The organism is Candidatus Chloroploca sp. Khr17 (assembly GCF_004138165.1).
GTDB lineage: Bacteria > Chloroflexota > Chloroflexia > Chloroflexales > Chloroflexaceae > Chloroploca.
Map to the genome: position 1 here is coordinate 1 of NZ_RYFF01000012.1, position 57,671 is coordinate 57,671.

Consider the following 57,671-nt stretch of genomic DNA (forward strand, 5'->3'; position numbering starts at 1 on the left):
GCGCCCCCGTACGGGCACGGCGCCGCCGTGCCTCCCCGCGCCCGATGCCCCGCCGACCGGCCGCCGGGCGCAGCAGCTATCAAACAGGCGTTCTCGCAAGAGATGCGCCAGGGGCTGCTGCGCCCCTACACCCCACACCGCGCCGCGCCCCGCCGCCCGTACGGGCACGGCTTGCCCGTGCCCGATCCCCAATCCCCAATCCCCAATCCCCAATCCCCAATCCCCAATCCCCAATCCCCGCCCGTGCCCCTACCCGCGAATCGGCAACCGCACGCTGATCTCCCCGGCGGCCTCGGCGGCTTCGGCAATGGTCAGCACCGGCGATACACAGGCGTCCAACGGCGCAAGGATGCCTTGCCATTCGGCGAGCGTGCGCTGCGCGACCACTGCCGCTACCTCGTGCGCTACGGCTTCCTGGTCGGCATCGAACTGGCGCGCAACGAGATCAGGGCGCTCCAATGCGCCACAGAAGCGCGCCCAGAAGTGCGGTTCCAGCGTCGCCGCCGCTAGATGCCGCCCGTCCGCTGTACGATACAGGCGGTAATAGGCCCGTTCGCCGGTTAACAGACGTGCCCCCGGGCGCTGACGCTCAACGCTGTACCAGAGCGCCATTAGCCAGCGCGATGCACCGGCCATCGATGCGTCGAGGATCGCGCCTTGACCATCCTTCGCCCGCGCCAATAATGCCGCCAGGATGCCCGTCGCCGCCGTCAACCCGCTCACCATATCGGTCAACGGCGCCCCCGGCATCGCCGGTTCGCCATTGGCAAGCGTCGCCCCAACCATCCCTGACAGCGCCTCGAAATCAAGATCATGTCCCGCTCGGCTGCGCTCTGGGCCGTGGCGCCCATACGCGCTCAGCGCACAATAGATCAACCGCGGATTCGCCACCCGTAGCGCCGTCTCGCCCAACCCCATTCGCTCCAACGCCCCCGGACGCAATCCGTCAACCAGGACATCCGCTTCCATCACCAACTCGCGCAACCGCGCCGCCCCCTCAGGCGCACGCAGATCAAGCTCAAGCTCCTCTTTGCCCCCATTAAAGAGCGCATACGTCGCGTCAAGCGGCGTCAACTCCTTCAACGGATCCCCCCCCGGACGCGACACCTTCGTCACCTGAGCCCCCATGCCCAACAAAATCTGCGTACACAGCGGCCCCGGAAAATAGGTCGCCACCTCAACAATCCGCACCCCCTCCAACGCACGCTCGATCGACATACTCGCTCCATCTGGTACAATGTGCTGGCAATCTACATGCTTGAGGGAAGGCATGGTTTTTTCAGCCAGGGCAAGCCCTCCCTGAAACCCTCTCTACCGCAACTTCTCCCTGGAAGCATGGAGGCCAGGATACCATACTCCAGGCAAAGGGTTGAGAAGAGCGCAAAGAGGCCGCCCTCACACAAAAAAGCCAGCAGAGCTGGCTTTTTTGTGTGAGGGCGGCCTTTTGTGTGCTTTTTTCAGGGCTTAGGTGGGCAATGGAGCAACGGGGATTGGGCCGGTCTTGTCCAACAGACTGGTCGGTCGGGGTTGTGCGCAATCAGGGCTGCATCCCAACCTGAGGGTAGATTTACGGGGAGCTGTAGCGTTGGATAGTAGGCGCGTAGGTTAGCCTGGTACCACACGTAGGGGAGCAGTGGTTTGGCAACGAGAATGAGGTCAGGCCGTTCGCCTAACCCCAGGTGATAGTACCAGAGCGCGAAGCTGTCGCGATCATTGCTGGTCATGATGATGGCCCCGGTCGGTGCTTGCGTCAGGACTGCGGTGATGAAATGATGCGCTTCTGCGTCACGATTGGCTGCACGTATGAAGAGACTTGACGGGTAGGCCTGTGTTACCAGGATGAGGCTTAGCAGGAGTACCGCTATGCCTATTTTGAGCGGTTGTCCAGTCAGTTGATCGATGATCCATGCGATGCCTTGGCCAAGCCCGATTGCGAGCATGAGATAAACGGGAAGCATGTAGATCGATGCATCGGTGCTGCCATAGCCAACTGCGAAAACAGAGATGCTTAGCGCTACGAGTAGCATCGCTTTGCGTACCATGCCGGCTTGCATAGGTACACCAAGCAAGCCCCATAGCCCGAGAACCAGGCCCGGTGTGCCAAACTGTGCGATCAATGTCTGCGCCCAGACCTGTGCGCGTTCGAGCAACTCAAGCGGGGCAACCTGAAAGGCAAAGTGGTGGTAGATCTGTCCACTCACTAACCAGAGCAAGCCTTCGATGCTCTGAGGATCACCCCAACTGGCCGGGCTGGCTCCGGCGCGTAGCGGCAGGATCAGGTAGACCAGCAGGCCAAGGCTGATCCAGAGCACGAGCGCACCCATGCGCCGGAGCCATTGCTCTGTACGCCAGGTCCAACCTGCGATCACCAGCATTGCTACGACGACGGCCCCTACCGTAAGATGATTGCCCAGGGCTAAACCGGCACTTAGCCCCGCCAGCCGTTCGTTCCAACTCCACGAGGCGGTTGCCCCGCGTTGCACCAGCCAGATTGTCCAGCCCCAGAGCACGACGCAGAAGAGCATGTGCAGGCTGTAGATCTCGACAATGATCGCCTGAGACCAGAAAAGGGGTGTAAAGCCGAGCCACAGGGCGGCAAGCATGCCGGCGATCAATGATGCATGCCAGCGTCTGTGCATAGGGCTTAGTTGGATGGTTATGACCACGATCCCGAGCGCAGCGAAGATCGCACACGCTGCAGAAAAGATGGCCTGGCGTAGGGCCATTGAACCCAATGGTATACGGAGAAAGGTTTCGACGAGCAGCAGGTAGGTCGGATACCCTGGCGGGTGCGGTATGCCTCCGGTGGCTACCGCAGTCAACAGATCGCCACTGTCGCTTCCCTGGTGCGCCCAGGTTACCCCCGGTACCAGCGTCATTCCATACGCAAGGCTCAGCACGACCGCCACACTCAAAAGGGCAACGAACCGCCACCAGCGCTCAACCTCGCCGCTCTGCCCTTGCCAAGCCACTACGGTGCCGGCTCTGCAATCGTAATCAGGCGATGACTCATATCAACCTCGCCTTGATCAAGCACCATATCTCCAATGCACGAGATCAGGGTCAGTCGCTCGCGTCCCTTGGGCAACATATACTCGATCTGGTCGGGTGTTACCTGGATCTGGTGAGTAACCCGGTAAGCCCGGCGTTCACCACCGGCACTATACACCTCGATCGGTGCGCCGAGATGCAGTTCGTGGATACGGGCAAAGGGTGCCGGTATCGCAGGAGCGTTGCGAAAACGCAAGACATGACCCCAAAGCACAATATTATCACCTTCACCCGGTCGCGCACTCAAATTGTACCAGGCAACATTATGCGGGGGGACAATCGGGTAGCGCTGCGCATCCAGGCCAACCCCTACGACCGCTTCATCGAGACCGATCGCTGCGATGACCAGGCGGCCTGGTTCACGGTTGCCCACCGGGCGCACCAGGCCTGGCCTTGCGGCAGCGGTTGGCGCAGGCAATAACGGCTGATCGTTGACGGCAATGCTTGATGCACTGATCGATGGTAGCGGCGCTGGCGACGGTGAAGGTGTCACCCCTCGTGTGGGGGTGCTCGCCGTCGCCGTCGCCGTTGTCGCGTCGCGCATTGCCGCAGCTGTTAACCTGGGCGTGGCTGTCGCCCTGGGCGCGGCTGTTGGCGTAGGTACGAGTGCCTGCCCCGGTGGTTCCGCCGCCACGGTACAACCTGCCAGCGCCAGACACAGCAGGCTTACCCAGATGCTGACAGCATACCTGTTCATTATGCTCGTCCACGCTTTCGCACAAGCGTCCCGCCAAGCCACAGTACGGCAATAACAGCCAGCAGCACCTCGAGGCGGAACATATCGACAGCACCGGTCGAGGGCAACGCAGCAGGAAGGGGCACCACCGCCGGAACCATCGTCAGGGCAAAAAACGAGAGATGGGTTACGTTTGCACAGATCTGATTTCCGATCACTGCTGAGGTCAAAACCTCCCATACACTTGTTAGACTATCAAACTGGCGCATGGTGATATTCTCGATGCCACCAGCAGCAGTAACTTGTTCGGGTGGCGGTGTAATGCAAAGCACGACCGGTGGGTTGAAGTTTGGCCGTTCGATCGGGTTGCCATTGGGATCAAGCAACTGAATGCGAATGATGTCATTAATATTAATCTCATTCACTGGCAACGTTGGTGCGATGCTTGCATCCACCGGCTCGATCACGAGCCGATTTGCCAGAACCGGGTTGCCATTGCGGTCAGTCACATTTTGCAGCGCTGCCGCTGGCATACTAAAACTGAGCTCGGGTGGTGTCGCGCCCGGTGCAGCGGGAGGCAACGTCGCCAACACCGTTGTTCCATTGTTCAGATCGACCGGCACATTAAGTGGGGCCGTCTCGGTCACGACGGTTGGTGTTGGCGGTAATGGCGGTGCTCCTGGTGGCACAGGACTCGTTGGCGGTGTATCTCCCGGAAGGCTGCTCTGGGCATAGGCACGGCCTCCGCCCCACCCACTAGCAAACCCAAAGGCCACGATGAGCATACTCATCATCACAAGGGGCATCAACGATGGGCGAACTGCGTAACGTCTAGAGATTTTCATCAGAGCCACCTTTCCTTGCAAACAGTTTTGTCCTGTAAAACAACACACCGCAATGAGACCTCACGAGGCTTCGGCTTCGGGCATCCCATGCGCCCACCCAGGTCAGGCCCCACACCCGTCGCCAGGTCATGCCCGCACAGGCGGGCATCCAGCAAGCCATGGGAGTGCAACCCTTTGACGGAGAGGGCAGGGCGGGCGGGACACAAGGCAAATTAAATACGCCTGCCCTCACGATGGCAGACGTATAAAACCACACATATGCACGTTAACGCAATACCTTGCACATACGCTCACGCCAAGGATTAGCGCACCTCCGCTAAAAACTTTGCGCCTTCGCGCCTTTGCGTCAAAAAAACCGCCTTCTTAGCAAGGTCTTGCGCGTTAACGTAGAACTTCGAGAACCCGCAGAAGCATTGAGGTAATAAAGACAACACTCAACGGCATAATTGCGACATTGAGGGCTTTGCTCAAGCGTTGGGCGCGGATGCCGGTGAAGCCACCGATGATCTCTTTCTGGATCAAGAGCACGAGCAGGGTCAGGATAACGATCAGGGTGAGCGAGGCAACTGCCACAGAGGTGATTGTTGTAACCGTGGTGACAGTCGTGGTTGTAACCGTTGTAATCATAATTACGTGCAACTCCTTGAGCAGCGAAACCTGCTACCCTGACGACTAGCTCAGATCCACCTATCTTTTGATAGAGGATTCCTGCATTACTATTGTACCACAATGCTCTTGCCTAATACAATACCCTGTGGTAGATAATCGCTAACTTTGCTCGTCACTCTATTCACTCGCAAGCATGCTCTGCTCTTGCGCTGCATGCTGCTTTGATGGTGCGTCTGGCATTTGAGCCTGACGCGGCCCAAGCCAGACGGCCAGGGCAATCGCGATGGTGCCGATGACCGTGCCTCCCAGAATCACCGCCCAGACGATGCTTGTGAATTGCGTGGCATCGCTGTTGCTGACGTGCGGCAGTAGCAAGAACAGGGTGATATTTGTTGTGCCGTGGGCGAGTGTTACGCCAAGGATGGAGCCGGTGCGCAGCACGATGAACCCAAAGATCAACCCGACGGCCAGCACAAAGAGAAAGTCGGTGAATGAGAGATACCCGATGTGCAGGATGGCAAAGAGAAGGGCTACATAGACGATGGCTTTGTTGCCCAGGGCGCGCAAGGCGCTATGTTGCAGCAACCCACGAAACCAGAGTTCTTCGGCAAAACCAGTGAAGATCAAGAGGCTCAGTGAGGCCAGGATGAAGGGCACCCACGCGAACTGCTCGATGAGCGGCACTGGCTGCAAGATCATAAATTCGAGCGCGCCTAGTCCAAAGCCAAACCCGGCCATCGCTAGCTCCAGCGGTAGCCGTCCCGGGGTCAGACCCAGGCGAGGTGCTGAGACTCCGCCCTGCCGGATAACCACGATGGTTGCCATAAACAGTGGCAGGGCAACCGCAGGATACCAGGCTACCTGGGGGAGGCGGGTGAGCGGCAGGGTGAGCGAGAGCAGCCGGATCAGTGGGGCGAGCATGAGCCCCAGCGCGAGCCGACGTTGATGCGCGTTGGTGCCAAAGGCTCCATGCATGATCAGGACGAAGAGCAGGGCGGCATGCAACGCAAGCCCAAGCATGGAACTGACCGCCGCTGTGAGAAATTCGGCCCCTGCGATCAGCACCAAGTAGAGCCAGAAGATGCGCTGCGGGGTGGCAACAAAACGTCGAAGCGTGAGCGCTGCGGTCATGGCTGGCCTCGTACATCTAGCCAGAGCCGCAATTGGCGGTACGGCTCTGGATCTTCATGGGTAAAGAGCAGGATATCAATCGCTTGATCATTGCCAGCTGTAGGCACTGCAAACGTGATGGCTTCGGTCCAGGTCATGCCATCAGCGAGTTCGAATGGGCCAACGCTTGCCAGGCTCGCCTCGCTGCTTTGCACCTCGATCTAGATCAGTAGGGCCATCAGCGCCAGAATGGCGATTAGCGTTATCGTCGCCGCCGCAATCGTGGTAACGGTGGTAGCGGTAGTGGTAGTGGTGGTGACCGTCGTAACCAGAAAGATACGTTCTCCTTCTCAACACCCATGGCTCGTTATTATACACCACTAGACCGATGTTCTGTCATTTCATTGCTCGGTCCCGTTCAACCACAACCGCAATTGGCGGTAGGGCTCCACTTCCTCCGCCTCGTCGCCGGTGAAGAGGTAGAACTCGACGGTCTGGTCGTCGCCGGCCCAGGGCATTGCCCAGGTCAAACGCTGCTCGTGCGTCGCGCCGTCGGCCAGCTCGAACGGCCCGGCCTCGCCCAGCAACTCGCGCCGATCGGCTTCCCACGGGTCGACCGCCCAGACCTCGACGCGATAGCTGCGCGGCGCGGCTTCGCGGTTGGTGATGCCCATGGTCACCCAGAGCTCCTCACCGACCGCCCCTGCCCGCGGATAGTCCTCAGCCATGCCCGCGGCACCCAGGATGTAGAACTCGGTCAGATGCTCGGCAGGATCGGGCAGGGTCAGGGTCACGTAGGTCGCCGTACCCAGACCGATCAGCGTCAGAGCCAGTGCGGCATAGCCCAGGCGCAGGCGCGGCGGCAACTCGTGCCACCAGGCGCGTGGGCGCGGCGCAGGCGGCACGAAGGCATCGGCCCCGAGACGCCTGCGCCGCACGAGAGCTACCCCGGCAAAAAGCAGGATCGTTGCCGCGAGCGAGATCGCGATCGGCCAGGGCCGAATACCCCAGGGCAGCCGGTCGAGCAGCAACGCCAGCAGCGAGATCAGCGCCACACTGAGCCCGCTGCTCAGCCCGATCCGGGCGATCCCGTCGAGATCCGCGCGCCCGCTGAAGAGCGCCGCCTGCAGCGCGTAGCCCGGCGCCAGCAGCACCGCTACCAGACCCATCGGCACCCGCAACGGCCAGAGCCAGGCCGGCATCAGTAGCAGTAGGGGAATGGCGAGGGCGAAGATGCCGAGCAGCAGCAGGTCGTAGCCCCGGTCAAGCGCGGTGATGCGCGGGGAGCTGAGTATGGGTTGTTCGAGCGGCTGGTCGAGTTTCATGTCGTTCACGGTATAGCAGTCCTAGATCATTTGTAAACGACCATAGCGCTGACGGTTGGGAAAGTCAAAGATGTGGCGTTCCAAGCCCTGCTCAAAGGCGTCGATGACGTCCTGAAACTTCGTAGCGACGAGGCGAAGCTTCTGGATGGCAGCTTTGCCTTGGCGCCAAACTTCTTCGATTGGGTTCTGGGTCGGGTCATGGGGAGCAACATTGATGCAGGTGATCGGCCAATCCTCAGGTGGAAGGTCACCGTTCACCTTGGCGAGAAAGTGCTCCATCTCCTTCCCCTTCTGCCAGCGCGCATGATCCCAGCAGATCGTGCGTTTGGCGTCCGGAGAGCGCAGGCGCAGCTCGACCAGGAAATCGGTGGTCTTGTCCGTCTGGGCCACCGGATACGACATCAGGTGCATCGCGCCAGTCAGGGCGTCGAGGGCTCCAGAAAAGGGTTGGCGTGCCTGCGTGTTGACGACGTCGAGCGTCGCGCGCTCGTTGCGCTTGGCCCATGCATACCCACACACGTCCCCCCAATGGAGGAAGCATTCGTCCACAAAGAGGAGCACCCGCTCCTCCCGTTCGATCGCGTCCTGATGCTCCGTCACCTACGCGGTCAGTTCGGCATGTTTCGCGGCGACCTGGGCGTCGTTTTTTTGGTATTGCTCGCCTGCACCTTCTTCCAGTTCAGGCCGGCGGCGTGGAGGAGTGCATCATAGCTTTGATCCGATTGATAGACGACGCCATATTGGTCGTGGAGATGCGCACGCAACCGTGCGACATCGCACGGGGTCTGCGCGGCAATCCAGATCAGCACCTCCGTCCGTTGCGTCGCCGTCAGAGAGCTTTCCGAGCCACGGTAGCCGATGCGCAAGCCGTCGGTTCCCAACGCGTGGGAGATCTTCTTCCATGTGCTGATACATGCTTTCGAGACGGGAAGCACCTCCCGGATGGTCGCAGAGGGTGTACCCTGGAGCGCCAACTGCACCGCGATGGCGCGTCGATACTCGCGTACGTCGGTGGTCGTTTGGAGAAATGCGTGCAGGTCGGTCTCCATCGGTCATCCTCCCAGCGTAGGCACGGTACTTCCGGGAGATGATACCACAAAATCGCCGTCTGGTTTACAAACCATCTAGGGTTGCTATATTTTGTGCATGGTGTTGATTTCAGAATACATAATTGGCTATCTGCTGTTCAACGCCTGTCGATACACCTCCAGCGTCTCGCGCGCAGTACGCTCCCAGGTGAACTGGGCAGCCCGAGCGAGGCCCTTTGCTCGCAGATCGGTACGGAGGGTGGCATCGGTCAGGGCGCGCTCCATTGCTCTGGCTAGGGCCGTTACATCGTAGGGGTCGACGGTGAGTGCGGCGTCGCCGACGACCTCGGGCAGCGAGGAGACATTGGAGGTGACTACGGGCGTACCGCAGGCCATGGCCTCGAGGGGCGGCAGGCCGAAGCCCTCGTAGAGCGAGGGGAAAACAAAGAGGTCGGCGCCGCTGTAGAGCGCAGGGAGATCCTCTTCGGCGACGTATCCTGTGACATGAATGTTGGGCTCCAGGCCCAGCCGCCTCACCGTGGCGCTCAGCGGACTTTGGCGCAGCTTGCGCGCCCCGACCACCACGAGCGTCCATTGTCGCGACCAGGTGCGAAGCCTGGCGTACGCCTCGAACAGGCGGGTCAGGTTCTTGCGCACCTCGAGCGATCCTACAAAGAGCAGGTATGGTGCCCTGATCCCGAGCCGCGCAAGTGTCTGCTCCACAATGGTCCGGCTGACCGGACGGTAGTGCGGTGCGGCGGCCATGGGTATGATCTTCACCCGTTCGGGTTTTAGGGCGAGGTAGCGGATCAGATCTGAGCGTGACTGCTGGCTATCTGTGATAATCGTGTCGAGTCTGCGGGCAACCAGGGGCAGCCAGAGGCGGTAGATCAGCCAGTCGAGGCGCGTGCTCGTGTCCGGGTAGACGAAGGGGATGACATCGTGGATAGTTGCGACCCGCCTCGCACTGGTGAGACCCAGCGGTGCCGACCCGGTCGGGTCGTGGACAAGGTCGAGGTCGTGGCGATGTGCAGCAAGGGCGATCTGGACCTGCCCCAGGGTCATCAGCGCTGGGAGCAGCCTGGAGCCGCGCAGAACGAGCGTAGCAGGATCGGCGCTGTGTCCGCCGGCTTGTAGGGTGATGAGCGACACGCCGGCATCGCGCAGGGCCGCGCTCAACTCGAGGGTATAGCGCCCAATCCCTCCCGGCGCCCTGTCGAGCCCGTAGCTGATCATCCCGATCTTCATGGCTGGTATGGCGTCTGCGGCCGCAGATGGTAGATCTGGGCCTGGCCGTTGTCGTAGGTGATCAGGCTGTCGGCCTCGATCGGGATGATATCGCCGGTGCGCTCGCTCCGCCACCGCGTAACGTCGCTGATCAGAAAGTCACGCACAATGTTCGTTTCCAAATTAGGGATGATGTTCAGCTGAATATCGCTCGCGCCATTACCCACACGCACTGCGGCGAAGATCCGCTCGTCGAACTCTGTCCATAGTGTTCGGTAGATCAGATGTTCCTCCGACCAGGCAACCGCTTGAAGCTCGCCGGGCACGTAGAACAGCCACTTGTTGCTCACCATAGGCTCGTTGGTGGCTTTCAGCACCGACATGATAGTGAGAAAGCCAAAGACCAGGGCAAGGCCGGCATTTGCCAGGCGACCTATTCGCAGGTTGGTTGGGCGCCAATCGATGATAGCCCGGGCTGCGATGGGCGCTGCTAGCATGGCGAACGAGGGAAAGATACGATGCTGTAGGTTTGCCGCGAGGGCGCCGCTGATGTCGATGCCGACACTCAGGGCACCTTGAAAGGCGAACGCCCCGTAGAAGGCCCAGAGCAGCAGTTCGTGGGTGGTCGCCGGACCCTTGCCGCGAAGCAGCCACTGGAAGCTCTGTCCCATCCAGAGCAGCGCGGTGCTGCCGAGCAATAGCCAATTGGCCAGGCTGACCAGCATGTAGACAGCGGGGTTGATCCAGAGGTTGCCCATAATCGTGTAAGGGTTCGTACGCTCAGCCTCCACATTTAGCAGCATCGACAACACCCGTTCCCATATCGACTCCATCATCAGGAGGCTGTGATGAGCGGGTGTATAGGCATAAAAGATGAACAGAAAGGCCAGGACGAGCAGGGTCGCCACGACGTAGCCCAGCCGCGTGAGCGTGGGCTTTGACAGCCGCGCTGTCACTTGTTCCCGGCGGCTCACCATCCAGATCAGCACCAGGGCTAGGCCAATGGCCACCGTGAACGAGGTAGCCATTAGGTTATTAGAAGTGATTATAGCGTAGCCCATCAGGTAGAATGTGATCACCAGGGCAGTGAAGCGGGCAGGGTGGTGGGGTATGCGGAGACTGCGGAACAGGAGGAATAGGCACAGCAGCATCATTCCCCGGGTAAACTTCTCGTGGGTGCCGCGCAGCACGGCGAAGAGCAACTCGGGCTGGATGATCAGGATGGCTGTCGCCAGGGTCGCGCCACGCGTCGAGCCGGTTATCTCGCGGTAGGCCAGCCAGGCCGGTATCACCAGCCAGACCACTAGCAGCGGGGCGGCGTAGATCTGCACGTCCGACAGGTTGATCCTGCAGAGGTGCATTAAGAAGACGACCAGCGAGGGGTAGTTGTAGCCACTGCCGTAGACGAAGCGGTCGTCCGGGGCGATACGCCCGGTGTCGGCCACTGAGCGGATCGCGCGGGTGAAGGTCGATGTATCGCCCTCGCCCCAGTGGCCTCCGTAGCGCAGCAATGTGTAGAGGCCGATCAGCCCGGCCGCTACAAGAAGTATGGCTAACTGGGCACGCGCAGACATGATAGAGTCGTGCTCCTGATCGTTCAGTAGAGCACTCATGAGTCTTGCCTTCTAGCTGTTGCGCTGCTCGTCAGAAAGACGCCTAGCCCGATCAGCAGGGCGAGTACCGGCAGCAACAGCAAGACCGATCCGCGGTGGCCTAGCCCTGTCGAGGCCTCGAAGATCGCCGGGATGTTATACCATTGCGACTCGACCACCCGCAGCGTCACTTTCTGCTCGGCGAGCATGCGCCCCTCGGTGTTCAGAACCTGGATCCGCATCTCCCACGTGCCCGCCTCCCGGGGCCACCACGTCATAAGGGTATCGACCGGCTCGCCGGCGAGCAGGGCCAGCGACCCTTCCGCAATCTCAATGGGGGCGACGCCATTGCGGCTAATCTCGGCGACGACTTTCAGTTCGCGGGCATCCTCGCTGCCCAGGTTCGAGGCCCACACCTGGAGCACCGCTGGCTCGAAAAGGGAAAAATCTGTGGGGGGGATCGCCACCGTCAACTCCACCTCAGGCGGAGTCAGTGGCACCACGCTGAAGCTCCCGTCGTAGGTGACGACGTAGCTTCCGGGGGCGAGGTCTTCAAGGGTCAGTTGCTCGGCGCCCTCTAGGCGGAAGCCAGGCTGGAGCTCAAGCACGAAGCGAAATCCCTCCGGCTGCGAGCGGAAATCGCGCAGGTTAGCGCCGACGATCCTGCTGGGTGACCCGCCGAGGCTATCTAGCATGGCCGCAAAATCGTCCGGCTCGAAGCTGCCAAGGTGGGCGTTCACTTGCTTACCGAAAGCCAACCACCCCTGGTGGTCACGAGGTGGTACTAGCTCGACCAAAGCTCGCTCGGTAGTCACTGGCGCGAGTGTGACGATATTGTTCTCCGCGAGCACCAGATAGTCTCGGCCGTCGTTCAGTTGACGCACGAGTTCACCGTCGACCATCAGGCGCCACTCGTCAAAATACTTGTCGCCGTCCAGGTTGGCGTAATGGATCGTGCTACGCCCGTCGATGTTCCACATCCCACGGTCGCCGTACAGTAGGTGCGGCCTACGGTCTACGGCGCTGACATACAGGCGAACCTGTCCATTCAGGTCGAGTTGGTACTCGCCACGAAAGCCTGGCTCGATACGACGCAAGTCTTCGCCCCTGTACGTCTCAAGATCAATCTCCGGCATCGGCAGATCCGAGCGTCCCGTGAAATATTGCTCCATTAACCAGACCGGAGCATCCCACGTATAGATGCCTTCACCTGACACGCCGCCGTTCTCCGAGGTTACGAAGATGGCCACACCCCAGTCATGCCGAAGCACCCAGCCGGGGAGTTCATCGTAATCGACAAGCCTCATTTCGAGGTCGTCGACAGTAACCGTCGTGGTGACCTCGTTGTGACCAAGTAGGGCGAGTTTGTAATCCCAGCGACCATCATTTTTTTGATCCCACGAGTAGCGAACAAAATTGATCGGGCGGTTGTAATTGCCCCTGAGAAATACCGGACTGAATGCCCAGAAATAGCCCAGGCGTACCGAAAGCTCGGGAGCGTGATCGTTATCGTCAGCCAGGTCATACCAGGCAAAGGGAGCCTCGAAGTCGGGATAGCTATACTCGTCCTGCTTGACTTCCTCGAACGAGTAAACGAACCACTGCCCGTCGTTTCCGCGCGAGCGTACGAATTCCCCAACTGTAGTGATAGTCCCGCTTTCCCAGTTGACTTGGATCGGAGGGTCGCTGCTCGGCAGAGGCGAAGCGGTAAGATAGTAGGTTTCACCACCTAGGAACGGCCATGGGAGCACTGGTGCCAGAGGTGGCTCATTATCTTTTTCATTCACCATGAGGAAGGTGCGCGGCAGGGTGAACGGTGGCAGTTGGGGGGGGTGTTGCACGGTGCGCCAATCATAATCGGGACGACCGTCGTTGTTTTCGTCACGGATGCGAATAATGAAATCAATGAAACCATCGGTGGCGACACGATTCTTCAACGCCCAATGCACATCGAAGGCTGCTTCGACCAGTCCATCAACAGCGATGTCGAGATTAAAGTTGATCTTTCCATTGCGCGTCCACCAGCCGTCTGAGGCAATCATGCGTACCGTAGGTTGGAGTTGGTTCAGGAAGATGACTTGTGCCCCATCGATCTGATGCTCGAGTCGAGCAGGATCGCCCTGTGCGTCATATAGCTCAGCGATGAGCACGGTTTCTGGCTGTCTGAAGATGACGACGAGCTCTGTCGTGGCGTCATCGTTAACGTCGAAGATCCAGGTCGCCTCGTGCGTTCCAGCCAGCTCAGGCCAGCTGACATCTGATGCGCGGAGAGGGTCGCGGTCGATGATAGTAAGCCTGTCCTCCAGCGAGCCACGCCCAGTGAGATCGCAGGCTAGATCGAAACGGGCGGCACGCCCAGGTAGCGAGGCGCGCTCACGCAGTTCGCAAGGCAGAGGTTGCGCTGCAGCCTGAACCTGCTGGGCAGGCCCAATTCTCAGGCTCAACACTAGCGCAAGTACCAGTATGCTAACTCGCGAAAGTTTTATATCGTGGTACCAATGTCTCATAAATTTACTTTCACGTTGTGCGGCCGCATACTGCTCAAACGGCTGACGGTCATGGCCGCCCAAACGGCGGCGAGCATATGACCCACGAGCCAACTGGCAGCGATTCCATCTGCTCGCAACCACGGTACAAGAGTAATTGTGCTACCGAGAATAGCGAGGGCGATTGAGCCAGAGAAAAGGAGTAGATGTTTCAACTGCCTATGAACCCTGAGCATTACGAAGAAAACACTATTAATGCTAAACGGCACGACTGATATCAGTAACATGCGTAACAGTGACAATTGAACATATTCTTGTCCGAAGAAGCCGAGGATATGTTCGCCGACGAGCCACAGTACCAGGACGACAGGGGTAACAAGGGCGAGGATCAGGAGCATCGCATGACTCGCCCTTGCGCGCAGGCCGTTTGGATCCTGTGCAGCTTCCGTGAACAGGGCGAATGCAATCATGCGCGGTGCGATCAGCACAAAGTTGGCAATCGTCCAGCTGATGGCAAAGTGACCGGTCTCGGCGGCGGTCAGGGTGTTCACGGCCACCAGTGGCAGAATGTAGGCCGGAAGACCCCAAAACAAGTTGCCCACGTGATTTGACGACCCATATGTGGCGACCTGCCCGAGCACATCGCGGTCGAACCGCCCAAAGAAACGGTAGCCGGAAAACTGCCGAGGGAGCACGACCGCTCCTACAAACAGACCTACGGCGATGTTCGGCAGAAAGTAGGCAAGCATTAGGCCGTGCTGGGCGCCCAGTAGAGCGACGAGCGGCACAAGCAGAGCGACGGATGGAACATTACAGGCAAGGGTGCGCCAGAAGATATAGCGCGCCCGACCCTGTGAGAGCATCGCCACGTCCTGCAGCGCCAGGATGTGATTCAAGGTAGTAAAGGCTGCGTAGGACAGGATCAGCAGTGCGCTATCGCTAATGGGCGCCAGGCCGGGCGACCAGAAGCGCATGCCTAGCAGGAAGACTATTGTCGCGGTGCTAATCGTCATCCAGCCGGCCCTAACGATGCCATTGACGAGGGCAACGACGCGGTCGGGTTTGAGGCCCGCAAAATAGACCAGCGCCGTTCCCAGGCCCAGCTCGCAGAGCACGAGCAGCAGATTCGAGCTAGCGAGGGCTGCACTTGTCAGACCAACGTCCGCAGCCGTTGCCGAGCGCGCAGCGAGCATCCAGAAGAGGAAGCCGAAAAGCGCCGAGACCACCATGCCGCCGATAAGGTAGAATGACTTAATATAGAGAGGCGACACGATATGTTCTCGGAGAATATGTACACCTTGCCCAGGATGCCTGGCGAAGGTGGTTACAACTGATAGATACTTGGATAACACGTGCCCTTGCTCCAGAGGTAGATGCTCCTGCCTGTCATCACACTTGTCAGAGCGATTGTCTTGGCGCTCTCGAAATACTCGAAGCGTCTCCCCTGCCACACGCACTCGATCTGTGTCTCCTGGAAGGACTGATCGAGCGAAAGATCCGGGCCCGGCTCGATCAGCAGGGCCAGAGCCCGAAAGGCTTTGTCGCACCAACCCACGGCCGGCAGCACGTCACGAAACTCGGGCAAACCCTGGTAGGGCTGCCGTCCGCCACGTCGAGCCATGCCGTAGCCGAAGGGCAGGCCACCGGCCGGCTGCTGTGCCCTCAACAGCATGGCTGCTAACGCGCTCACATCAGCGTCGGCGGCCAGGCCGTAGCGACGGCCCCAGAAAGTCGCCCGCAGCATGTCGCCTGCACCGGCAACGATCAGCGGGTTGACGATTAGACTCCCATCCGGGTAGCGCCCGAAGTAGACGCCTTCGGCGGTGACCAGGCCGCGCAAAAAGCCAAGGGCTCGATGCACGGCATCGAGCAGTTCGTCCTGGCTCCCACGTTCGTACAGCCGCAGGAGGCCACAGATCGAGCGAGCTGTGTAGATCCCGATCGCCAGCCTGTGCCGTCCCGTCCCTATGTGAATCGTCGCACCGGCCCGTGGGCCGCTCCGCTCCTGAGCGCCAAGAATGACTCCCACCGCCGGCCCAAGATAAGGGCTCATGTCCTCGCCCGAAAGCTCTTCATAGAGCACGAGCGCCTCGATAGTGGTCGCATTTTTGTTCGGCACGAGGGCGGTGTTCCATGGCTGATCGAGAAAGCCCTTGCTGCTCCAAAGCTCGCCCAGTAGGTATGCTCTGATGTTGCTCCGGGCCGCCTCGAAGTAACCCGCCCAGCTCGGGTCGCCCTCGGCGCGCAGGACCCTGGCCAGCTCGAGCAGCCCAACGTCGGCCGCTGCCTCGTGAGGCGTGCCACCCTCCATCGGCCCTTGCTGGAAGGACGAGTTGCGGAACTTGCCGGACGGGAGCAGTGCCGCCACCAGGTCGTCCCCTGCGGCCCTCGCACGTGCGAGCCAGCGCTTCGCGCCCGTCGCGCCGTACAGCGAGAGGTAGCCACAAATTACGCCCTCGTAGCGCCAGTCGGCCATAGGGCCGCAGTAGAGCAGGCTAGACTCCCACCAGTGGCTGATTGGGCCGCCGTAGCCGCCCGGTCCGCGCATATGCTCGAGCCAGCCGCCAAGGCGAGCCAGGCTCAACCTGAGTTCAGGCTGTGCGATGCCCAGTGAATATGACAATGTAGCTGAACCTCCAAAGTGGGCCGGTGTCGATCAGCCGGCGCATCGTGCGGTCCTCCTGAGCGAAGTAGCGCGCCGAGTCGCGGCCCTCCAGCATTTTGGCGAGGGCCAGGCCGAGGATGAAGCGGGGCGAGTAAAGCCCGGCCAGGGGCTGCGTACAGTAGGCTGGCCTGAGAGCGGCCATGGTGGCGAAGATGCCGGGTCGCCGCTGGCGCGGGTAGAGCAGGCGTTTGTATGAGAGTCCGTTATAGCTGGCCGCTACGAGGAGCGGCTCGCCTGCGGGGCGGAGGCCCTCCTCAAGCGAGAAGGGGAACAGCGCCGCATCGGCCGGACTGCGCTGTGGGTCGCGCACCTCGGCAGCCACCTTCGGGATCTCGCCGAGCGCATCGCGGATTGTTGCGCTCTCTACCTCAAGAGTCAGCTGGCTGTGGCACAGAAAGCGCGCCGCAGATCGTGCCATCTCGACGCAGTGGGTCGCCAAGCGCACGCGGCGGGGTCGCGCGGCGTCGAGGTGGTGCAGCATCAGGCCTAGGGAGTAGCGAACCTCGTTGGAGTAAGGGTTAGCGACCATATGTGTCAGCCCCGTGTGTACGTGGCCCCTTGAAATGGGCGTGGTTGCGGGCCAGGGTGAGGCTAGCCGGCCCGATCGCCGCCAGGGTCAGGCAGAGTAGTAGTGGCGGAGCCCATGCAAGCCGTAAGAGGCGCCAGTCGCCGGTCAAGGCGGCGGCCTCGCCGGCCAGGGCCGCGCGGCGCAGTAAGAGCCAGGCGACGAAGAGAGCCCACAGGCGCGGCAAAGTTTTGCGCGCTGCTGGCGGCCCCCAAAGAGCCGCGCCGCAGGCCAGCAGGGTTAGTCCCAGACTGAACCAGCCAAGCACATAAATGTACAGGTTTGTCACGGCACGCAGCGGAGTCCCGAGGAACACGCTGCGTAGGCGGAACAGCGAGGCCAGGTGGGCCCGCCGCCAGCGTACCTCATTTCGCCAGTACTCGGCTAAAGTTGCGGGGCGCTCGGTGTAAACAATAGCCTCGGGACACACAGCCCGCGTGACGCCTCGCGCAGCAAGCCGTGCGTCAAGATCCCAATCGACGCCGACCAGCACCTCCTCAGGAAAACCGCCCAGTTCATCAATCACGCTGCGGGCGACCGCGATGCTTCCGCTACCCTGAAGTGTAACAGCACCGTGAATACCGCGGGCGACAAGTAGATCGAGTTGCTCAGTTTGCGACACCGCTGTGGACCGAAGTGGCACGGGGTGCCCGGTGCTGGCCATGACCTTATGCCCGATCGGCGCGACTAGTGCGTGGAGCCAGCCCGGCGCAACCTGGGAGTCGGCATCGAGCACAACTATCACTTCGCCGCAGGCGAGGGCCAGGCCCTGGTTGAGCGCGGCGTTCTTCCCCCGTGGCTGCTGCTCCAGCACCCGGCACTGCTTCAGGCTCCCGCCGAGCGCCAGTGCCTCGGCGTAGGTGCCGTCCGGGCCACCCGCCACGATGATAACCTCCCAGTCGGGGTAGTCGACCGCGCGCAGGCTGTGCACGCAGCGATCGAGGATGCCGCGCTCGCGCCATGCCGGCACCAGAACCGACACCGATGGCCAGCACTCGTGCGCCGGAGCGGGTAACACAGCACCTGCATTCCAGCGTGCGATCCTGCCCCGGCCTACCGCCGCGAGCCAGGTGGCCAAGATATGAACCCCTGCTAGCAGCACACCTGCCAGCTGCCATCGGTTACGGTTTGCTATCACTCTTGCTAAACCGATTGTCATCTGCGTAGCTTCACGACTAGCTCATCACAAAGGGTTGGATAGGCGGCATATACGGCATAATCGACCCATTGGCTCAGGTGGCCCACTATTCCCTGAGGCGCACTAGAGAGAATTTGTCCGCCCAGACATTCGACACGAAGCCCATATTTTTCAGGCAGTTCGCGCATCGCGCGTGGGGAAAAGATTCGAATATGACCTGACGGAACACCATCTAGAGCGTAGGGATTGCCCACTCGATAGTTCGTACTTACTTCCGTCATAAACGGCTGCCAGCCAAACAAGAGCACAATGCGATTTCGCCAAGACGCCAAATTTGGAGTCGTTAATACAGCATATCCCCCAGGCCTTAATAATCGACTGATTTCCTGTAGAAGATAATCTGGCGAAAAGAGATGTTCGATAACATCACCAACAAAAATAAAATCGAACGTGCGGTCGTTAAACGGAAGCGGTGTTGTGGCATTGAGATCGACATTAATTGCACTTATTCCGCGGGCCATCGCCTGCTGGAGTCGCTCGCGAAGAAAGTCGACGCCATACACTATTTCAGATCTAAGATAACCTGCGATCATGGCTGTTTTAGTTCCATCATAACAACCGATATCGAGAAAAGAATCGCTCTGCCCTGGCTCTAGGAGGGTAAGGAGGCTATGGACACGCCGTTTATCGCTGGTGCTAGAGTGGCGACTACTATCAGCGAATTCGTAGAAAGCAGCAATAGAGTTATTCTGACCGATGCTCATCGCATCCTCCTCGGCTTCAACTGTAGACCTAAAGGCAGCCTATCCGAATTGTTCGGTGCAAGAACCAATGATGGATATAAGAGGCCTTTTTGACTCTCAAGTACACACGAAATCTAACAGAAACCATGCGTCATTTGGGCTGTAATCGCCCAACTCGTAGCTTCCATGGATCTGTTGTTACCTGCAAAACAACTCGATGCGACGCTTTTCACTGTGAAGGAGTACTTCAAAGCAGGTGGATATCGCAGTTAGCATTCCCCTGTAGTAAGTCCTCATACTGTGCGGCAAGCCGCTTGATATCATAGGCCGCAATTTGCGATGGTCTCTTTCGGGGAAGCTTTAAGGCTTCCTTAATTCCTGTCGCAAAGGAGGCGGCATTCCCGGCGACACAAACGGTGTTGGAGAAATCCATACGACGAACCTCTTCGAGGCCTGTGCAGACAACGGGTATTCCTGAAGCCGAATACATGAGTAGGCGCATAGGGCTGCGTGCCTCGTCCATTGGGCTTCGCATATAGACGCACAACCCGGCATCAAACTGTGCAACCAGCTTTGGTGCCTCTGAGAACGGTACATATCCTACAAATCTCACATTCGAGATACTCTCTTTACGCACTATTTGCTGTGCCCTTGGCAGCGCTGAGCCACGCCCGGCAATGAGCACAGTCACCTCGCTGTCAGCCAATAACCTGGCTATCTGGAGCAAAATATCAATCTCCGCCGGATTATCGTAGTTCGCGAGGGTCCCCACAACTGGGCCCCGCACGCCTAGCCGCGCTCGCAATGCGGTACTCGTCGCCGGCGCGTACTGATCTAGTTCAATGCCATTGGGAATAAGCTGAATCGGGGCGCAGGTGCCGAGGGTCCTGGCCTTATCGACGAGAACCGATCTTGCCGCGACACTGGCAGAGATGTTTGGTATTGTACTAGTATAAGTATGGTGTGCAAACGCAGGAAAATACTTCATGCCAGTTCCTTGGCCTTACTCTTCACCCAGATTAAGGTGACAATACTCTCCTTGGAGAACCATTTCATACTTCATGGCGAGCTTATGTAAATCGTAGGCCTCAATCTCACGTGTTCGCTGGCGCGGAAGCATCAACGCCAGCTTGATACCGTCTATTAATGAGGCTGCATCCTCCTCCACAAGGACGACGTTCGGAAAGTTCATTCTGCGCACTTCTTCAAGATCAGTGCAGACAACAGGAATTCCTGCCGCAGAGTACATGAGAAGACGCATAGGGCTACTCACATTTGCGCCTTTGGTCTTACTGTAGGGGCATAGGCCGACATCGAATGATTGGATCACGGCTGGGGCTTGCTCTTGAGGAACATAACCGGTGAAGTGGAGATTCTTGAGTCCATATTGTTGTACGCGTTCTTTAGCCTTCTCCAATGCCTTGCCTCGACCAGCGATGACAAACGTGATGTGCTCACTTTGGAACGCTCGTGCTGCGCAAATAACCTTCTCTAGCTCAACAATTTTGTCATGATTACCAAGAACCCCAATGACTCTCTTGCCGTCCAACCTCTTTTGGGATTGATCTAACCCCCCTTCATTGCTGTCAAATAGAGGAAGACTGACCCCATTAGGAATATGCACGATTGGCCCCCGGGCGCCTTGCTGCCGAGCTCTGTCACCGAGTGCCTTACTAATGACAACGACACAATCGGCACGCCGTAAATATTCCTGCTCGGTCTGCTCAATTTCGTCTGCATACACTTTGTTTAAGCCATAGCTTCGCCAGTATCCGGGGTTGTCGTCGAACATATCAAAAACCAGTCTAGGTACATTGGGAGGTGGAAGAACAAAAGTTCCAACTACAGCATCAATTTTGTTCTTCAAAATGATGCGTTGTACATAACGTTGAAAGATCGCCGTATTAAAGCGCCGAAGTGCCCTAAAAAACAGCGCCGGTGACACGCGCGGGATGCCGTGGACTATTACATTTCCATCCCTCCTACAGCGATACGTAAAGTTGCGCAAATAACGCGCAGAGAAATAATCGTTGAGTGATGTAAAATCTGCGACCCAATCTGTAACATGGACGTCGTGGTTCTCTGACAGGGCTCGACAAAAGACTTGGGCGCGCTGAGGAATGTGCCACGCAGTGTGTGGAATCCAGAGAATTTTCATAGTGCTTGGCTCATCAGTAATCAATGTGCAAGACCGACCGCACGATACTCTGCTGGCTATACCTCAATTAAGCGGGTCGTGGTCAGAACCGTACCGTCGATTTTTCTGTGCTGCAGTTCACTATAGCACCAAACGAACACCAGTAGCAGTACGGTTCCGACTGCTACTGGTGTGCACCTGCTGTGGAATGTGCCATCCAGTGTGGGAGATCCACAAGATTCGCATTGAAAAATACTCTGTAGCGTGTTCTCTATTAAGCGATACGTGAAGCAGATTCGTTCAAGAAACTATCTGTCTGACCAGGACTGCCAGGACTGCCAGGACGATAGGCTCGTATGCCAATGCCGCCGGGTCGACCAAGCATAAAGACTCGGTCAAGATATGCAATGAGTGACAGAAGTATCCGCAGTGTTACACCTACGCCTCGGGCTCTTCCTATAACTGGCGGAACAAGGTTTAGAAGTTCACGTGCTATCGTTGAGAAGAAATAATAGAAGTAGTAACGTTCGACTTCTATTAGTCCGCTCTGCCAAAAAAGATCTGCGAATCGCTCAGGTGTATACTCACGCAAGTGATCATTGAAAGTAACCTTGCGGATATAGCTTGGGCGGTTATCTAACAATGTTGTTAGCACTGCGCTACCATTGGGATGTAGAGTCCTGGCAATTTCACGAATTACATTGGCATCATCAGGTATATGTTCAATGACGTCCACCGAAACGACTTGATCAAATATTTCATCACGAAATGGTAATTGTTCGCCTGATGCTACAATATAGTCAACATTGTGCCGACCCTGCATCTCAGTATATGTGCGATTCTGATATGTGCGATCATATCCGATATCAACAGCCACGACATGTTGTGATGCCAGTGCTAAATCGCTTGTCCAGGTGCCACCGCCACAGCCGATCTCAAGCAAGCGGGCGTTACCGGTGTTATTGCGTAGTACAAAGCGTGAGCGTGCAGCCCAATAAACGCTCATTGTGCGGTCAAGGAAGTGACGCAGGGTGAGCGTTATGCTTTTCACTGCCATAGCTGGTTCTCCTTTCCTTCCCAAAAGTAATTAGGATGGTATCACTGCTTTTGGTCGTGCTTGAGTGACAGTAGATTACACATTGGCAAGCATTGGCGACGGCTCGCGGTTACTCGAAAGCTTGTAGCTGAAGGTTCTACGTTAGGACTCGCTACTGCCCTGAGTGACCCCGAGAGTGGTACGGTTCTGACCACGACCAATTAGGCGACTAGTGCAGCCTGCTTCTGAAGCAGTGAGTCATATAGCGCGAGCAGCCGCTCGCCAACCTTGCGCCAGGTATAGTGCTCGACGATACGCTGCCAGCTGCGTCGGCCCATCGCCAGACGCAAGGCTTCATCGCGCACCAACAGCGCGAGCCGCCCGACTAGATCGGCGCAATCGCTGGGATCGACCAGAAAGCCCGTCTCGCCGTCCTTGACCAGCGTACGTACCCCTGGGATATTGCCCGCGAGCACTGGCTTACCCGTGGCCATCCCTTCGGCAATAGCCAGCCCGAACGACTCGGGCGGGCGCGACGGCATAACGACTATGTCGCAGGCCGCGTAGTAGGCTGGCAGCCGGTCATGCGGGATGCGACCGGCGAAGATCACCTGCCCGCCAATACCAAGGCTGCGGGCACAATCCGCGTAGGTTTCTCGCAGTTCGCCATCGCCGGCCACGAGCAGCCTGAGCGAGTTGTCGCTCAGGGTGGCCAGCGCCTCGAGTACTAGCAAGAGCCCCTTGCGCACGTGGGCCCGGTCGAGGTTGCTCACAAAGAGCAGCACTGTCGCGTCACGCGGGATCTGGTATTGCTCGCGCACTGCCATACCGTCGACCTCTGGGTGGAATCGCGCAGTGTCGACCCCGTTGCCAATCTCGACCACGTCACCATCGCGCTCGCGGAAGATCGTTGACCCAAAGTGTGTTGAAGCCGCGTGATCATGCGAAACTACCGCAATCTTTGCGGCGCTACGCAGGATAAGGGGTGCGTTGAGTCTGTTATAGCCAAAAAAGGCGGGCCGCCTGATGCCGCTCCCGATCAGGTCGTTGTGATAGGTTACGACGAGCGGCGTTCTGGTGGCGGCCGCCCGCGCTAGCACCAGTTCTGCCCCGAAGATGAATGGGTAGTGCAGATGGAAGATGTCGGTCTTGCCGGCTGTGAGCAGGCCGGGGGTCAGGACCGCCTTCTCGACCTTGAGCCAGCATGGCGCGAAGCGGTAGTAATTGAGCTGCCGGTCGCCGTCGGTCAAGTGCCACGCGGGCGCATAAACCGTCGTCTCGCAGCCGAGTGCGCGCAGAGCCTGCGCGTTGTAGAAACAGGCGGTGCCCGTCCCTTCCCTATATGGCGGGTGAGCGACGATATGGGTTACGTGCATGGCGCAATTAGTTCCTTGTATAGCGCTTCGTAGGACGAGACCATAGCCTGCCAGGTGAAGGCTTTGGGCGGAGTATCGTGGTCGAACTGCCCGCGGAAGGCGCGGACGACACCCTGGCATAGCGCCTCGGCGCTGCCGGGCTCAACTAGGATGTGGCGCCCCGAGACAACTTCGGGGATCGCGCCAGCACGGGTCGCAACGACGGGCACGCCAAGGGCGCACGCCTCCGCGGTGGTCAATCCAAAGCCCTCGGTGAGCGAGGGGATGACTACGCAGTTTGCATCAAGCAGGTAGCGAACCAACTGGGCTCGATCAGGCGCCGAGGGAATGAGATGGATGCTTGCTTGTGCGCGAGCCTGCTCGACCAGCCGGAGTATCCGCTCGTACTGCGCCCGCGGCTCCTGCGCGAGCACGAGCACGAGACGCGCCTGGGGGATTGCGGCCTGGATCGCCGGCGCGGCTCGCACTAAATAGTCCACACCTTTTGTGGCGCCGGGGCGCCCGAAGTAGACGTACACAAAGTCATTGTCTGCCGCCGCTACAAACTCGCGCAGTTTACCATCGGGGTTATGGCGCTCATAGAAGATCTTGTGGGTACCAGGATATATCACCCGGGTTCGCCTGGCGGCAACACCTGCCCGCAGCAGGTCGGTGTAGGTCGCGCGCGAGATGGCGACGTGGCGGTCGTAGGGGAAGGTACAGATCAGGTGCTCGACGCCGCGGAAGAACAGAGCCTTGAGCCTGTGGTGCTCAGCCAGATGCCAGCGCCTGCCCAGTACCTCGTAGCAGGTGAAGACGACGGGTCGGCCGGCAAGTTTTGTCGCCAGGTAGGCCGGAATCGCGATGTTGTTGGATGCCGTGTGCATTAGATCGTAGCTGCGCATCCTGCGGGCCACGGCGGGCACGCTCAGAAGTCCAAAGAAGTAGCGGTCGCCGAGTTTTGGAACAGAAACGCGTTCCACTTCAACACCGTTGATTCGCTCACTCTGCTGAGTTCCTGGAAGCCTAGTGGTAATGACCCGTACGCGATGGCCTCGATTGGCGAGGCCTTCAGTCAGATGCTGTACCACGTTTTCGGCACCACCAATGTAAGGATAATAGTAAGAGATCACAAAGAGAATTTTCATGTCGTTAATTCTGAATCTCCTTCCGCAATTGCACCACGATCAGGTATAGTGAACCCAAGAAACTGGCTCTGGCGCACGTTGCGTGATCGTAACTTGGCCGACCGCATTCTGATGCGGTGTGGTCACAGCAAAACAGGCATATTTCACGCAAGTTGCGCCAGAGCCTTGACATGGGATCCACTATAAGTGGCGGCTGTTGTAGCTCACCACGATCACGCTGGTGCTCATCGTTTCTTGCCTTCGCGAAGCATGCGGTTGAGCAGTGACTGTTGCATATCGAGCAGCATGCCACGCGTCGAGTGCAAGATGATGCCGGCGAAGATAAGCAGAACGCCAATCACACAACAGATGACCGTCATCAGCCCATAGCCGATCGCTAGTTCATGCGTGTCAACATAAATATGGATGATATAAGAACCGAGCACGAACCCTATCAGCAGCACGGCTAGGCCAGCAGTACTAAAGAAGAGCAATGGGCGACTCTGGCCGACGAGTCGAAGGATGCAGTTGATAACCTGCATGCCGTGGCTTACAGGGTTGCGCTTGGGGGGGTCGGCGTATGTGACATTGATGGGCACTTCGACAACCCGTAATTGATGGTCACGCAACAGGAATTGCATCTCAGACTCGATCGCAAACCCCCTCTGCCGGAAAGAGAGCCGCTCGATCGCTGTGCGCGAAAAAGCCCGAAAGCCGCTCTGGGTATCACTAAGCGAGACGCCAGAGGTCAGGTTCGTGACGACGTTCAGCCCATGCTGGCCGAACTGACGATAGACGGGAATGTCGTTTTTGACTTCCAGAAAGCGCGAGCCAACAACCACATCGGCCTGGTCGTTCAAGACTGGGGCCAGCACAACCGGAATATCGGTTGCACAATGTTGGCCGTCGCCATCCAGCATAACCAGAGCAGCAGGATCGTGCTGCAAAGCATAGGTAAAGCCCGTATTCACTGCGGTGGTTTTACCCTGATTCATCTCATGCTTGACGACGATCGCACCAGCACGGCGTGCAATTTCGGCTGTCTTATCAGTCGAGCCATCATCAACCACGATGACAATGTCAACCAGAGGGCGCACCGCAAGCACAATGCTCCCTATGAAACGGGCCTCGTTATACGCAGGAATGAGTGCAATGGTAGAACCGGGCAGCGTGTCATCATCTCGTGCCGGCTGATGTGACGCGGGTGATACCTGAAGCATCAAAACCCTCCCTTGTGCTGATTGATGTAGGTAGTAGGATGTTGGTCTGGTTAGGTAAAAGGTTGATCGCCGTAGGAACCTCGAAAGAAAGCTCAATCTGTGCGTCACGATCGATGACGAGATCTAGAACGATCTGACCATCAGTAAAATGGCCAGAAGCTGGGATGTGTACAGGACGTGCCTGGTTAGGCAACTTCACCGTGACCGTCAGTGGCACTGGTGAGATACCAGCTTGAGCCTGGACAAGCAGATGGTACGTCCAGGTCTGCTCAGTCTGACGGAGCACCGTTGAGGGCAATTGATATGTGAGGGTTGTTGTGCGCTCATCCGCCGTCGGGACAACCATCATCGTAGCAAAAAGCGTGGCCCCACGTGGGCCGATCTCGGTTGTGACCTGGCCTGATTCGGGTCGCCCACCCCACATCCACGCCCCTGGCGAAGGGCTGGTGCTACTCTCCCTCAAGAGGCTGCCTCCAGGAACAACGACACGCAGATAGTTCCAGTAGCATCCACGGGTCATCGTGGCATAATCACCGGTGAGAAAGGTGACCTGGAACGTGCAAGGCAGGGCGTCGGCTAGCGTGTGCCGATGTTGGACGTGCAGGGTTGCCGTCGGCTGGTCGAGTTGTCGTAAGTCAACCGTATAACTGGCCGAGCGTTGGATATGGACATTCGCTTTGTTGTAGCCCAGGTTGGCGTCCACCAACATCAGAAAATCGGCGTTGCCTGGTCGGACAGCCCCGTCCCAGTGATAACGGGCAAGCAGCGCGGCCCCAGTGGGATCAATCAGGCTGATCTGCAGATCACGTCGGCGCAGTGCCTCGTGCAGCCCTGGCCCGAGTTGTTCCAGGGCCGCCTGGTCAAGCTCTACGAGGCTCGCTTGCAAGGCCCGCGCCAGTTCTTGCAACGCTTTGCCCTTCTGCTCGGCCCAGGCTGCATTGAGCGCCTGCCCAGGATCCCACGAAGCACGCAAATAATCGAGTGCGCCTTCAGCATCAAAGGCTTCCGTCTCTTCGGGCAGCACGATGGGGCCAGAGGCGTCGATCAGCAGACGGATCAGCGAGGGTGTAACGGCCAACACGCCATCGGGCGCTTCATTGCCAGCCAGGGTAAAAAGCCGGGCTGCCTGTGCGGCTGACGAAGGAAAATCGGGCGACCAGTTGCTGTCACGCAGAACCCAGGGTCCCAGGCCCATATAGCGCGTCAATGGCATAGGGGCCGGGGGATAAACAAGCGCTTCGAAGTCGTCAAAGACGGTTACATCATCAATGACCAACGCCTCAAGCCGCCCCTCTGCAAGCGTCACGACCGCAATGCCCGTGATAAAGCCACCCGTTGGCCGTAGTTCATCGGGATTCTGGATCAAGACCAGATAACGACGTGCCTCGGTTGCTCCCAGCAGCTCAGGCAAGCGCAACGTCGCCTCGACGACATCCTGCGCAGGCAGCAGCCACGGCTCAAGACGGGCAAGAGGTTCGGCCAGTTCAACCACAAGCGTCTCGGTCGCGATCGCATCATAGTGTCGTTGGGCACGCCCAAGCGCCTCACGTGCGTCAAGCAACCGCGCCTGCTCAGCCAGAAGCTGTTGCACCAGCGCCTCGCCCAGAGCACCCGCTTCGGCCTGTCTGGTCAAGAGGGGGCTTGCTACGGTAAGCAGTTCATCGCCAGCCAGACTCAGATCGGCAGCCAGATCCAACAGCAGAGGGGCAGCAGCAAGCGACGGGCCTATCTGTGGCACCCAGTCCAACTGCTCGACCAGCGGTAACACTGGCCTCAGCTCCTGCTGCAAAGCGGCGACATTGCCGCGTGTCTTGCGCACGGTCTGATGGAACGCAGGCAAAGCCGTCATCTCAGGTATCCCCATAGTTACGATGGTTTGCATATCAGTGTGCAGTGCGCGTACCAGATCGTTCACTAGCCACAATTTGATACCGAGCCAGACAAATCCGATCAGCAAAAGGACAATAAAAAGATATCTTTTGAGATGCCATTGGCGCATAGATATACCATTAACAACACAGAGCATGGGAAAGTGCGACATTGCACAGATCAACCGAAGGAGCTCACGAGGTTAGCACATGCGCTACGGGGCAAATCAGGGGCAGAGCCAGACCATACGGGGGGTGGCACGCAAACAACAGCAGCAGTATGACCCAAAGGCTTGAGCAGGCACTGGGCACGCTCCGCCATTTCGACATAGCATAAGTGCTGTGCAAAGACGATAAATGCAAGTTACTCTATCAAATTTAAAAAATTAAAAAACTAGTAAAATTTTTCCGTTTTCGATAGTTTTTTGATATTTAATCAGGTTTACAATAATGATTAAGACTATCGACAGTTATTGTTATATCAAAAAGATTCTATCTTGTCAAATTTAAAAAGGATTCTATTAAGTAGCGTTTTCTTCATTTAAACAGCACCCATGCAAGACTCAGTAACATACGAATAGGCGCTTGTTTAGGCACTTGTTGCGCTCACTTGCCATGCGTCGTGATAAGCCTATCCCTGGCAATTTCTGCCCTATCTATACTCTTGTGTACCAATTTGCCCCTGATGACTCTTGCGCTTCTGGCAATTGTTGCGCGATCACAACTCTTGCTACGCGAGGGATCTCCACCCCCTCGCGCAGCAAGTGGGTGGCAAGCATCCATTGCTTCAATGCGCTGTGATGGAGCCTTGCCCAGCCAGTCGCTCGATCAGGTATAATGTCCCCCAGGACACACCATGACCATTCTCTCTGTCGAAGCCATCAGCAAACAATTTGGCCCTCGTCCCCTCTTTACCGAGGTGTCGTTTGGCATGCTCAAGGGCGAGCGCCTTGGGGTGATCGGGGTCAATGGCAGCGGCAAGACGACGCTGCTGCGCGTGATTGCTGGCGTCGAGCCGCCCGATAGCGGGCGTGTCGTGACGGCCAATGGCATGACGCTTGCCTATCTTCCCCAGGCGCCCCTCTTTGCGCCAGGGGCCACCGTGCTCGAGGCGGTCTTTGCCAGCCCTGCACCGACGATCCAGCTCCTCCGCACCTACGAGCAGGTGGCGACGGCGCTCGCTCACCAACCCGCTAACGCCGCGCTCATCGCGCAACTCGGTCAGTTGACACCCCAGATGGATGCGCTCGGGGCGTGGGAGGCCGAAACTGCGGCGCGGAGCATTCTTGATGAACTGGGCCTCGCCGAGGTGATCAATGTGCCCGTCGACGCGCTCTCGGGGGGGCAGCGCAAGCGCGTCGCGATGGCCCGCGCCCTTGTCGATCGGCCTGACCTGCTGATCCTCGATGAGCCAACCAACCACATTGATACCGATACCGTCGCCTGGCTCGAAGACTACCTCGCCCGCATCCCGACGGCACTGCTGCTCGTCACGCACGACCGCTATTTCCTCGATCGCCTGGTGAGCCGCATGCTCGAACTCGATCGCGGTCGCGCAACGGTCTATCAGGGCAACTACGGTCGCTTCCTCGAGCAAAAAGCCGAACGGCTCCAGCAAGAGGTTGCCGCCACTGATGCCCGCAAAAACCTGTTGCGCAAAGAGCTCGCCTGGCTCCGGCGGGGGGCGCAGGGCCGCACGACCAAGCAAAAGGCCCACGTCGAACGGGTACAGGATTTGATGACACAACGCCCCGAGGCCACCCAGGGCCAGGTTGCCATCGATCTCGCCCAGGGCCGGCGGCTCGGCAAGCGGGTCGTCGAAATCAAGAACCTGACCTATGCCTACGAGGGCCAGCCCCTAATCAACCAGCTCAACCTCGAAATCCGTCCCGGCGACCGACTCGCCATCATCGGGCGCAACGGCAGCGGCAAAACCACGCTGCTCAAGCTCATCATCGGGCGTCTCACCCCCGACGCCGGCGAAATCATCACTGGGGCTACGGTGCATCACGCCTACTACGACCAGGAAACCGAGGGCCTGAACCTGGATCAGCGCGTGGTTGACTACATCCGCGACGCCGCCGAACTGATCCGCGGGCGCGAAGGATCCCTGGTCGCGGCGACCCAGATGCTCGAGCGCTTCCTCTTCAGCCCCGAGCAGCAATGGGCGCTGATCAGCACCCTCTCGGGCGGTGAACGGCGGCGGCTCTACCTGCTCCGCCAACTGATCGAAGCCCCCAACCTGCTGCTGCTCGACGAACCAACCAACGACCTCGACCTGCAAACCCTCACCGTACTCGAAGACTACCTCGACGAATTCCAGGGCGCCGTCGTCGTCGTCAGCCACGACCGCTACTTCCTCGACCGCATCGCCCAGCGCACCATCGCCTTCGAAGCCAACGGCAAACTCCGCGAATACCCCGGTGGCTACACCCTCTACCGCCAATACCGGCAAGCCCACGACGAAGCAAAGAAGCAGGAAAAGAGCGCTGCGCGCGAGCCCATGCGCCCACGGGCCGGCATGCAGGCCGGCTCAACGGCTAGCGACACTCCGCCCAACCCCACAGCGCGTTCAACCCCGGCCACGCGGCTCAACTACAAAGAACGGCGCGAACTCGAACACCTCGAAGCAACCATCCCGCAACACGAAGCCGAACGCGACCAGATCATCGCTGAACTCGCCACCACCGGTGCCGACTACACCCGCGCCGCTGACCTCGCCACCCGCATGGCCGAACTCGAAGCAGCCATCGAAACCGCCTACACCCGCTGGGCCGAACTCTCCGAACGAGCTTGACAAACTACTCAACCGCGACAACCAAAAAAACCGCCCGGTATTCATCGTCGCCGAGCCTGACGACCACGATCATTTCCCAATCGCCCTCCATCGTATAGGCGCTGTAGGCGACATAACGCCCATCGCCCTCTGGCTCGGCGATCGGTCGGTTGATCCCCATCGGCATCGCGGGCATCTTCATATCAAGATAGATATCGGCCCCGTCACGCGGCTGACCGGTCTCATCCGTCAACGTGATCACAAATTGCTGGCTTGTATTGATGCGCGGCACCGCCACACCCTCGAAGGCAATCGTCAGATCACCAATCGTCTGTTGTTGCCGCGTCAGTTCCTCTTCCGGCGCGGGCGGCGGTGCCCCGCACGCCGCGAAGAACAAAGCGCAGACGCATATCAAGAAGAACCTATGCCACATTACCTCGTCCTGATGCGCTGGATCCAAGCTACCATCGCACATCTGCAAGCTGCCATCACCCTCTACATAGTCCCGACTTATTAGTCTGTAACGTACGTTTTCCGACCTTCCGCCCCCTCCCAACCTCCCCAGCGGGGGGAGGGCTAGGGAGGGGGGAAAGAGGGGGAAATTCACTTCATAGTGTGTCACTTAAGTGTTCTGGGGTCGTTCGCCGGCCACGAATGGGGCCACGAATACCGCACCGCAACGCCCATATTCGTTTATTCGTGATCAGCATTCGTGGTCGGCAGCGCTACCGGGAAACTTACGTTACACACTACTTATGGTTTTCAAGCAATTAATCTGCTCGACCTGGTGTGAAAGGCCACCCTCCCCCGCTGGGCAGGCGCACCGAAACGAAAGACCTGTGAGGTCTCTACAGCACCCCGAAATCTGAAATCTGAAATCTGAAATGGCATTATACCAGGCCAGCATCAATGCCACCTACCAACACGGGGATCGCGGCAATCTGCACCAGATGGAAAATGCCATTGTTATCAAACGGGAGACCGGCGATCTGCGTATGCAGGCGCGACGACTGGATCGCAGCCGCAATTAGCGAAAGCAGAATCCCCGCTGCCGTCAACTGCGCCCCGCGCATCCGCCCACCCTGCGCCAGGCGCACATAGATCGTCAAGGCATAGAGCAACGCCGCTGCCTCGTAGACAATGAAGACAATGAACCCGCGGGCGAGTCGGCGGGTCACGGTATCAAAGCCAAACGCGCCAAGCAAGAGCCAAGGCAAGACCCGCCGCCCGGCCCGCTCACCAAAGCCATCAGCCGTCGCCGCCGACGCAAAACAGCCGACCATCAAGCCAAAGCTGATCGCCAGCAACCGCCAGAGTAGATCGTGCGCACGCTGACCAAGCTTCAGCCCATGGGCAGCCGCCCCAAGCCCCCCAGCCGCCGCCAGCGCAGTAAAGGCCCCGCCCCACACATAGGCGCGCCAGGTACGATGGCGCATCAAATAGGCCGCCGACCCCAGCGCCAGCGCCGCAATCACCACATCCGTCCCGGCGGTCGTTTGCTCAGTTGGGCTCTCAATAAATTCAAGTGACATTACAACACCAGGCGACGTTCATTAATCAACTTATGGCGGAGCTTACGATAAAGATCGTCGTAGCTCAAGCGCCCCATCGTAATCTCGTACTTATAGGCTTGCAGCAAACCATGAATCTCGGCATCAAGCCGCTCTTCGACCTGCAATTCATCAGTGACGATCTGCTTGATCGCAATGCGCAACTCACTATCGCCCGCCTGAAAGAGCACCCCCTCAACATCGGCCAGCGCATCAACCAGATCGGCTGAAAGTTGTTCGATCTTTTCAGGTGAAAGTTTCATTGTTCTCCTAGTCTAAATTGGTCTGTCAACGAAGTTTCCCGATCTGTTGTCACCCTGAGTGCAGCGAAGGGTCTCAGGCGTGTCCACGACAGGAACTACATTTCCCGGTCGCGCCGCCGACCACGAAGAACCCTCACGAAGAAACGAAGACAGGCTTTATGACGCAATTATTCGTTCATTCGTGGCCCCAATTCGTGGACGGCTGACGACACCAGAAAACTTTTGTTACAGATTACTAATTTTGCATGCGAAGCGCCGCCCGCAAATGATACAGTTCAGCAATACGTTCATGGGGCATTGGCTCAAGAGGGCCAAGCAGATGGGCGGCATGCAGAATACGGGCGCAATGCTCGATCTGCTCCATCTGAAAATAGGCCGCTGTCGGCGTGCGCGCCAGCGTCAAAGCACCGTGGCGAGCCAGCAACATCGCGTCGTGGTCAGCAACCAGGTGATCAATCGCGTCGCCCATCTCGACGGTACCAGTACGTGCATAGGGTGCCGTCGGAATCGGCCCGAGCGCCAGCATCGCCTCGGGCAGCACCGGTTCACTCATCGTGATCCCGACGAGGGTCAAGGCCACCGCCATCGGCGGATGCGCATGCACACACGCCTGCACATCAGGGCGACGCCGATAGACGTGCAGATGCAAATGCTGCTCGGTCGACTGCCGACGACCCGGCGCAGCCCGCAACAACTCGCCCTCAAGGCTGATCACCACCAGATCCTCGGGGGTCAACTCACCCTTGCACAGACCAGCAGGCGTCATCAGGATCGAGCCATCGTGCAGACGCGCCGAAATATTGCCATCGCCAGCCACAATAAGCCCACGCTCATAGAGCCGACGCCCAACCGTCACGATCTCTTCACGCAACAACGCTTCAAACTGAGCAGCCATGCATCTCTTCTTTCTCTCCTAGCCCCAATACCTTGCAAATAAGGCGGCTATTTTGACGCAAAGGCGCAAAGGTTTTTGCGTAGGTGAGCTTAACCCTTCGCGTCTTCGCGTGAGCTTATTTGAAAAGTATTGCTCCTAGCCCCCATCCCTTGCAAATAAGATTGCCCCGTATTGACGCAAAGACGCAAAGGCGCAAAGCTATGTATAAAGATCCAAACCAACCCTTGCGCCCCCGCGCCTTTGCGTCAAAATAAATACCCCTAGCCCCGCGCACGCCGCCGCAGCTGGCGCGCAACCATCACCGCAAACAGACTCCAGCCCAGCCAGGCAAAGATCCCCCGACTAAACCGGGCCGCTAGCATCCAGAGCAAAATTCCACTCCGCGCTGACGCAACCAGGCTCCGCTTCCCAAAAGGAACGCGGGCCTCGGCATCCCAATCAATCGTGGCAAGTCGCCCCATCAGCCCCCGTTGCGCACAACCTTCGAGCGAATAGATATAGATTGTATCGGTATGGCGTGCCGCAAGCAAGAGATCACGTTCAAGCGCTTCCCACGAGAGCGGGGGCGGGGCGTCACCCGAACGCTCACGTCCCGACGTACCAGGCACCACACCAACCGCAATGCTATCGGCAGCAGGGCCATAGCTTGCCACCAGCGCCCCTCCCAGGTCGTTACCAAGCGCATCAAGCGGCGCACTACTATAGCAGATCAGCACCTCAACATCGGCGGGCAGATCAACAATATCAAGCGCCCGCTGCGCCAGACTCGTCCCGGCGCGGCGATCGTCGGCGAGGATCGGCAATTGATAGGTATGCACCTCGGCCCCATCATGGTGAATCCGAGCAATCAACTCGGTATAGGCCAGGCGTGCCGAAGCAAAGAGCACATTCTCACGGGCAAGCCAGGCGCGTCGCGTCAGATCACGCAAGCCCCAGCGATGAATATGATCGACCTCATTGCGCGGCGGCTCAATATCAAGCCCAATCGCCTGAAAATGCAACCCGTGCGTCAACGCCCAGCCACGAAACGCTGTATACCGCTCGACCGCCTGCGGATAATTTTGCAGATGGAACCAAAACCCCTCATCAGGTGAGAGCAGCAACCACGCAATCGCAGGAATACGATGTTGATTCAACAAGCGCACCGCCGCTGCCGTCGGTTCATCAAAGTGACGCATCGCAACCGCCACACCATACCCATGCACCGACAACTCAGCCAGCAACAACTCATCGTGCAACAATGCCCACAACTCATCACGCTCAAGTTCGCAAAAAAAGATCAACTGTGGCCGCCCAAAGCCTGGACGCATTGCATCAATCATCTGGGGGGTAGCATAGACCATGAGGCGGTACCCTTCACACGGGAAACTTCCCTAACACCCCTCCATTATACACCCCTCCTAGGCCGAGGCGACCTTGAATCGGGCAGCCCCGTAGGGCCGAAGCACGCGCCTCACCCAGCCTGATCGGGCGACAGCCCATACAGACGGGCTGTGGCACTGACAACGTCGCTTTCAGAACAAAGACGGGCGAGCCGCCCACGATTGGCACAGCCACTCGTCACACATATAGCGATGGCATCCCCAGGCACTCCCAACGCCCTTTGCATCTTTGCGCCTTTGCGCCTTTGCGCCTTTGCGTCAAATCATCATCCATCTGGGGTTGCAACTTTAGCACCACCGCGCTATACTTGCCCAGACTCAAGGCTTATGCCCGTTACCGTTCTGAGTGGTGCATCGCATCCCGATACACTCAGTGGTCTGTCACAAAAGTTTCCCGGTAGCACCGCCGACCACGAATACTGATCACGAAGAAACGAAAAGGGGCGGTGCGGTGCGCTCTTCGTTTCTTCGTGGCCCCATTCGTGGTCGGCGAACGACCCCAGAAAACTTAGATTACAGACCGCTCAGTCTATTTTCCTATTTCCCACTTTCCTATTCCCTTCACAGAAAACTATGAAAATCGCAATTATTGGCTTGCCAAATAGTGGCAAAACAACCGTCTTCAATGCCTTAACGCGCGGAACAGCCGAGACAACGGCCTACGCCTCTGGCCAACTTGAACCAAATCTGGCCACTGTCAAAGTTCCTGATAACCGTCTCGCCGTGTTGACTGCGATGTTCAAGCCCAAAAAGACGACCTTTGCCGATGTGCAGTATGTTGATGTCGCCGGCCTCAGTGGTTCGCGCCGCGAGGGCGAGGGCTTGCCTCCTGCGTTGCTCAACTACCTTGGCACCGCTGATGCGCTGCTGCACGTTGTGCGCACCTTTCAAGATAGCGCGGTGCCTCACCCCGAAGGCTCAGTTGACCTGATGCGCGATCTGCAGGCCGTCGATCTCGAACTCGCGTTTGCCGATCTCGCAATTATCGAGCGCCGCTTGCAGCGCCTCAATGCCGAGATCACCAAAATGGCTGCCCGCGACAAGGAGCTACGCATCACCGAGCGCGAGTTGCTGCTGCGCTTGCAAGCTGGCCTTGAGGCTGAAGTACCGATTCGTGCCGCGCAGATGAGCGACGAAGAAGAGCGCCTCATCCGTGGCTATCAGTTCCTCACGGCCAAGCCCCTCTTGCTCGTGCCCAATCTCGGTGAAGATCAGTTGAGTGCGCCGCCCACGGTCACCTATGCCCATCCGCGCAGTGCCGTTGTGCCGCTCTGTGGCAAGATTGAGGCCGAATTGGCCCAACTCGATGACGAAGATGCGCAGACCTTTATGGAAGACCTGGGCATCACGACCCCTGCCCGCGAACTCGTCATTCAACAGAGTTACACGCTGCTTGGCCTAATCAGCTTTTTGACCACCGGCCCCGATGAGGTGCGCGCCTGGACGATCCGCCAGCAGACGCCAGCCGTCGAAGCTGCCGGCGCGATCCACTCCGATCTTCAGCGCGGTTTTATTCGCGCCGAAGTTGTCGCCTACGACGACCTCATCAAGGCTGGCTCGATGACCGAAGCCAAAAAGCAGGGTACCGTCCGCATGGAAGGCAAAACCTACATCGTGCAGGACGGCGATATCTGCCATTTTCTCTTCAACGTCTGATTCACTAAAGTTTTCTGGCATTCCTGGGTACGCGGGCGTCCCGCCCGCGTACCCAGGCTACTCCCCAGCCCCAAGGCTCAGCCAGACCTCATACACTACACTCTTTTGCAGGCCCAGTTCGCGGGCAACCGCACGGGCCGCACTGCTCCCACTGAAGCCCTGGTCGCGTAGGAGGCGCAGCCGTCCGGCGATCTCGGCTTCCGTTGGCGGTTCGCCGGTATGGGTGCTCGCCTGGAGGCGGTTGCGGTCGCGTTTGTGTTCACCAGGGGGGCGTCCCTCGATCACGAGCGTGTATTCGCCCCGCGGACGCTGGGTGCTGAAATGGCTGATCAGGTCGCTCGCTGTGCCGCGCCGCAGATCTTCAAACCGCTTGGTCAGATCTTTCGCCACAACGATCGTCCGGTCACCAAAAACCGCCTGCATATCGGCCAGGCTGTCGAGCAATCGGTGCGGCGCTTCAAAGCAGATCAGGGTCACCGTTAACTCAGCCATATCCGCAAAAAGCGTGCGCCGCTCGGCACTGCGCCGGGGCAAAAAACCAAGGAACGCAAAGCGTTGCGTCGCTAACCCCGAGGCAACCAGTGCCGCAATCGGCGCACTCGGCCCCGGAATGGGCACAATCGTGTAGCCGGCAGCCAGGCACGCCTGTACCAACTCAAAGCCCGGATCGGAAATGGCCGGGGTTCCCGCATCAGAAATAAGCGCAACATTGCCCAGACTCAAGGCTTCAAGGATCGTCTCAAGCCGAGCCAGTTTGTTATGTTCGTGATACGAGATGCAGGACGTGCTGATCTGATAATGATCGAGCAGGGTACGGCTATGCCGCGTATCTTCGGCAGCAATCAGGCGCACCTCACGCAAGATTCGCAAGGCCCTGAGCGTGATATCCTCAAGGTTGCCAATCGGCGTCGCCACCAGAAAGAGCGTTCCCCGCGCTCCGGGTAGAACTTCCTCGCTCACCGCGCCAACTCCGTGCGCCAGTAGGCAAGCAATTCCTCGACAATTTCGACCATCCCAATGGTGGGTTGCCAACCCGTTGCCGCACACAGTTTGCCGTTATCACCACGCAGGATCGGTTCATCGCTCGGGCGCAGCCGCGCCGGGTCAACCTGCACCTCCACCGGAACCCGCCCGCGCTCTACGACCATCTGCACAATGTCGCCAATGCGCGTCGCCTGCCCCGAACAGAGATTATAGACTTCACCGGGTTGTCCATGCTCAAGCAACAGCCAGAGCGCACGGGCGACATCGCGGGTATGCGTAAAATCGCGGCGCGGCTCAAGATTGCCCACCCGCAGGATCGGCTCTTGCAGGCCAAGCTCAATCGCCGCCATTTGCCGACAGAAGGTCTGGATCGAACAACGGTCGCCCTGGCGCGGCCCAACATGATTGAACGAACGCGTGACCACCACGTGCAACCCAAAGTTGTCGTGGTATTGCAGCCCCGTCAACTCAGCCGCCACCTTGCTCACCCCATACGGGCTACCAGGACGCATCGGGTGCGTCTCACCAATAGGGATAGCCTCGGGCGCTACCGTGCCATACTGGGCGCTCGTCCCCGCGATATGCACCCGCGCCGTGGGCACATGACGGCGCACTGCCTCGAGCAGATTGACCGTCCCCTCAACATTGACCCGCAACGTATGAATCGGTGCCTCCCACGAAGCACTGGGATAACTCTGGGCAGCGAGGTGAAAGATGCGCGCGGGAGCAGCCTTGGCAATAGCACGATCGATGGCAAACGGATCCTCGATATCACCCTCGTGGATCGTCACCCGCTCAAGCAGATGGGCAATAGGACGAGCATCGCTGCGCCAGCGCTTAAAAGCATGAACCTCAACTGCAGGGAGTGTCAGCAGATAATCGGCGAGGAAACTCCCAACAGGACCAGTCAACCCGGTAAGCAAGACCCGCATAGGTCGCCTCACTCGACAGCGGCACCCGTGCGTGCCAGGAAACAAAAAGCCCGCCCCATGTGGCGGTGCTTGCAAAAGAAAGAGCGTTGGTGGGTGATAGTGGATTTGAACCACTGACCTCCACGATGTCAACGTGGCGCTCTAACCAACTGAGCTAATCACCCAACGGGCTGTATGCTACCATATCCATGCACAACCTGTCAAGCAGCGAGAGCGAGGATTCTGCACCTTCAAACATGCCAGGTGTGCGCCGGGACACCGCTCCGTTCCCCCACGGATCGCGGCGGCGCACACCTGGCATGTTTCCTCGGCGCGACGAAGGGCGCAGCAGCGCAATAGCCCACCCATCGGCAAACGGCGCCTGCCATCGCTGCTGCGCCCACGGCAGCAGCGCACACACCACCCACCCCCGCGACGGAAGTAGGGGCGCAGCAGCGCAATAGCCCACCCATCGGCAAACGGCGCCTGCCATCGCTGCTGCGCCCACGGGAGTTATAGTCGCACCTATGTTCAACAAGATGACGAGCCAATTGTCGCACAAATATTTCTGAATGTTGTGACAAACCACGCAAGAAACAGCCCAAACTATCCTTGACGCGCCTCTAGCGCGTTGTTATAATGCTAATACCTGACCAATCAGGATCTCCTCTTTTTAGACTCCCAGAGATCGAAAGCTGTATAGCGATGTCGCACAGGGACTACGTAGACGTACTCCCTGCTACCCGCCACCACTGTACCCGCGAGATCGCTCAGCGCAGATCGCATGCCCTGCACGTTAGCATAACTGCCCGCTGGCTCCACGAGGATCCGACGCCAGGCCGACGGCGTGCGCCATGAGTTTGCCCCAACGCTCTCCTCAGGCGGATGATCGTCTGGGTAACGACCGTTGCGGCACTCTCTACGCCTGGATTACAAGGGAACAAGGGCCTTGAGCAGGAGGAATAACCGATGACAACCGTGACCGGTAGCTCGCTGATGGAATTTCTTGGCGAAATCCAGGATCGCAAGCAGTTCCAACAACTGAATTGGCGTGGGAGCTTTGGCGAGTATCTGGATCTTGTCGCCCAGGAACCACGTGTAACCCGTAATGCGTTCCAACGCATCTACGATATGATTATGTCCTATGGCACCGAGGATTTTATTGATGCCAAAAAACGCTTGATTCGCTATCGGTTCTTCTCTGATGAAACCTTTGATGGCGATGATTCAATCTATGGCCTCGAGATTCCGTTGATGCGGCTGGTCAATTTCTTTAAGGGTGCCGCCAAAGGCTATGGAACCGAAAAGCGGGTGCTCTTGCTCCACGGCCCCGTCGGTTCATCCAAGTCAACCATCGTTCGCCGCATCAAGAAGGGCCTTGAACACTATTCCAAGACCGATGATGGTGTCCTCTTTACCTACGATTGGTACCTCGGGACGATCGAAGACCACGCGAGTTTCGATTTTCGCCAGGTGCCCGAGGCCGAGTGGGAAAAGTGCCCGATGCACGAGGAGCCCCTCCACCTCATTCCACTTGATCACCGCGAGGCCTTCCTCGCTCGGATGAATGAGGGCCGCCCAAGTGAGGAGCATGTCCGTATCTCGGGCGATCTCTGCCCCGTCTGTCGCTTTCATTTCCGTGAGTTGATGCGCCGCTATGATGGCGATTGGATCAAGGTTGTGCGCCATATCCGCGTGCGCCGCCTTGTCTTTAGCGAGCAGGATCGCGTTGGCATCGGCACCTTCCAACCCAAGGATGAGAAGAATCAGGACTCGACCGAGCTCACCGGCGATATCAATTATCGCAAAATCGCGCTCTATGGCTCCGATTCTGATCCCCGTGCGTTCAATTTCGACGGTGAGTTCAATATCGCCAACCGCGGCATTATCGAGTTCGTCGAGATGCTCAAGCTCGATGTGGCGTTTCTCTATGACCTGCTCGGTGCTTCGCAGGAACATCGCATTAAGTCCAAGAAGTTTGCCCAGACCGATATTGATGAGGTGATTATCGGCCATACCAATGAGCCCGAGTATCGCCGCCTCGAAAATAATGAGTTCATGGAGGCGCTCAAGGATCGCACGGTGCGCATTGATATTCCCTATGTCACCCGCCTCCGCGATGAGGTGCGCATCTACGAGCGCGATTTCAATAAGAAGAAGGTGCGGGTTCATATCGCCCCCCATACGCTTGAAGTCGCCGCGATGTGGGCCGTGCTGACCCGCCTCGAAGAGCCGAAAAAGCCCAATCTGACGCTCTTGCAAAAGCTTAAGCTCTATAACGGCAAGTCCCTCCCCGGTTTTACCGAGGATAATATCAAGGAGTTGCGCAAAGAGGCGATCCGTGAGGGCATGGAAGGCATTTCGGCCCGCTATATCCAGGATAAAATCTCGAATGCGCTCGTGAGCAATCAGGAAGAGGGCTATATCAATCCCTTTATGGTAATTAATGAACTCGAGGGCGGACTCAAGAATCACGCCCTGATTAGCTCGGAAGATGACCGCAAGCACTATCGCGATCTGCTCGCTCTCGTCCGCGAAGAGTATACCGAAATCGTGAAGAATGAGGTGCAACGGGCGATCTCCGCCGACGAAGAGGCGATCAAACGGCTCTGTGGCAACTATATTGACAATATTAAGGCCTATACGCAGCGCGAAAAGGTGCGTAATCGCTATACCGGTCAGTATGAAGAGCCCGATGAGCGCCTGATGCGCAGTATCGAGGAGAAGATCGATATTCCCGATTCGCGCAAGGACGATTTCCGCCGCGAAATTATGAATTATATCGGTGCCCTGGCGATCGAGGGCAAGACCTTCGATTATCGTACCAACGAGCGCCTCCATAAGGCCCTTGAACTCAAGCTCTTTGAGGATCAAAAGGATAGTATCAAGCTTACGTCGCTTGTCTCACGGGTGATCGATAAAGATACGCAAGAGAAGATCGATGTCGTCAAGGCTCGCCTCGTGCGTGACTTTGGCTATAATGACCAGAGTGCAACCGATGTCCTGAACTATGTGGCCTCGATTTTCGCCCGTGGCGATACCCGCGGAAACTATTAACGCAAGCTTAGTGAGGTGAGCGAGAGCAGTCCTAGACGACGTGTGTCTGAGGAGTGCCGGCTTTAGCCGGCTCATGAATATTCAATCGTCCATCGGGTCTATGGTCGTGCCGACTTCAGTCGGCTGAGCCGGAAGCCGACTGAAGTCGGCACGACCTGATGTAATTCTTAAAAGCCATAAGTCGGCCCTGCGGTCTATAACCCAGATAGGACTGCTCTCGCTGAGCCAGCGTGCATATCGTGTCTCACGCATAGCAGGCAGAACAACCACTATGCTGGTCGTTCTGCCTCCCATCAGTACGCCTATGTCAATGAAACGTGTTGACCGTGACCTCGGACGTTTTCGTCAGATTGTCCGGGGGAAAATCAAGCAGGATCTGCGCAAGTATATGTCCCACGGCGAGATGATCGGCCGTCAGGGCAAGCGCTATGTCTCGATTCCTGTGCCCCAGATTGATTTGCCCCAGTTTCGCTATGGGGCCAAACAGGGCGGCGGGGTCGGCCAGGGTGAGGGCGATGTCGGCGATCCTATCGGGCAGGGCGATCCCCAGCAGGGCCAGGGTGAGGCCGGCTCTGAGCCTGGGCAGCACGTGCTCGAGGTCGATGTGCCGCTCGAGGAGCTCGCCGCAATCCTCGGCGAAGAGTTGCAGTTGCCCAATATTCAGCCCAAAGGCCAGAAGAATCTGATTAGCGAAAAGGATAAGTATAGCGGGATCCGCCGTACTGGCCCTAATTCGCTGCGCCATTTCAAACGAACGTACCGCGAAGCCCTCCGCCGCCAGATCTCGTCTGGTGAGTATGATAGCGTTGATCCGATCGTGGTGCCGATCCGCGATGATATGCGCTATCGCTCGTGGAAAGAGGTGATGATCCCCGAAAGCAATGCGGTGATCATCTATATGATGGATGTCTCGGGCTCGATGGGCTCCGAACAGAAGGAACTTGTGCGCATTACGGCCTTCTGGATCGAAACGTGGCTCCGCTCACAGTATAAAGAGATCGATATTCGCTATATTGTCCACGATGCCGCCGCAAAAGAGGTTGACCAGGAAACGTTCTACCATATCCGCGAGGGCGGTGGTACCAAGATTTCGTCAGCCTATAAGCTCTGTAATCGCTTGATCGATGAGCGCTATCCCGCCAATGAATGGAATATCTATCCCTTCCATTTCTCTGATGGCGATAACTGGGGCGGCGGCGATACCCGCGAGTGCGTTGAGTTGCTCAAGAAGGAGCTGCTGCCCAAGGCCAATCTCTTCTGCTATGGGCAGGTGCGGTCGCTCTATGGCTCTGGCCGCTTTGCCCACGATCTCGAAGAGTATCTGAGTAACGACGAGCGCATTGTGATCTCTGAAATTACTGAACGTGATGATGTCTACGATACAATTAAGGATTTTCTCGGTAAAGGCAAGTGATTTCCTTGCGTGATAGATAGCTTATGAAGAGTACACGTCTGCCAACCCAACTCGAGACGGCTCGCCAAGAGATCGAAGCCATCGCCCGTGCGTATGGGCTCGATTTCTTCCCGATCCTCTATGAGGTGCTCGATTATCGCACCCTCTATGAGACTGCGGCCTTCGGCGGCTTTCCTACCCGCTATCCCCACTGGCGCTTTGGCATGGATTTTGACCAGTTGCTCAAGGGCCATGTCTGGGCCGGCTCGACAATCTATGAGATGGTGATCAATACCAATCCTTCCTATGCCTATCTGCTCGAAGGCAATGAGGATGTCACCCAGAAGATGGTCATGGCCCACGTGACCGGCCACGTCGATTTCTTCAAACATAATATGTGGTTTGCCCATACCAATCGCAAGATGCTTGATGCGATGGCAAATCACGCAACCCGTATCCAGCGCATTATTGACCGCGTGGGCTATGATCTCGTTGAGAGTTTTATTGATACCTGTCTCTCGCTCGAGAATCTGATCGATTACCATTCGCCCTATATCCGCCGCCCTGAAGCCCAGACCCATCGCCCGATTGTCGGTGAGGATGAACCTGATCTGGTCGAGGGTCTCAAGGTTGACCGTGAGTATATGCGCGGGTATATCAATCCCCCCGAGTACCTCGAAGATCAGCGCAAGAAACTCGATACGGAACGCGCGAAACAGCGTCGCTTTCCTGAAAATCCGCAGCGCGATATCCTGCTCTTTCTCATGAATTATGCGCCCCTCGAGCGCTGGCAACATACGGTGCTCGAGATTGTTCGCGATGAGGCTTACTATTTCGCGCCCCAGGGCATGACCAAGATCCTCAATGAGGGCTGGGCCTGCCTCACCGGTACGGCGTTGCTCTTTACCGAAGAGGGGTTGCTGCCCCTCGCCGAGGTGGTGCAGCGTCAGTTGTCGCTGCGCACCGCCGATGGCAGTCAACCCCAACGGATCTACGATTGGGCTACCTTTGCTGATTATCCGACGATCAAATTGACCACCAACCGCGGCTTCCAACTCGAAGGCTCGGTCAACCATCGTGTGCGGCTCGCCGATGGCGCGTGGCGGCGCCTCGATCAACTCCAACCCGGTGACCAGGTGCAACTCGCCGGCGGTCAGGGTCTCTGGGCTTCGACGTATGCCCGCCTCAGTCCTGCTTCACCTGCTGTGCTCGATGAGCCGCTCGCGGCGTTGCTGGGTTATCTCGCCAACCACAAGCTGCATCTCAAGGTCGCTTCAGTTGACGAGGCCGACGACGAGCCGCTCTTCGCCGCGTCGAAGCATACCCGTTGGCAGGTGCCGCTAACCACGCTCGTCGCGCCACTGACGGTGACAACCCGTGACGTGGCCTGCGTCCAGACGCTGCTTGCGTATGCAGCGCAGTGCCCCGATGTTGCGTTGGTTACCCACGATGATGGCGCGCAGTGGCAGATCGTGCTCGAGGGGGGTGAAGCCGCGCCCACGCTGCACCAGGTTGTTGCTGCACAGGTGATCCCCGCCTCGATCATGTGCTCGCCAAAGCCGGTGGTCGCCAGTTTCCTGCGGGGTCTCTATGACGCCAACGGGGATGTCTCGCCGCAGGGCGCCGTGCTCTTCACCAGGGAGGCGACCTTTAGCCAGCATGTGCAACTGCTCTTGCTCAACTTTGGCCTCCTCAGCAACAACCAGCAACAGCCTGATGGCACCTGGCAGATCAGCATCACGGGGGCCTCGCTCCGCACGTTTGCCGACCAGATTGGCTTTGCCCAACCCGCCAAAACGCAGGCGCTGCAGAACATCCTCGCCAGTCAGCCTACGCTTGCCCCCGCACCCTGGACAGATACCGTGGTCACGCTTGCGCCTGGCCGCGCCGATGTCTACGACATCTCGGTGGAAGTCACGCATCGGTATGCCGCGCAAGGTCTGATCAACCACAATAGCTATTGGCACTCGACGATCATGACCCAGCACGTTGCCGACGCCTCTGAAATCATCTCGTTCGCCGATCTCCATAGCGGGGTCGTCGCAACCAGCGGAGGACGGCTCAACCCCTACAAAGTGGGCCTCGAACTGCTGCGCGATATCGAAGATCGCTGGAATAAAGGCAAGTTCGGCAAAGAATACGATGAATGCGACGACCTTGCCGCCAAACGCACCTGGGATCGTGGGCTTGGCCTCGGTCGCCAGAAGATCTTCGAGGTGCGCAAGCTCTATAACGACGTCACTTTCATCGACGAATTTCTCACCCCCGAATTTGTCATCGAAAACAAGCTCTTTACCTTCCGCTACAACCGAGACACCGATCTCTACGAAATCGCCTCACGCGAATTCCGCGAGATCAAAGAGAAGTTGCTCTTCCGTCTCACCAACTTCGGGCAGCCCTCGATCATCGTCGAAGACGGCAACTACAACAACCGGGGCGAGCTCTATCTTCGCCATCGTCACGAAGGCGTCGATCTGAAGATGGACTATGCGCGGGATACGATGCGCAACCTGCATCGCATCTGGACACGCCCGATCCACCTCGAGACTATCATCGACGACAAAAAGCGCTTGCTCTCCTTCGATGGCAGTGATTTCACCGAACGCCGCATTGATTAGTCAATGAAAGCGCAGCCTATGACCGTCCTGAGCCTGCTCCGGCAGGCTCAGGCCCAACTTGAACCATTCAGCCCAACGGCACGCCTCGATGCGCAGATCCTGCTGGCGCACGTGCTCGCCTGGCCGCGGGCGCAACTGCTTGCCGAACGTGACTACGCGCCATCGCCCGCCGAATGTACCGCTTTTGCCAGCCTTGTTGCGCAGCGGGCGACCCAGATCCCCGTAGCCTATCTCGTAGGGCACAAAGAATTCTATGGCATCGATCTCTTTGTCAACGAACACACCCTCGTCCCACGGCCCGAAACCGAACTGCTCGTTGATCTCGTCCTCAGCGAAGCGCGCCGACGCCGCCGTGCCACACCGCTGACCATCGCCGACATTGGCACCGGTACCGGCGCCATCGCCGTAGCGCTCGCACAACATCTGCCTGACGCCCTAATTTACGCCACCGATGTCTCAGCCGAAGCGCTGACCGTAGCCGCCCGCAACGTGCGCGCACACCAACTCAGCGAACGCATCATCCTGCTCCAGGGCGATCTGCTCGAACCCTTACCGACCCCGGTTGATCTCCTCGTCAGTAACCCACCCTACACCATCCTCACCGAGGTAGACGCCAATGTCCGGGATCACGAACCCCACTTGGCCCTCGACGGCGGCGGAACCGATGGGGCCGATGTCTATCGCCGCCTCCTTGCTGCAGCACCGCCCTACCTGCGCCCCAACGGCGCCATCCTGCTCGAAATTGGCGCATGGCAAAGCCAGATCGTCAGCGACCTGATCCGCAACGCCTTCCCCCAGGCCAGCCTCAGCCTCCACCGCGACCTCGCCAGCCACGAACGCGTCATCTACGCAACCCTCGAATAATAAACCATTGAGCGGTCGCAGGGCGCGAACGCCAGCGTAACTGCCGTTCGCGCCCTGCGACCTCAAGCTGTAATCCTGCTGTCATGGAATGCTCTGGATTAAGCGTGCTTAACGTTTTTATACTAAAGAGAGGATTGAGGAGGCACGCTCATGCAAGCTCTGTTTGTAACCCTCAGCATCGCAATCATCACCCTGTTGATGTTGATGCTCTGGTTTGTTCCCCATTTGTTACAACAACAGGCGCAACGGAACGCCCGTGAGGCGGCGGCCCTGCGCACGATGCTGACTGATCTGCTCGAAGAGCAAGAGGCGGTCGCGCGCCGCCAGTCGCAATTGACCACCTCGATCGCCCACCTGCAAGATCAACTCGAGCAGACCCTGATCACCGTGCCCGCCGAGGCCGATCAGCGGATTACGGTGCTGGCCGATCAAGAGGTGCTGCACGTCCTTGAAGAGCGGATCGGGACCCTGCAACTCCAGATTCAGCAGTGGCTTGAGCATCGCAGTGTCCGTCAACGCAATGCCCAATTGCAAGACAATGAAGCGTGGGCCAATCTGATGGGTTTGCTTGCTGCCATCCAGGAACGGGTGGGCGCACTCTCGGATCTGCACCCCAACGCGAGAATCGGGCACCAGGCCCATCAGTTACTCACCGAACTCGAACAAGAAATGGCCCAACTGCGTTCAATTTCTGATGATATTACCACCCTCCAGTGGCGGCTACGCGCCTCGGTGACTGAACGCGACAACGATCTCGGCAGCCTACGCTCGCATGCAGGCAGCAGCGCCGACTAAGCAAGGTTAGAACGTCATGAGCATCATCGTCATTGATAACCAAGTCGTCCACTATGAAGTCCTGGGCCGGGGGCAACCTGTGCTCTTTCTCCATGGCTGGCTCGGCAGTTGGCGCTACTGGTTCCCCACGATGGAAGTGATGGCCGAACAGTTTCGCACCTACTCCTTTGATTTCTGGGGGTTCGGCGACTCGCGCCGCAAACAGACCCAGGCAAGCATTCAGGCCTATGCCGATCAGGTGATCCGGTTTCTCGATGAACTGGGGATTGAACGCGTGATGCTGGTGGGCCATTCAATGGGCGGAATGGTGGCCCTCAAGACCGCACTGAACCATCCCGAACGCATTCTGCGCGTGACTACGGTTGGCGCACCAATTGATGGCAATTCACTGGCCTGGTTGCTCAAATTGACCGATCGCCCCCTCTTCGCCGATGCGGCCGCCCGGTTGCCCTGGGTACGCCGCAGACTCTTTCGCTTTTTCCTCGGGCAAACACACCAGTTTGCCGTAGGCGAAATGGTTGATGATAGTATCAAATCTGATGCCGATACGATGCGCTACGCCATCAGTTCGATGTGGCGCACCGACCTCAGCCCTGAGCTCGAACGCCTGCGGGTGCCAGCCTTGATCATCCACGGCAAACGTGACGATATCGTGAACCCGAATCAACTCAAGCTCTTTGCGCACAATCCGATGGCCGAAGTGCTCGCAATGCCACATAGTCGCCACTTCCCCTTCCTCGACGAAGCCGAACAGTTCAACGAAGTCCTGCTCCGCTTCCTCACTGCGGGAAAGTCGCCGAGCCCTGACCGCATCTGGCAGGGCTTGCGCACCGAACACCAAGCAATCGCTCGCTAGCACCTGGCGGTGGATCCCAATACAAATCTCACGTCAAAGGCCAGCTTCGCTGGCCTTTGATGTGAGAATGAACTGGCCTACTTGTGCTACAATCCCTGTGTGGACATTCGACTAATAGTTGAAGAAGTTGCCGCCAGCTATGGTGCCCGCGATGTCTTTGCCGAGGTGTCGGTCGAGTTGTGCGCGGGCGAAACGATGGTGGTCAGCGGACAGAACGGCAGTGGCAAGAGTACCTTTTTGCGCCTGCTGGCCGGCTTGCAACGGGCCGATGCCGGCCAGATCACCTATCTGGTCGGCAATGAGGCCTTTGACCCGCGTGATGCCGGGCACCTCATTGGCTGGGTGGCCCCCGATCTGATGCTCTATCGGGATCTCACCGCCCGCGAGAACTTGCGCTTTTTCGCTGCCGTACGCCGGATCAGCCTTGATGATCAGGCTATCGATGAGGTGCTCGCCCGGGTTGGGCTTGCCGGGCGCAGCGATGACCGCCTCGCGGCCTATTCATCGGGGATGACCCAACGCATGCGCTATGCCTATGCCCTGATCCACCAACCACCCGTGCTCTTGCTTGATGAGCCAACCGTCACGCTTGATGAACGCGGGGCCGAGGTGGTTGACACTGTGATCAAGGCCCAGCGCCGCCACGGCATTGTGGTCATTGCCACCAATGACCCCCGCGAACTGCGCTACGGCGATCTTGTGTTAGAGTTTGGGGGCACCTGATGGCCGGGCATTCAAGTACCGAACAAGATCCTGGTCTGACGTTGACCACCCAGCAACCAGTAGCGCAACAGCGTATCGTTGACCTCTTGCAGGCAGCATGGGCGGTCTTTGTCAAAGATCTGCGGATCGAACTGCGCACCCGTTATGCCATCAATGCGATGGTTCTCTTTGCGGCCTGTACCGCTATGATGGTGAGCATCGGGACGACGTTTATCGGGTTACGGCGCACCGAAGAGGCTCTCCTGATCCAGGCCTCGCTCCTCTGGATTGCGCTGCTCTTTGCGGCCATCAGTGGCCTGTCGCGGGGCTTTGTTCACGAAGAGGAGACGCGCACCCTCGCGGCCTTGCGGCTTGCCGCACCAGCGCTTGCCGTCTACCTGGGCAAATTCTTGCTCAATCTCGCCCTGCTTGCCCTGCTTGGCCTCATCACGAGCCTGCTCTTCATCGTGCTTGTGCGCGTCCAAGTCGGGAGTCCCCTGGCCTTTCTCGGCATGCTCGCCGCAGGTGGCCTCAGTCTTGCGACTTCCACCACGATCCTTGCGGCTATTATCACGCGGGCCAGTTTCAAGAATGCGCTCTTTGCTGTGCTTGCCTTTCCCCTCCTTGTGCCTCCGCTGATCATCGCCATTCAAGGCACCGCTGCGACGCTTGCCGAAGGTGGCTGGTTACCTGCCTTGCCTGCCCTGCAATTCCTGATCGCCTACAGCGTCGCCATGTTCGTCGCATCATTGCTACTCTTTCGCTTTGTCTGGGAAGCGTAGAGGATGGTTTTAATCTCACAACGATACCATTGTATGTGATACATGTCTCATTCATGACCTGTGGAACATGCTACAATGTTGGCGAACATGACCCTCTTGTGGATATAATGTCCTTTGAGCGGAAATGTGACAATGCATACCTCTGGTATGTCGCAGCATGACACATGTCTGGTTCTGGAAAGGTACATCTATGGTGCAGCAGATGGCCCAGGTCGGCAAACTGCTCATCGGGCTCTGGATGGCTGGCGTGACCATCGTGATGTTTCTGGTGATTCCTCAGTACGAGGGGTTGGGCAATGCGGGGCGCATTATCATTATGCATGTGCCAACCGCCTGGGTCAGTGTGCTGGCGTTTGCCATCTCGGCTATCTTTAGTGGTCTCTACCTCTGGAAGCGCAAGCCTACCTATGATGATTATGCCGTCGCCGCCGCCGAGGGGGGCTTTCTCTTTACCGCCCTCGCAACGGTGACCGGCATGATCTTTTCGCAGGTCGTCTGGGGCATCTACTGGAACTGGGATCCACGCCAGACCTCTATTTTTGTGCTCTTGCTAATCTACGCCGCACTCTTTGCGCTGCGCGCCGCCATTGATGATGTGCAACGCCGTCGCCAACTCAGTGCGGCCTATTCACTCTTTGCCTTTGTCACCGTACCCTTCTTGATCTTTGTCGCCCCCCGCATCGCTGATAGCACCCTGCATCCTAACTGTGTCTTTATCCAGGGCAGTACCTGCGATGGCATTAGCCTCGATGTGGGCATGATCGGCTTGCTCGGCGACCGCAAGATCCAGTTGATCGGGATGGAACGCGAAGGCGATCTGGTGACTGCCGAGGTGATCGTCAGTGAGCCCGGTTTGAGTGGTGAGACAACGCTGCGACCCAGTTTCAATCTGGCAACCGGCACCATGGCCGATCGCCCCGAGTTTCCTGGCCTCCGGTATCAACTGGGCCTTGAATATGTCGATCCTTCAATAAACAGTGGGTTGTTGAATATCGAAGCCCCTGGAACCGGCTTGCTCGATAATCAGATCACCCTCTTTACGTTTCTCGCCTCGATTGCCGGTTTTACGGCGCTCTTTGTCTGGATGCTCAATCTACGCGCCGATCTGCTGGGGCTTCAGTGGGCTCTGGCTCAGCGTGATGGAGGTCGTGTATGAACCCTGAAGCCTTTTTAGAGGCTGGGATTGCCATCTATGTTGCGATGGCGGTGGCCCTGTCGGTCTGGCTCGGTATCTTTGCCTATCTCTGGCGCATTGATGCCCAGGCACGTATGCTTCGACGTGAACTGGAACGTGAACGCCAGCGGGAACAACCCTCCTCCAGGGCACCACGGGCAACCGTGAAACGTGTTAGTTCGCCCGAACATGAGATTGTTGAACAGTAAGGATCGGTTATGTCTACCACATCAATGACGCACGTTGCTCGGCGTGGTTTTGAACTGAAGCCCCTCCACATTGCGGGTCTCGGCATTATTGTGCTTGCCATCATCTATGGTATCTTTGGCTTCCAGAATGGCTTCCGTTCCTATACCCAGAGCATTGATGAAGCGGTTGCGGCCACCCGCAGCGTGCAACTCTCGGGTTTTCTGGGGAGTACGGGTGAGTATGATGAGCAGGGACGTTTTACCTTCCTGATTCAGGATGAGCACGGCAAGTTGCTCAAGGTCATCTCGCAGGAGCCACGTCCATCCAATTTCGAGCACGCCATTAGCATTGTTGCGATTGGACAGTACGACCCGGCTGAGCAGGCTTTTATGTCCGAGCAACTGCTGGTCAAGTGCCCTTCGAAATATCAGGAACAGTAGGCATTATCTCTTCTGAGATCTGGAAAGATCCGTATGTATCTTCTCGGCACATTTTTGCTTGTCATGTCACTAGCAATGGCCCTGCTGACGGTGGTGAGTTATGCCCTGGTCATTCGGGGCAATCGGCTTGCGCTGACCTATGGACGCTTTGGGGTCTATGCATCCCTGGCTGGCGTTGTTATGGTCTATAGCCTGTTGATCACGCTCTTTGTGGCCCGCCGTTTCGATATCGAGTATGTCAACAACTATAGTTCGCTTGACCTCAATTTCTTTTTCACCGTTGCCGCCAGTTGGGCCGGGCAACCAGGCAGTTTCTTGATCTGGATTCTCTGGGGGGCCATTGCCGCTGCGCTGCTGGTACGTCGTTCGAAACATTTTGAGCCCTATACGCTCTTGGTCATTCAGGCGATCCAGGCCGGTTTGCTGATCTTTGTACTGATCCTCAATCCATTCAAGCCCTTGCTTGATGCTACCACAGGGCTGGCGCTGACCCCCGCTGATGGGCGCGGGCTCAATCCGTTGCTCCACAATTTCTGGATGATTATTCACCCGCCCGTGCTCTTTATCGGGTATGCCCTCAGTATGATCCCGTTTGCGTTTGCGGTGGGGGCCCTAGTGCGCCGCGATTATGATACCTGGGTTACCCGGGCGCTGCCGTGGGTGATCGGGGCGTGGTCGTTTCTTGGCCTGGCGCTCTTGCTCGGTGGCTACTGGGCCTACGAGACCCTCGGTTGGGGGGGCTATTGGGGCTGGGATCCCGTCGAGAATTCGTCGCTCGTGCCCTGGATCATTCTCACCGCCTTGATGCACGGCATGGTGCAGCAACGCAGCCACGGTGGCCTGCGGAAGACCAATCTCGCGCTGGCGCTCACGGTCTATGTGACGGTCTTTTATGCAACGTTCCTTACCCGCAGCGGGGTCTATGCCAACTTCTCAGTGCATTCGTTTGTCGCCGAGGGCATCTTTGAGGGTCTGGTGGCGTTTCTGGTGTTGCTTGCCGTTGGTTCCATCGCGCTCTTCTTCTGGCGGTGGCGCGATATTCCTGCCAACCCGCTAAGCGACAAATTCTTTTCGCGTGATAGCTTCTTTGTGCTTGCCATTCTCTCGTTCCTGCTCGTGGCCCTTGTGATTAGCACCGGTACATCAATGCCAGTGATCTCGGCTATTCCTGGGGTCGGCCATACGCTGCAGGGCTGGATGGGGGCAACTTTCGAGATTGATGATGGCACGCTGATGAATCCACAAGCACAGCCCTTTGAGGATGGGCGCTTTAGCCTCGCTCCAAGTTTCTATCAGCAGACAACCCCGCCCCTCGGGCTGGTCATCATTGTGTTGATGACCCTCGGCCCGTTGATGGGGTGGCGTGATAGCAACATGCGCAATCTCTTACGTGCGCTGCGCTGGCCTGCCGTGGCGGCGGTGCTTGCCGCAATTGTCGCTATGTTCATTGATGTCCGCGATCTGTTGTCGCTCTTCTATGTTTCGGGGGCGACCTTTGCAATCGGAACCAACCTGGTGATGCTGCTGCGGACGCTGAAAGGCGGTTGGTTGCGCATCGGTGGCTATCTCGCCCACATGGGTTTTGCGGTGATGGCAATCGGCATGATTGGCTCGAGTGCCTATGCCACGCCCGAAACTCGCTTGAGCCTCGCCCCCGGTGAGAGCGCCCGTCTCTTTGGGTACGAATTTATCTTCAATGGCTATCAGCTTGATGAAGAGCAGCATGGCGTGCTCGATTTCAGTGTCAGTGATGGCACCCGTACCTTTACTGCGCGGCCCTATCTCTATGAGAATCAGCAGATGGGCCTGACAACAACGCAGCCATCAATCCATAGCTTCTTCTGGCACGACCTCTATGTGTCGCCAGCCGGCTATGATCCCGAACGTGATGCAAGCCGTCCGGTTCTCGGTCAGGGTGAAACAACCAGTATTGGCCCGTATATCGTCACGTTCAACGGGTTTAATCTTGATACCGCCGCAATGTCCAGTGGTACCGGCAATATGCAGGTTGGCGCACAGTTGACGGTGCTCTATGAAGGTGAGCAACTTGAGGTTGAGCCATATGTCCGTGTTGCGGTCAATCCAACGACTGCCGAGCAAGAACTGATTTATGTACCTGCCGAATTGCCAGGCGGCGCGTCGTTAACCGTCGTATCGCTTGACCCTGCCTCGCGCCGCATCTTGCTTGAAGGAAGCGGCACCGGGCTCGAAAATCTGCCCGTTATTCCCGCCAAGGGGGTGATTGCGGTCAGCGTCAAGCCCCTCGTCGTGCTGGTGTGGGTGGGAGTGATTATGAGCATTGTCGGTGGCTTCATCGCCCTGGTGCGCCGGTACCTCGAAGGGAGCGCAATGCTCGCGGGTGTACGCGTACGCCTGCCCAAAGGCCTCCCGAGTTGGACCCCGCGTCTGGGTTCACGTGGCGTTGGCAAATAGGTGGAGAGCTTTTGCTGAGGCACGCTTGTCGCACACGTTGGCAGCCTGCCTCAGCAGAAGGACGTGAAAAGAAACCAGTCGCAAGGTATTGCCTTGCCATAGAGATCAATGCAAGATTACTACGAGACTCTGCAAGTCCACCCCAAAGCCGAGCCTGAGGCCATCGAGGCAGCCTATCTTCGTCTACGAGAGCGGTATGATCCGGCCAAACTTGAAGCGGCTGCCGATGAGATTCAGGCCCTAGCACGTCAGCGACGCAACGAGATCGAACAAGCTTACGCTGTTTTGCGCGATCCACAACGACGCGAGGCCTATGATCACGAACGCACGCAGCGTCAGCATGAATTGCCCGAAGGCGATGACGATGACGATGCCATTGACTATCGTCCTTTGCCTCCGGCAGGGCGTCGTGAACGACCCGAAGGCTTCGACGCTCAGCCCAAAGGCCGTGCATCACGGTCTGCCCAGTCCCAGAAAGGCCGCCCGACCAAGCGTGGTGCAGGCGGGCTACCGGTTTGGGTTGTCCCCGCATTGATCGTCGGCCTGGCGACGTTTGGCATTGTGATGACAACGCTCGTGATCACCTTGCTCAACTCGAATAACGCGCTTGCCCCGGCAGCAGGGCCGCAAGGCTTTGAGAGTTTGACGACACCAACAGCCGAAGCGACCCCTAGCCTCGACACGGTCATTGCCCAGTTCGAGGGGCAGGTTGTGGCGGCACGCCAGGTTGCCGAACGGGTGCCCGATAATTTCAATGCGTGGATCGAACTCGGCAATGCCCTGTATGACAGCGTGGTCGTCGTACGCGAACGGCTCGCACGAGGCGACCCCACCGCACGCCAGGTCTATATTGAACGCCTCCCGCGCTGGCTTGAGGCTGCCGATGCTTATGCCAAAGCGGCTGAACTTGACCCGCAGAGTGCGCTGGCCTATGCCGATATGGCCGCTAGCTTCTGCTACTATGGGCAAGATATCAGCGACATGAGTTATGTCGAGCAAGGCCTTGCGCATGCCAAAAAAGCACTTGAGCTTGATGCAAGCGAAGGGCGCGCCTTGCTCAGTGCCGGCATCTGTTATGCCTTCAACGAGCCGCCACAGATCACCGAAGCCCTTGCCCAATGGCAGATGCTGGTCGTGACGCCCGACGCGGAGCCAAACCTCGTCTTTCAGGCGCGCCAGTTGATCCAGGAATACAGCCGTTAGGAAATAGGAAATAGGAAATAGGAAGTTAGGGCGGGTGTAGGCCTCAGACATGGCGCTTCGTGAGGGGGATGCTGGCGGGGTGCCCTCACGAAGCGCCAGTTTTACCCCGCCTCATAGGGCAATTGGCATCTTCTGTTCTTCCGTGCCGTCAAAGCATCAGAATGCCCCCCTGCGGCCAGACCGTTGGCGTAAACGCCTCGGCTATGGTGGACGAAGTCGGCCTTCGCCGACTGGATCAGGCCACGAAGGTGGCCTTTGCTGCCCAGCAGCCGCGCCGTTTACGGCCACGGCAAGAAGATGCAATCGCCCGAAAGACCATAAGGCAGGGGTTCAAAAAGATAAAAGCTCATGCTACAATGATAAGCGGAGTAGATGATATGGTCACATATTATACGCTTCTGGGTATCGAGCCAGGGGCAAGTGACGACACAATTGCCAAAGCGTATGCGCGTCAACGCGAACGGTATAGCCCTGAACGGGTTTCCGAACTTGATCCTGAACTGGTCAAAGTCGCAACCGAACGCAGCGCTGAACTTGAACGCGCCTATCGGGTTTTGAGTGACCCGCAGCGGCGCCAGGCCTACGACGCAAGCCTCCAGATGAAGCAACCCACCGCTAGTGGGGATCGCCGGGGGCTAACCCCACGCGAAATCGGCTTTGCGATCACCGGTGTCCTGGCAGCGATCATTCTTGTGACAACGATCTGGATCGTGACCGGTGGTGAAAGCCAACCCGAGACCCAGGCGATGGCAGAAATGCGGCGAGCCGCCCCTAGCTTCGCTGCACCAACGCTCGACGGAAGCACGCTCAACCTGGAAGCGTATCGTGGCAAGGTTGTTCTGCTCAACTTCTGGGGAACTTGGTGTGAGCCATGCAAACGTGAACTGCCCGCCTTGCAGGCCGCCCATAACGACCTTAGCGATCAGGGGTTTGCGGTCATCGGCGTCAACCTGACGCGCGATGAATTGAGCCAGGGACAGGATACCGATGATGTTCAGGCTTTTCTTGATCAATATGGGGTGACGTTCCCTATTGTGCTCGATCTTGAAGGTGACATCACCAATGCCTATCGCGTCTTTCCCTTGCCAACTAGTTTCTTTATCGATCCCGAGGGGCAGATTCGTTATGTCCATATCAGTGAGCTAAAGTATAACGACATTGTTAGTCGTTTTACCGAGCTCAAAGGGGAAGCGTCAGCCCTTGAGACGCCATAATAGCAGGGGTAGCGCATGGAAAAGCGTACAATCCTCGTTGTTGACGATGACCAGAACCTGCGAGATTTGATCCGGATCAATCTGGAATACGAGGGTTTCAAAGTCCTGACCGCAACCAATGGTGTAGAGTGCATCACCACTGTACGCGAGCATCGTCCCGATATGATTCTGCTCGATCTCATGATGCCTGAAATGGATGGGCTGGAAGCCTGTCGCCGGATTCGGCAATTTTCCCAGTTGCCGATTCTGATGCTGACCGCCAAGGTGCAGAGCAACGATATCATTACCGGGCTGGATCATGGGGCCGATGATTATCTGGCCAAGCCCTTTGACGTTGACGAACTGGCCGCCCGGATCCGCGCCCTCTTGCGCCGTGTCCCCCCTTCGTACCGCCCACTCACCGCCGGCAAAGGGGAGATCACCATTGACCAGCAGGCGCGTGAAGTGATGGTGCGCGGTGAACTGATTGATTTGACGCCAACCGAATACCATCTGCTGATCATTCTGGCAGAAAAAGCCGGGGCGGTGGTCGATCACGAGACCCTGCTCAGAGCAGTCTGGGGTCAGGAATTTAGCCGCGACAACGATTATCTCAAGGTCTATATCTGGCATCTGCGCCGCAAGCTTGAACAGGATCCGCGCAAGCCCCGCTTGCTCCTCACCGAGTGGGGGGTCGGCTACCGTCTGATGGCATGAGTATCTTTGCTCCCCAAAAGCCAGCTACGCTGGTTTTTAGGGAGCAAAGATATTGAAATATTGACAAGCGTAGCAGCGGGTGCTATACTTTCATCCGAAGTGCGGGAGTAACTCAGTTGGTAGAGTACCTGCTTCCCAAGCAGGCTGTCGCGAGTTCGAGTCTCGTCTCCCGCTCCATTTCATAACGCGGTATCCTGGTGATAGGATACCGCATCTTTGTTTGCTGAGATTCCGCTCTATTCAACCGTCACACTCTTGGCGAGGTTCCGCGGTTGATCAACGTCGCATCCGCGCCGTACAGCCATGGTGTAGGCAAAGATTTGCAGTGGGATTGCGGTCAAGACCGGCTGGAGCAATGGGATCGTCAGCGGGACGCTAAGCACGTGACGCGCTCTGGTCGGCAAGAAATCGTCACCATCGGTGATAATGGCAATCACCTGGCCATGGCGCGCCTGCACCTGCTCGATATTGCTGACCATTTTGGGATAGATCTCATCGCGTGGCGCAATACAAACGACTGGCAGATCTTCGTCGATCAGGGCAATCGGGCCGTGCTTCATCTCGCCAGCCGGATACCCTTCGGCATGAATGTAGCTAATCTCTTTGAGCTTGAGGGCGCCCTCAAGCGCAATTGGATAGTTCTGTTGTCGCCCAAGGAAGAGTGCATTCGAGGCACGGTGGTAGTGTTCCGTCAGTTCTTGGCACTGGGGGATCACCCGCTCGATGATCGTGGCCGCCTTGCCCGGTAGCTCAACCAGGGCTTGCAGGTGCGGGCGGATCTGATCGGGCGTCATGGTGCCGCAGGCCTGGGCCAGACGCAAGGCAAAGAGATAGGCCGAGACCAGCATCGAGGTAAAGGCTTTGGTCGAAGCAACCCCGATCTCTGGGCCGGCATGCAGATAGATAGGGCCACCGTCGGCAACCCGCGCCGCCTGGCTCCCAATCGCATTGACAATCGCCACGCTCGGCACCCCCTGGTCACGCGCTTGCTCCATCGCGGCAAGGGTATCCACCGTCTCGCCACTCTGCGTAAAA

Annotated in this window: 50 protein-coding genes, 2 tRNA genes and 1 pseudogene (1 of these 53 running past the window's edge); 19 read left to right on the forward strand and 34 right to left on the reverse strand. The window is 58.0% G+C overall.

Translation table 11 applies throughout. The features are described from left to right. Window positions 1–278 (forward strand): annotated as a pseudogene (locus tag EKD05_RS26295) (hypothetical protein); the annotation flags it as partial. Here EKD05_RS26295 and EKD05_RS09325 read toward each other — a convergent pair. From EKD05_RS09325 to EKD05_RS09445, 25 genes are all read right to left on the reverse strand, one after another. Beyond that, window positions 250–1,218: a CaiB/BaiF CoA-transferase family protein gene (locus EKD05_RS09325; protein ID WP_165360660.1), complete on the reverse strand. Its 969-nt coding sequence runs from the start codon at window positions 1,216–1,218 to the stop codon at window positions 250–252. The pseudogene EKD05_RS26295 and the gene EKD05_RS09325 overlap by 29 nt on opposite strands. Before the next feature lie 239 nt (window positions 1,219–1,457). Further along, window positions 1,458–2,972, reverse strand: coding sequence for a protein O-mannosyl-transferase family (locus EKD05_RS09330; protein ID WP_129672171.1), 1,515 nt, complete (start codon window positions 2,970–2,972; stop codon window positions 1,458–1,460). Further along, window positions 2,972–3,748, reverse strand: a complete 777-nt coding sequence (locus tag EKD05_RS09335) for a class F sortase (RefSeq protein ID WP_205703907.1) — start codon at window positions 3,746–3,748, stop codon at window positions 2,972–2,974. The genes EKD05_RS09330 and EKD05_RS09335 overlap by 1 nt, the downstream gene beginning before the upstream one ends. After that, complete coding sequence (locus tag EKD05_RS09340) at window positions 3,748–4,572, reverse strand: hypothetical protein (protein WP_129672172.1); 825 nt, start codon at window positions 4,570–4,572, stop codon at window positions 3,748–3,750. Before EKD05_RS09340 ends, EKD05_RS09335 begins: the two co-directional genes overlap by 1 nt. 381 nt (window positions 4,573–4,953) lie before the next feature. Beyond that, a complete protein-coding gene (locus EKD05_RS09345; RefSeq protein WP_129672173.1) occupies window positions 4,954–5,199 on the reverse strand; it encodes a hypothetical protein in 246 nt (81 codons plus the stop codon). A gap of 159 nt (window positions 5,200–5,358) precedes the next feature. Then, the gene (locus EKD05_RS09350; protein ID WP_129672174.1) at window positions 5,359–6,312 is read right to left on the reverse strand and encodes a CPBP family intramembrane glutamic endopeptidase; all 954 of its coding nucleotides are present in this window, start codon (window positions 6,310–6,312) and stop codon (window positions 5,359–5,361) included. Continuing rightward, complete coding sequence (locus EKD05_RS09355) at window positions 6,309–6,506, reverse strand: hypothetical protein (protein ID WP_129672175.1); 198 nt, start codon at window positions 6,504–6,506, stop codon at window positions 6,309–6,311. The genes EKD05_RS09350 and EKD05_RS09355 overlap by 4 nt, the downstream gene beginning before the upstream one ends. Before the next feature lie 186 nt (window positions 6,507–6,692). Then, the gene (locus EKD05_RS09360; protein ID WP_240695713.1) at window positions 6,693–7,616 is read right to left on the reverse strand and encodes a DUF1616 domain-containing protein; all 924 of its coding nucleotides are present in this window, start codon (window positions 7,614–7,616) and stop codon (window positions 6,693–6,695) included. A gap of 21 nt (window positions 7,617–7,637) precedes the next feature. Beyond that, the gene (locus tag EKD05_RS09365; protein WP_129672177.1) at window positions 7,638–8,216 is read right to left on the reverse strand and encodes a transposase; all 579 of its coding nucleotides are present in this window, start codon (window positions 8,214–8,216) and stop codon (window positions 7,638–7,640) included. An 8-nt stretch (window positions 8,217–8,224) separates the two neighbouring features. Beyond that, the gene (locus EKD05_RS09370) at window positions 8,225–8,665 is read right to left on the reverse strand and encodes a winged helix-turn-helix domain-containing protein (RefSeq protein ID WP_129672178.1); all 441 of its coding nucleotides are present in this window, start codon (window positions 8,663–8,665) and stop codon (window positions 8,225–8,227) included. A gap of 126 nt (window positions 8,666–8,791) precedes the next feature. Further along, on the reverse strand, window positions 8,792–9,880 hold the full coding sequence (locus EKD05_RS09375; protein WP_165360661.1) for a glycosyltransferase family 1 protein: 1,089 nt from the start codon (window positions 9,878–9,880) through the stop codon (window positions 8,792–8,794). Between the two features lie 8 nt (window positions 9,881–9,888). After that, window positions 9,889–11,484 (reverse strand): hypothetical protein, encoded by a 1,596-nt coding sequence (locus EKD05_RS09380; protein ID WP_129672180.1) that lies wholly within the window; start codon window positions 11,482–11,484, stop codon window positions 9,889–9,891. Beyond that, window positions 11,481–13,907 carry a hypothetical protein gene (locus EKD05_RS09385; protein ID WP_205703908.1) on the reverse strand — a complete coding sequence of 809 codons (2,427 nt, stop codon included), beginning with the start codon at window positions 13,905–13,907 and terminating at the stop codon, window positions 11,481–11,483. Before EKD05_RS09385 ends, EKD05_RS09380 begins: the two co-directional genes overlap by 4 nt. A gap of 59 nt (window positions 13,908–13,966) precedes the next feature. Next, complete coding sequence (locus EKD05_RS09390) at window positions 13,967–15,220, reverse strand: lipopolysaccharide biosynthesis protein (protein ID WP_129672182.1); 1,254 nt, start codon at window positions 15,218–15,220, stop codon at window positions 13,967–13,969. 53 nt (window positions 15,221–15,273) lie between these two features. Then, the gene (locus EKD05_RS09395; RefSeq protein WP_129672183.1) at window positions 15,274–16,425 is read right to left on the reverse strand and encodes a hypothetical protein; all 1,152 of its coding nucleotides are present in this window, start codon (window positions 16,423–16,425) and stop codon (window positions 15,274–15,276) included. A 115-nt stretch (window positions 16,426–16,540) separates the two neighbouring features. Then, window positions 16,541–17,143 carry a hypothetical protein gene (locus tag EKD05_RS09400; RefSeq protein ID WP_129672184.1) on the reverse strand — a complete coding sequence of 201 codons (603 nt, stop codon included), beginning with the start codon at window positions 17,141–17,143 and terminating at the stop codon, window positions 16,541–16,543. Then, window positions 17,133–18,338 (reverse strand): glycosyltransferase family 2 protein, encoded by a 1,206-nt coding sequence (locus EKD05_RS09405; protein WP_129672185.1) that lies wholly within the window; start codon window positions 18,336–18,338, stop codon window positions 17,133–17,135. The genes EKD05_RS09400 and EKD05_RS09405 overlap by 11 nt, the downstream gene beginning before the upstream one ends. Further along, on the reverse strand, window positions 18,335–19,081 hold the full coding sequence (locus tag EKD05_RS09410) for a bifunctional 2-polyprenyl-6-hydroxyphenol methylase/3-demethylubiquinol 3-O-methyltransferase UbiG (protein ID WP_129672186.1): 747 nt from the start codon (window positions 19,079–19,081) through the stop codon (window positions 18,335–18,337). The genes EKD05_RS09405 and EKD05_RS09410 overlap by 4 nt, the downstream gene beginning before the upstream one ends. A gap of 226 nt (window positions 19,082–19,307) precedes the next feature. Then, window positions 19,308–20,048, reverse strand: coding sequence for a glycosyltransferase (locus tag EKD05_RS09415; protein ID WP_129672187.1), 741 nt, complete (start codon window positions 20,046–20,048; stop codon window positions 19,308–19,310). Between the two features lie 15 nt (window positions 20,049–20,063). Then, window positions 20,064–21,218: a glycosyltransferase gene (locus tag EKD05_RS09420; RefSeq protein WP_129672188.1), complete on the reverse strand. Its 1,155-nt coding sequence runs from the start codon at window positions 21,216–21,218 to the stop codon at window positions 20,064–20,066. Window positions 21,219–21,471: 253 nt separating this feature from the next. Continuing rightward, window positions 21,472–22,254, reverse strand: a complete 783-nt coding sequence (locus EKD05_RS09425) for a class I SAM-dependent methyltransferase (protein WP_129672189.1) — start codon at window positions 22,252–22,254, stop codon at window positions 21,472–21,474. Between the two features lie 200 nt (window positions 22,255–22,454). Continuing rightward, window positions 22,455–23,609: a glycosyltransferase family 4 protein gene (locus EKD05_RS09430; RefSeq protein ID WP_165360663.1), complete on the reverse strand. Its 1,155-nt coding sequence runs from the start codon at window positions 23,607–23,609 to the stop codon at window positions 22,455–22,457. Beyond that, window positions 23,600–24,736 carry a glycosyltransferase family 4 protein gene (locus EKD05_RS09435; RefSeq protein WP_129672191.1) on the reverse strand — a complete coding sequence of 379 codons (1,137 nt, stop codon included), beginning with the start codon at window positions 24,734–24,736 and terminating at the stop codon, window positions 23,600–23,602. The genes EKD05_RS09430 and EKD05_RS09435 overlap by 10 nt, the downstream gene beginning before the upstream one ends. Before the next feature lie 224 nt (window positions 24,737–24,960). Continuing rightward, a complete protein-coding gene (locus tag EKD05_RS09440; protein WP_129672192.1) occupies window positions 24,961–25,935 on the reverse strand; it encodes a glycosyltransferase family 2 protein in 975 nt (324 codons plus the stop codon). Then, entirely contained in the window at window positions 25,892–27,934 is a 2,043-nt protein-coding gene (locus EKD05_RS09445) for a DUF4012 domain-containing protein (protein ID WP_165360664.1), read from the reverse strand. The genes EKD05_RS09440 and EKD05_RS09445 overlap by 44 nt, the downstream gene beginning before the upstream one ends. Before the next feature lie 725 nt (window positions 27,935–28,659). Between EKD05_RS09445 and EKD05_RS09450 the strand changes: the two genes are divergently transcribed. Next, window positions 28,660–30,600, forward strand: a complete 1,941-nt coding sequence (locus EKD05_RS09450; protein WP_129672194.1) for an ABC-F family ATP-binding cassette domain-containing protein — start codon at window positions 28,660–28,662, stop codon at window positions 30,598–30,600. Window positions 30,601–30,604: 4 nt separating this feature from the next. On the opposite strand, the gene EKD05_RS09455 is transcribed toward EKD05_RS09450, so the two are convergent. The 5 genes from EKD05_RS09455 to EKD05_RS09475 all read right to left on the reverse strand — a co-directional run bounded on the left by EKD05_RS09455 (window position 30,605) and on the right by EKD05_RS09475 (window position 34,630). Further along, window positions 30,605–30,976 carry a FixH family protein gene (locus EKD05_RS09455; protein ID WP_165360665.1) on the reverse strand — a complete coding sequence of 124 codons (372 nt, stop codon included), beginning with the start codon at window positions 30,974–30,976 and terminating at the stop codon, window positions 30,605–30,607. 493 nt (window positions 30,977–31,469) lie between these two features. Beyond that, a complete protein-coding gene (locus tag EKD05_RS09460) occupies window positions 31,470–32,111 on the reverse strand; it encodes a hypothetical protein (RefSeq protein ID WP_129672196.1) in 642 nt (213 codons plus the stop codon). Next, a complete protein-coding gene (locus EKD05_RS09465; protein ID WP_097650731.1) occupies window positions 32,111–32,392 on the reverse strand; it encodes a DUF507 family protein in 282 nt (93 codons plus the stop codon). The genes EKD05_RS09460 and EKD05_RS09465 overlap by 1 nt, the downstream gene beginning before the upstream one ends. A 235-nt stretch (window positions 32,393–32,627) precedes the next feature. Next, entirely contained in the window at window positions 32,628–33,287 is a 660-nt protein-coding gene (locus EKD05_RS09470; RefSeq protein ID WP_129672197.1) for a class II aldolase/adducin family protein, read from the reverse strand. 260 nt (window positions 33,288–33,547) lie between these two features. Continuing rightward, window positions 33,548–34,630: a hypothetical protein gene (locus EKD05_RS09475; protein ID WP_240695709.1), complete on the reverse strand. Its 1,083-nt coding sequence runs from the start codon at window positions 34,628–34,630 to the stop codon at window positions 33,548–33,550. Window positions 34,631–35,242: 612 nt separating this feature from the next. Here EKD05_RS09475 and ychF point away from each other — a divergent pair. Then, window positions 35,243–36,325, forward strand: coding sequence for a redox-regulated ATPase YchF (gene ychF / locus EKD05_RS09480; protein ID WP_129672198.1), 1,083 nt, complete (start codon window positions 35,243–35,245; stop codon window positions 36,323–36,325). A 57-nt stretch (window positions 36,326–36,382) separates the two neighbouring features. Here the strand turns inward: ychF and rsmI are convergent, their stop codons facing one another. The 3 genes from rsmI to EKD05_RS09495 form a co-directional block, all read right to left on the reverse strand. Further along, entirely contained in the window at window positions 36,383–37,285 is a 903-nt protein-coding gene (gene rsmI / locus EKD05_RS09485; RefSeq protein WP_129672199.1) for a 16S rRNA (cytidine(1402)-2'-O)-methyltransferase, read from the reverse strand. Further along, window positions 37,282–38,241, reverse strand: coding sequence for a GDP-mannose 4,6-dehydratase (locus tag EKD05_RS09490; protein WP_129672200.1), 960 nt, complete (start codon window positions 38,239–38,241; stop codon window positions 37,282–37,284). The genes rsmI and EKD05_RS09490 overlap by 4 nt, the downstream gene beginning before the upstream one ends. A gap of 87 nt (window positions 38,242–38,328) precedes the next feature. Next, window positions 38,329–38,405, reverse strand: a tRNA-Val gene (locus EKD05_RS09495). A gap of 811 nt (window positions 38,406–39,216) precedes the next feature. Here EKD05_RS09495 and EKD05_RS09500 point away from each other — a divergent pair. The 16 genes from EKD05_RS09500 to EKD05_RS09585 all read left to right on the forward strand — a co-directional run bounded on the left by EKD05_RS09500 (window position 39,217) and on the right by EKD05_RS09585 (window position 56,813). After that, on the forward strand, window positions 39,217–41,277 hold the full coding sequence (locus tag EKD05_RS09500; protein WP_370374895.1) for a PrkA family serine protein kinase: 2,061 nt from the start codon (window positions 39,217–39,219) through the stop codon (window positions 41,275–41,277). A 304-nt stretch (window positions 41,278–41,581) separates the two neighbouring features. Then, window positions 41,582–42,691, forward strand: coding sequence for a DUF444 family protein (locus tag EKD05_RS09505; RefSeq protein ID WP_129672202.1), 1,110 nt, complete (start codon window positions 41,582–41,584; stop codon window positions 42,689–42,691). 23 nt (window positions 42,692–42,714) lie between these two features. Beyond that, window positions 42,715–45,288, forward strand: a complete 2,574-nt coding sequence (locus EKD05_RS26680) for a SpoVR family protein (protein ID WP_240695710.1) — start codon at window positions 42,715–42,717, stop codon at window positions 45,286–45,288. An 18-nt stretch (window positions 45,289–45,306) separates the two neighbouring features. After that, on the forward strand, window positions 45,307–46,152 hold the full coding sequence (gene prmC / locus EKD05_RS09525) for a peptide chain release factor N(5)-glutamine methyltransferase (RefSeq protein WP_129672203.1): 846 nt from the start codon (window positions 45,307–45,309) through the stop codon (window positions 46,150–46,152). 150 nt (window positions 46,153–46,302) lie between these two features. Beyond that, complete coding sequence (locus tag EKD05_RS09530; RefSeq protein ID WP_129672204.1) at window positions 46,303–46,947, forward strand: hypothetical protein; 645 nt, start codon at window positions 46,303–46,305, stop codon at window positions 46,945–46,947. A gap of 16 nt (window positions 46,948–46,963) precedes the next feature. Continuing rightward, a complete protein-coding gene (locus EKD05_RS09535; RefSeq protein ID WP_129672205.1) occupies window positions 46,964–47,803 on the forward strand; it encodes an alpha/beta fold hydrolase in 840 nt (279 codons plus the stop codon). Between the two features lie 99 nt (window positions 47,804–47,902). Next, window positions 47,903–48,526, forward strand: coding sequence for a heme ABC exporter ATP-binding protein CcmA (gene ccmA, locus EKD05_RS09540; protein ID WP_240695711.1), 624 nt, complete (start codon window positions 47,903–47,905; stop codon window positions 48,524–48,526). Beyond that, window positions 48,526–49,287: a heme exporter protein CcmB gene (locus EKD05_RS09545; protein WP_129672206.1), complete on the forward strand. Its 762-nt coding sequence runs from the start codon at window positions 48,526–48,528 to the stop codon at window positions 49,285–49,287. The genes ccmA and EKD05_RS09545 overlap by 1 nt, the downstream gene beginning before the upstream one ends. Window positions 49,288–49,477: 190 nt before the next feature. Next, window positions 49,478–50,443, forward strand: a complete 966-nt coding sequence (locus EKD05_RS09550; protein ID WP_129672207.1) for a cytochrome c biogenesis protein — start codon at window positions 49,478–49,480, stop codon at window positions 50,441–50,443. Continuing rightward, window positions 50,440–50,670: a CcmD family protein gene (locus EKD05_RS09555; protein WP_129672208.1), complete on the forward strand. Its 231-nt coding sequence runs from the start codon at window positions 50,440–50,442 to the stop codon at window positions 50,668–50,670. The genes EKD05_RS09550 and EKD05_RS09555 overlap by 4 nt, the downstream gene beginning before the upstream one ends. 9 nt (window positions 50,671–50,679) lie before the next feature. Further along, entirely contained in the window at window positions 50,680–51,090 is a 411-nt protein-coding gene (locus tag EKD05_RS09560) for a cytochrome c maturation protein CcmE (protein WP_129672209.1), read from the forward strand. A 33-nt stretch (window positions 51,091–51,123) separates the two neighbouring features. Continuing rightward, window positions 51,124–53,523: a heme lyase CcmF/NrfE family subunit gene (locus EKD05_RS09565; protein WP_129672210.1), complete on the forward strand. Its 2,400-nt coding sequence runs from the start codon at window positions 51,124–51,126 to the stop codon at window positions 53,521–53,523. 108 nt (window positions 53,524–53,631) lie between these two features. Continuing rightward, complete coding sequence (locus tag EKD05_RS09570) at window positions 53,632–54,726, forward strand: DnaJ domain-containing protein (protein WP_129672211.1); 1,095 nt, start codon at window positions 53,632–53,634, stop codon at window positions 54,724–54,726. A 377-nt stretch (window positions 54,727–55,103) separates the two neighbouring features. Continuing rightward, window positions 55,104–55,940: a redoxin domain-containing protein gene (locus tag EKD05_RS09575; protein ID WP_129672212.1), complete on the forward strand. Its 837-nt coding sequence runs from the start codon at window positions 55,104–55,106 to the stop codon at window positions 55,938–55,940. Window positions 55,941–55,955: 15 nt separating this feature from the next. Beyond that, entirely contained in the window at window positions 55,956–56,636 is a 681-nt protein-coding gene (locus EKD05_RS09580) for a response regulator transcription factor (RefSeq protein ID WP_129672213.1), read from the forward strand. Window positions 56,637–56,737: 101 nt separating this feature from the next. Then, a tRNA-Gly gene (locus EKD05_RS09585) sits at window positions 56,738–56,813 on the forward strand. A gap of 59 nt (window positions 56,814–56,872) precedes the next feature. Here EKD05_RS09585 and glmS read toward each other — a convergent pair. Next, window positions 56,873–57,671: the 3' end of a glutamine--fructose-6-phosphate transaminase (isomerizing) gene (gene glmS, locus EKD05_RS09590; RefSeq protein WP_129672214.1), read on the reverse strand. The gene runs 1,052 nt beyond the window's last position; only the last 799 of its 1,851 coding nucleotides appear in the window; its start codon lies off the right edge, out of view; its stop codon occupies window positions 56,873–56,875.

What these genes read in the sequence shown, in the direction of transcription:
- EKD05_RS09325 (WP_165360660.1), bottom strand. Translation starts at nt 1,218, where the DNA reads ATGTCGATCGAGCGTGCGTTGGAGGGGGTGCGGATTGTTGAGGTGGCG.
- EKD05_RS09335 (WP_205703907.1), bottom strand. Translation starts at nt 3,748, where the DNA reads ATGAACAGGTATGCTGTCAGCATCTGGGTAAGCCTGCTGTGTCTGGCG.
- EKD05_RS09340 (WP_129672172.1), bottom strand. Translation starts at nt 4,572, where the DNA reads ATGAAAATCTCTAGACGTTACGCAGTTCGCCCATCGTTGATGCCCCTT.
- EKD05_RS09345 (WP_129672173.1), bottom strand. Translation starts at nt 5,199, where the DNA reads ATGATTACAACGGTTACAACCACGACTGTCACCACGGTTACAACAATC.
- EKD05_RS09350 (WP_129672174.1), bottom strand. Translation starts at nt 6,312, where the DNA reads ATGACCGCAGCGCTCACGCTTCGACGTTTTGTTGCCACCCCGCAGCGC.
- EKD05_RS09360 (WP_240695713.1), bottom strand. Translation starts at nt 7,616, where the DNA reads ATGAAACTCGACCAGCCGCTCGAACAACCCATACTCAGCTCCCCGCGC.
- EKD05_RS09370 (WP_129672178.1), bottom strand. Translation starts at nt 8,665, where the DNA reads ATGGAGACCGACCTGCACGCATTTCTCCAAACGACCACCGACGTACGC.
- EKD05_RS09375 (WP_165360661.1), bottom strand. Translation starts at nt 9,880, where the DNA reads ATGATCAGCTACGGGCTCGACAGGGCGCCGGGAGGGATTGGGCGCTAT.
- EKD05_RS09380 (WP_129672180.1), bottom strand. Translation starts at nt 11,484, where the DNA reads ATGAGTGCTCTACTGAACGATCAGGAGCACGACTCTATCATGTCTGCG.
- EKD05_RS09395 (WP_129672183.1), bottom strand. Translation starts at nt 16,425, where the DNA reads ATGGCCGACTGGCGCTACGAGGGCGTAATTTGTGGCTACCTCTCGCTG.
- EKD05_RS09400 (WP_129672184.1), bottom strand. Translation starts at nt 17,143, where the DNA reads ATGGTCGCTAACCCTTACTCCAACGAGGTTCGCTACTCCCTAGGCCTG.
- EKD05_RS09405 (WP_129672185.1), bottom strand. Translation starts at nt 18,338, where the DNA reads ATGACAATCGGTTTAGCAAGAGTGATAGCAAACCGTAACCGATGGCAG.
- EKD05_RS09410 (WP_129672186.1), bottom strand. Translation starts at nt 19,081, where the DNA reads ATGAGCATCGGTCAGAATAACTCTATTGCTGCTTTCTACGAATTCGCT.
- EKD05_RS09415 (WP_129672187.1), bottom strand. Translation starts at nt 20,048, where the DNA reads ATGAAGTATTTTCCTGCGTTTGCACACCATACTTATACTAGTACAATA.
- EKD05_RS09420 (WP_129672188.1), bottom strand. Translation starts at nt 21,218, where the DNA reads ATGAAAATTCTCTGGATTCCACACACTGCGTGGCACATTCCTCAGCGC.
- EKD05_RS09425 (WP_129672189.1), bottom strand. Translation starts at nt 22,254, where the DNA reads ATGGCAGTGAAAAGCATAACGCTCACCCTGCGTCACTTCCTTGACCGC.
- EKD05_RS09430 (WP_165360663.1), bottom strand. Translation starts at nt 23,609, where the DNA reads ATGCACGTAACCCATATCGTCGCTCACCCGCCATATAGGGAAGGGACG.
- EKD05_RS09435 (WP_129672191.1), bottom strand. Translation starts at nt 24,736, where the DNA reads ATGAAAATTCTCTTTGTGATCTCTTACTATTATCCTTACATTGGTGGT.
- EKD05_RS09440 (WP_129672192.1), bottom strand. Translation starts at nt 25,935, where the DNA reads ATGCTTCAGGTATCACCCGCGTCACATCAGCCGGCACGAGATGATGAC.
- EKD05_RS09445 (WP_165360664.1), bottom strand. Translation starts at nt 27,934, where the DNA reads ATGCGCCAATGGCATCTCAAAAGATATCTTTTTATTGTCCTTTTGCTG.
- EKD05_RS09450 (WP_129672194.1), top strand. Translation starts at nt 28,660, where the DNA reads ATGACCATTCTCTCTGTCGAAGCCATCAGCAAACAATTTGGCCCTCGT.
- EKD05_RS09460 (WP_129672196.1), bottom strand. Translation starts at nt 32,111, where the DNA reads ATGTCACTTGAATTTATTGAGAGCCCAACTGAGCAAACGACCGCCGGG.
- EKD05_RS09465 (WP_097650731.1), bottom strand. Translation starts at nt 32,392, where the DNA reads ATGAAACTTTCACCTGAAAAGATCGAACAACTTTCAGCCGATCTGGTT.
- EKD05_RS09470 (WP_129672197.1), bottom strand. Translation starts at nt 33,287, where the DNA reads ATGGCTGCTCAGTTTGAAGCGTTGTTGCGTGAAGAGATCGTGACGGTT.
- EKD05_RS09475 (WP_240695709.1), bottom strand. Translation starts at nt 34,630, where the DNA reads ATGGTCTATGCTACCCCCCAGATGATTGATGCAATGCGTCCAGGCTTT.
- ychF (WP_129672198.1), top strand. Translation starts at nt 35,243, where the DNA reads ATGAAAATCGCAATTATTGGCTTGCCAAATAGTGGCAAAACAACCGTC.
- EKD05_RS09490 (WP_129672200.1), bottom strand. Translation starts at nt 38,241, where the DNA reads ATGCGGGTCTTGCTTACCGGGTTGACTGGTCCTGTTGGGAGTTTCCTC.
- EKD05_RS09500 (WP_370374895.1), top strand. Translation starts at nt 39,217, where the DNA reads ATGGAATTTCTTGGCGAAATCCAGGATCGCAAGCAGTTCCAACAACTG.
- EKD05_RS09505 (WP_129672202.1), top strand. Translation starts at nt 41,582, where the DNA reads ATGTCAATGAAACGTGTTGACCGTGACCTCGGACGTTTTCGTCAGATT.
- EKD05_RS26680 (WP_240695710.1), top strand. Translation starts at nt 42,715, where the DNA reads ATGAAGAGTACACGTCTGCCAACCCAACTCGAGACGGCTCGCCAAGAG.
- prmC (WP_129672203.1), top strand. Translation starts at nt 45,307, where the DNA reads ATGACCGTCCTGAGCCTGCTCCGGCAGGCTCAGGCCCAACTTGAACCA.
- EKD05_RS09530 (WP_129672204.1), top strand. Translation starts at nt 46,303, where the DNA reads ATGCAAGCTCTGTTTGTAACCCTCAGCATCGCAATCATCACCCTGTTG.
- EKD05_RS09535 (WP_129672205.1), top strand. Translation starts at nt 46,964, where the DNA reads ATGAGCATCATCGTCATTGATAACCAAGTCGTCCACTATGAAGTCCTG.
- EKD05_RS09545 (WP_129672206.1), top strand. Translation starts at nt 48,526, where the DNA reads ATGGCCGGGCATTCAAGTACCGAACAAGATCCTGGTCTGACGTTGACC.
- EKD05_RS09550 (WP_129672207.1), top strand. Translation starts at nt 49,478, where the DNA reads ATGGTGCAGCAGATGGCCCAGGTCGGCAAACTGCTCATCGGGCTCTGG.
- EKD05_RS09555 (WP_129672208.1), top strand. Translation starts at nt 50,440, where the DNA reads ATGAACCCTGAAGCCTTTTTAGAGGCTGGGATTGCCATCTATGTTGCG.
- EKD05_RS09560 (WP_129672209.1), top strand. Translation starts at nt 50,680, where the DNA reads ATGTCTACCACATCAATGACGCACGTTGCTCGGCGTGGTTTTGAACTG.
- EKD05_RS09565 (WP_129672210.1), top strand. Translation starts at nt 51,124, where the DNA reads ATGTATCTTCTCGGCACATTTTTGCTTGTCATGTCACTAGCAATGGCC.
- EKD05_RS09570 (WP_129672211.1), top strand. Translation starts at nt 53,632, where the DNA reads ATGCAAGATTACTACGAGACTCTGCAAGTCCACCCCAAAGCCGAGCCT.
- EKD05_RS09575 (WP_129672212.1), top strand. Translation starts at nt 55,104, where the DNA reads ATGGTCACATATTATACGCTTCTGGGTATCGAGCCAGGGGCAAGTGAC.
- EKD05_RS09580 (WP_129672213.1), top strand. Translation starts at nt 55,956, where the DNA reads ATGGAAAAGCGTACAATCCTCGTTGTTGACGATGACCAGAACCTGCGA.